This is a genomic window from Serratia silvae (assembly GCF_023282985.1).
In the GTDB taxonomy this organism is placed as follows: domain Bacteria; phylum Pseudomonadota; class Gammaproteobacteria; order Enterobacterales; family Enterobacteriaceae; genus Chania; species Chania silvae.
In genome coordinates this window covers 57220-114890 of sequence record NZ_JAGQDC010000002.1, presented here as the reverse complement: position 1 = coordinate 114890, position 57671 = coordinate 57220, and the positions used below count along the sequence as shown (strand labels likewise).

Annotated in this window: 58 protein-coding genes and 1 pseudogene (2 of these 59 only partly in view); 18 read left to right on the top strand and 41 right to left on the bottom strand. The window is 53.7% G+C overall.

The window, feature by feature from the left end; all coding sequences use genetic code 11:
• Positions 1-25: the 5' portion of a terminus macrodomain insulation protein YfbV gene (gene yfbV, locus KAJ71_RS02610; RefSeq protein WP_024485138.1), read on the bottom strand. 431 nt of this gene lie to the left of the window's left edge; only the first 25 of its 456 coding nucleotides appear in the window; it begins with the start codon at positions 23-25; its stop codon lies beyond the left edge, outside the window.
• Positions 26-441: 416 nt separating this feature from the next.
• On the opposite strand from yfbV, the gene ackA reads away from it, so the two are divergent.
• Both ackA and pta read left to right on the top strand, forming a co-directional pair.
• Positions 442-1644 carry an acetate kinase gene (gene ackA, locus KAJ71_RS02605; RefSeq protein ID WP_248944259.1) on the top strand — a complete coding sequence of 401 codons (1203 nt, stop codon included), beginning with the start codon at positions 442-444 and terminating at the stop codon, positions 1642-1644.
• A 101-nt stretch (positions 1645-1745) separates the two neighbouring features.
• The gene (gene pta / locus KAJ71_RS02600) at positions 1746-3905 is read left to right on the top strand and encodes a phosphate acetyltransferase (RefSeq protein ID WP_248944258.1); all 2160 of its coding nucleotides are present in this window, start codon (positions 1746-1748) and stop codon (positions 3903-3905) included.
• 96 nt (positions 3906-4001) lie between these two features.
• Here pta and KAJ71_RS02595 read toward each other — a convergent pair whose 3' ends face one another.
• Entirely contained in the window at positions 4002-4892 is an 891-nt protein-coding gene (locus KAJ71_RS02595) for an SIS domain-containing protein (protein WP_248944257.1), read from the bottom strand.
• Between the two features lie 394 nt (positions 4893-5286).
• Here KAJ71_RS02595 and KAJ71_RS02590 point away from each other — a divergent pair, with 394 nt between their 5' ends.
• From KAJ71_RS02590 to rpe, 3 genes are all read left to right on the top strand, one after another.
• Entirely contained in the window at positions 5287-6891 is a 1605-nt protein-coding gene (locus tag KAJ71_RS02590) for a PTS transporter subunit EIIC (protein WP_248944256.1), read from the top strand.
• A 78-nt stretch (positions 6892-6969) separates the two neighbouring features.
• Positions 6970-7413: a ribose 5-phosphate isomerase B gene (gene rpiB / locus KAJ71_RS02585; protein ID WP_248944255.1), complete on the top strand. Its 444-nt coding sequence runs from the start codon at positions 6970-6972 to the stop codon at positions 7411-7413.
• A complete protein-coding gene (rpe, locus tag KAJ71_RS02580) occupies positions 7410-8102 on the top strand; it encodes a ribulose-phosphate 3-epimerase (RefSeq protein WP_248944254.1) in 693 nt (230 codons plus the stop codon). Before rpiB ends, rpe begins: the two co-directional genes overlap by 4 nt.
• Before the next feature lie 34 nt (positions 8103-8136).
• Here the strand turns inward: rpe and KAJ71_RS02575 are convergent, their stop codons facing one another.
• The 5 genes from KAJ71_RS02575 to KAJ71_RS02555 all read right to left on the bottom strand — a co-directional run bounded on the left by KAJ71_RS02575 (position 8137) and on the right by KAJ71_RS02555 (position 12180).
• The gene (locus tag KAJ71_RS02575) at positions 8137-9126 is read right to left on the bottom strand and encodes a transketolase family protein (protein ID WP_248944253.1); all 990 of its coding nucleotides are present in this window, start codon (positions 9124-9126) and stop codon (positions 8137-8139) included.
• Entirely contained in the window at positions 9119-9955 is an 837-nt protein-coding gene (locus tag KAJ71_RS02570) for a transketolase (protein WP_248944252.1), read from the bottom strand. The genes KAJ71_RS02575 and KAJ71_RS02570 overlap by 8 nt, the downstream gene beginning before the upstream one ends.
• Positions 9952-11334: a PTS ascorbate transporter subunit IIC gene (locus KAJ71_RS02565; RefSeq protein WP_248944251.1), complete on the bottom strand. Its 1383-nt coding sequence runs from the start codon at positions 11332-11334 to the stop codon at positions 9952-9954. Before KAJ71_RS02565 ends, KAJ71_RS02570 begins: the two co-directional genes overlap by 4 nt.
• A gap of 23 nt (positions 11335-11357) precedes the next feature.
• Positions 11358-11639 carry a PTS sugar transporter subunit IIB gene (locus KAJ71_RS02560; RefSeq protein WP_248944250.1) on the bottom strand — a complete coding sequence of 94 codons (282 nt, stop codon included), beginning with the start codon at positions 11637-11639 and terminating at the stop codon, positions 11358-11360.
• Between the two features lie 97 nt (positions 11640-11736).
• Positions 11737-12180, bottom strand: a complete 444-nt coding sequence (locus tag KAJ71_RS02555) for a PTS sugar transporter subunit IIA (RefSeq protein ID WP_248944249.1) — start codon at positions 12178-12180, stop codon at positions 11737-11739.
• 376 nt (positions 12181-12556) lie between these two features.
• Here KAJ71_RS02555 and KAJ71_RS02550 point away from each other — a divergent pair, with 376 nt between their 5' ends.
• Positions 12557-13576 carry a LacI family DNA-binding transcriptional regulator gene (locus tag KAJ71_RS02550; RefSeq protein WP_248944248.1) on the top strand — a complete coding sequence of 340 codons (1020 nt, stop codon included), beginning with the start codon at positions 12557-12559 and terminating at the stop codon, positions 13574-13576.
• A 57-nt stretch (positions 13577-13633) separates the two neighbouring features.
• Here the strand turns inward: KAJ71_RS02550 and KAJ71_RS02545 are convergent, their stop codons facing one another.
• The 11 genes and pseudogenes from KAJ71_RS02545 to KAJ71_RS02495 form a co-directional block, all read right to left on the bottom strand.
• Positions 13634-14326, bottom strand: a complete 693-nt coding sequence (locus KAJ71_RS02545; protein ID WP_248944247.1) for an oligogalacturonate-specific porin KdgM family protein — start codon at positions 14324-14326, stop codon at positions 13634-13636.
• Positions 14327-14676: 350 nt separating this feature from the next.
• Positions 14677-15966, bottom strand: coding sequence for an ABC transporter substrate-binding protein (locus KAJ71_RS02540; protein ID WP_248944246.1), 1290 nt, complete (start codon positions 15964-15966; stop codon positions 14677-14679).
• Between the two features lie 15 nt (positions 15967-15981).
• Positions 15982-17109, bottom strand: a complete 1128-nt coding sequence (locus KAJ71_RS02535) for an ABC transporter ATP-binding protein (RefSeq protein ID WP_248944245.1) — start codon at positions 17107-17109, stop codon at positions 15982-15984.
• Positions 17110-17122: 13 nt separating this feature from the next.
• Positions 17123-18037 carry a carbohydrate ABC transporter permease gene (locus KAJ71_RS02530; RefSeq protein WP_248944244.1) on the bottom strand — a complete coding sequence of 305 codons (915 nt, stop codon included), beginning with the start codon at positions 18035-18037 and terminating at the stop codon, positions 17123-17125.
• Positions 18030-18920 (bottom strand): carbohydrate ABC transporter permease, encoded by an 891-nt coding sequence (locus KAJ71_RS02525; protein ID WP_024530676.1) that lies wholly within the window; start codon positions 18918-18920, stop codon positions 18030-18032. Before KAJ71_RS02525 ends, KAJ71_RS02530 begins: the two co-directional genes overlap by 8 nt.
• A gap of 675 nt (positions 18921-19595) precedes the next feature.
• Positions 19596-20171, bottom strand: coding sequence for an NUDIX hydrolase YfcD (yfcD, locus tag KAJ71_RS02520; RefSeq protein ID WP_248944243.1), 576 nt, complete (start codon positions 20169-20171; stop codon positions 19596-19598).
• A gap of 131 nt (positions 20172-20302) precedes the next feature.
• Positions 20303-20854, bottom strand: coding sequence for a phosphodiesterase (gene yfcE, locus KAJ71_RS02515; protein WP_248944242.1), 552 nt, complete (start codon positions 20852-20854; stop codon positions 20303-20305).
• A gap of 103 nt (positions 20855-20957) precedes the next feature.
• Entirely contained in the window at positions 20958-21602 is a 645-nt protein-coding gene (locus KAJ71_RS02510; protein ID WP_021178550.1) for an RpiB/LacA/LacB family sugar-phosphate isomerase, read from the bottom strand.
• A 45-nt stretch (positions 21603-21647) separates the two neighbouring features.
• Positions 21648-22409, bottom strand: coding sequence for a 2-dehydro-3-deoxy-D-gluconate 5-dehydrogenase KduD (gene kduD, locus KAJ71_RS02505; RefSeq protein WP_065683085.1), 762 nt, complete (start codon positions 22407-22409; stop codon positions 21648-21650).
• Between the two features lie 283 nt (positions 22410-22692).
• A pseudogene (locus tag KAJ71_RS02500) lies at positions 22693-23187 on the bottom strand (right-handed parallel beta-helix repeat-containing protein); the annotation flags it as partial.
• A gap of 78 nt (positions 23188-23265) precedes the next feature.
• Positions 23266-24831: an MFS transporter gene (locus KAJ71_RS02495; protein WP_248944241.1), complete on the bottom strand. Its 1566-nt coding sequence runs from the start codon at positions 24829-24831 to the stop codon at positions 23266-23268.
• Between the two features lie 430 nt (positions 24832-25261).
• Here KAJ71_RS02495 and KAJ71_RS02490 point away from each other — a divergent pair, with 430 nt between their 5' ends.
• From KAJ71_RS02490 to KAJ71_RS02465, 6 genes are all read left to right on the top strand, one after another.
• The gene (locus KAJ71_RS02490; RefSeq protein ID WP_248944240.1) at positions 25262-26428 is read left to right on the top strand and encodes an oligogalacturonate lyase family protein; all 1167 of its coding nucleotides are present in this window, start codon (positions 25262-25264) and stop codon (positions 26426-26428) included.
• Between the two features lie 81 nt (positions 26429-26509).
• A complete protein-coding gene (locus KAJ71_RS02485) occupies positions 26510-26833 on the top strand; it encodes a cupin domain-containing protein (RefSeq protein WP_248944239.1) in 324 nt (107 codons plus the stop codon).
• A 627-nt stretch (positions 26834-27460) separates the two neighbouring features.
• The gene (locus KAJ71_RS02480; RefSeq protein ID WP_248944238.1) at positions 27461-28072 is read left to right on the top strand and encodes a LuxR C-terminal-related transcriptional regulator; all 612 of its coding nucleotides are present in this window, start codon (positions 27461-27463) and stop codon (positions 28070-28072) included.
• A 332-nt stretch (positions 28073-28404) separates the two neighbouring features.
• Positions 28405-29034 carry a GSH-dependent disulfide bond oxidoreductase gene (gene yfcG / locus KAJ71_RS02475; protein ID WP_248944237.1) on the top strand — a complete coding sequence of 210 codons (630 nt, stop codon included), beginning with the start codon at positions 28405-28407 and terminating at the stop codon, positions 29032-29034.
• Between the two features lie 159 nt (positions 29035-29193).
• The gene (folX, locus tag KAJ71_RS02470) at positions 29194-29571 is read left to right on the top strand and encodes a dihydroneopterin triphosphate 2'-epimerase (protein ID WP_248944236.1); all 378 of its coding nucleotides are present in this window, start codon (positions 29194-29196) and stop codon (positions 29569-29571) included.
• Positions 29572-29597: 26 nt separating this feature from the next.
• Positions 29598-30503 carry a TIGR01777 family oxidoreductase gene (locus KAJ71_RS02465; protein ID WP_248944235.1) on the top strand — a complete coding sequence of 302 codons (906 nt, stop codon included), beginning with the start codon at positions 29598-29600 and terminating at the stop codon, positions 30501-30503.
• 35 nt (positions 30504-30538) lie between these two features.
• Here the strand turns inward: KAJ71_RS02465 and hisP are convergent, their stop codons facing one another.
• The 14 genes from hisP to pdxB form a co-directional block, all read right to left on the bottom strand.
• Complete coding sequence (gene hisP / locus KAJ71_RS02460) at positions 30539-31312, bottom strand: histidine ABC transporter ATP-binding protein HisP (protein WP_248944234.1); 774 nt, start codon at positions 31310-31312, stop codon at positions 30539-30541.
• A gap of 16 nt (positions 31313-31328) precedes the next feature.
• A complete protein-coding gene (locus tag KAJ71_RS02455; RefSeq protein WP_248944233.1) occupies positions 31329-32036 on the bottom strand; it encodes an ABC transporter permease in 708 nt (235 codons plus the stop codon).
• Positions 32033-32719 carry a histidine ABC transporter permease HisQ gene (locus KAJ71_RS02450; protein WP_046808387.1) on the bottom strand — a complete coding sequence of 229 codons (687 nt, stop codon included), beginning with the start codon at positions 32717-32719 and terminating at the stop codon, positions 32033-32035. The genes KAJ71_RS02455 and KAJ71_RS02450 overlap by 4 nt, the downstream gene beginning before the upstream one ends.
• A gap of 96 nt (positions 32720-32815) precedes the next feature.
• On the bottom strand, positions 32816-33598 hold the full coding sequence (gene hisJ / locus KAJ71_RS02445) for a histidine ABC transporter substrate-binding protein HisJ (protein WP_248944232.1): 783 nt from the start codon (positions 33596-33598) through the stop codon (positions 32816-32818).
• Between the two features lie 297 nt (positions 33599-33895).
• Positions 33896-34468 (bottom strand): UbiX family flavin prenyltransferase, encoded by a 573-nt coding sequence (locus KAJ71_RS02440; protein ID WP_024530661.1) that lies wholly within the window; start codon positions 34466-34468, stop codon positions 33896-33898.
• A gap of 147 nt (positions 34469-34615) precedes the next feature.
• The gene (gene purF, locus KAJ71_RS02435; RefSeq protein WP_248944231.1) at positions 34616-36133 is read right to left on the bottom strand and encodes an amidophosphoribosyltransferase; all 1518 of its coding nucleotides are present in this window, start codon (positions 36131-36133) and stop codon (positions 34616-34618) included.
• Between the two features lie 21 nt (positions 36134-36154).
• A complete protein-coding gene (gene cvpA / locus KAJ71_RS02430) occupies positions 36155-36655 on the bottom strand; it encodes a colicin V production protein (RefSeq protein WP_025120694.1) in 501 nt (166 codons plus the stop codon).
• 581 nt (positions 36656-37236) lie between these two features.
• Complete coding sequence (gene dedD, locus KAJ71_RS02425) at positions 37237-37968, bottom strand: cell division protein DedD (RefSeq protein WP_248944230.1); 732 nt, start codon at positions 37966-37968, stop codon at positions 37237-37239.
• Positions 37969-39234, bottom strand: a complete 1266-nt coding sequence (gene folC / locus KAJ71_RS02420; protein WP_248944229.1) for a bifunctional tetrahydrofolate synthase/dihydrofolate synthase — start codon at positions 39232-39234, stop codon at positions 37969-37971.
• 155 nt (positions 39235-39389) lie between these two features.
• The gene (gene accD, locus KAJ71_RS02415; RefSeq protein WP_248944228.1) at positions 39390-40298 is read right to left on the bottom strand and encodes an acetyl-CoA carboxylase, carboxyltransferase subunit beta; all 909 of its coding nucleotides are present in this window, start codon (positions 40296-40298) and stop codon (positions 39390-39392) included.
• Between the two features lie 232 nt (positions 40299-40530).
• On the bottom strand, positions 40531-41193 hold the full coding sequence (locus tag KAJ71_RS02410; RefSeq protein WP_248944227.1) for a DedA family protein: 663 nt from the start codon (positions 41191-41193) through the stop codon (positions 40531-40533).
• Positions 41194-41273: 80 nt separating this feature from the next.
• Complete coding sequence (gene truA, locus KAJ71_RS02405) at positions 41274-42095, bottom strand: tRNA pseudouridine(38-40) synthase TruA (RefSeq protein WP_021178578.1); 822 nt, start codon at positions 42093-42095, stop codon at positions 41274-41276.
• Positions 42095-43105 (bottom strand): aspartate-semialdehyde dehydrogenase, encoded by a 1011-nt coding sequence (locus KAJ71_RS02400; protein WP_248944226.1) that lies wholly within the window; start codon positions 43103-43105, stop codon positions 42095-42097. Before KAJ71_RS02400 ends, truA begins: the two co-directional genes overlap by 1 nt.
• A gap of 95 nt (positions 43106-43200) precedes the next feature.
• On the bottom strand, positions 43201-44322 hold the full coding sequence (gene pdxB, locus KAJ71_RS02395) for a 4-phosphoerythronate dehydrogenase PdxB (protein WP_248944225.1): 1122 nt from the start codon (positions 44320-44322) through the stop codon (positions 43201-43203).
• 209 nt (positions 44323-44531) lie between these two features.
• On the opposite strand from pdxB, the gene ecpA reads away from it, so the two are divergent.
• Positions 44532-45119 carry a common pilus major fimbrillin subunit EcpA gene (gene ecpA, locus KAJ71_RS02390; RefSeq protein WP_248944224.1) on the top strand — a complete coding sequence of 196 codons (588 nt, stop codon included), beginning with the start codon at positions 44532-44534 and terminating at the stop codon, positions 45117-45119.
• A 13-nt stretch (positions 45120-45132) separates the two neighbouring features.
• On the opposite strand, the gene KAJ71_RS02385 is transcribed toward ecpA, so the two are convergent.
• Positions 45133-45906: an AraC family transcriptional regulator gene (locus tag KAJ71_RS02385; RefSeq protein WP_248944223.1), complete on the bottom strand. Its 774-nt coding sequence runs from the start codon at positions 45904-45906 to the stop codon at positions 45133-45135.
• 108 nt (positions 45907-46014) lie between these two features.
• Between KAJ71_RS02385 and KAJ71_RS02380 the strand changes: the two genes are divergently transcribed.
• Positions 46015-46908, top strand: a complete 894-nt coding sequence (locus KAJ71_RS02380) for a DMT family transporter (protein WP_248944222.1) — start codon at positions 46015-46017, stop codon at positions 46906-46908.
• A 31-nt stretch (positions 46909-46939) separates the two neighbouring features.
• Here the strand turns inward: KAJ71_RS02380 and KAJ71_RS02375 are convergent, their stop codons facing one another.
• Complete coding sequence (locus KAJ71_RS02375) at positions 46940-48352, bottom strand: sensor histidine kinase (RefSeq protein ID WP_248944221.1); 1413 nt, start codon at positions 48350-48352, stop codon at positions 46940-46942.
• On the bottom strand, positions 48339-49013 hold the full coding sequence (tctD, locus tag KAJ71_RS02370; RefSeq protein WP_248944220.1) for a transcriptional regulator TctD: 675 nt from the start codon (positions 49011-49013) through the stop codon (positions 48339-48341). The genes KAJ71_RS02375 and tctD overlap by 14 nt, the downstream gene beginning before the upstream one ends.
• A 123-nt stretch (positions 49014-49136) precedes the next feature.
• On the opposite strand from tctD, the gene KAJ71_RS02365 reads away from it, so the two are divergent.
• From KAJ71_RS02365 to KAJ71_RS02355, 3 genes are read left to right on the top strand one after another with little or no spacing between them, the layout of a single operon-like run.
• Entirely contained in the window at positions 49137-50117 is a 981-nt protein-coding gene (locus tag KAJ71_RS02365; protein ID WP_248944219.1) for a Bug family tripartite tricarboxylate transporter substrate binding protein, read from the top strand.
• Between the two features lie 14 nt (positions 50118-50131).
• Positions 50132-50563, top strand: a complete 432-nt coding sequence (locus tag KAJ71_RS02360) for a tripartite tricarboxylate transporter TctB family protein (protein ID WP_248944218.1) — start codon at positions 50132-50134, stop codon at positions 50561-50563.
• 11 nt (positions 50564-50574) lie between these two features.
• On the top strand, positions 50575-52095 hold the full coding sequence (locus tag KAJ71_RS02355) for a tripartite tricarboxylate transporter permease (protein WP_248944217.1): 1521 nt from the start codon (positions 50575-50577) through the stop codon (positions 52093-52095).
• A gap of 115 nt (positions 52096-52210) precedes the next feature.
• Here the strand turns inward: KAJ71_RS02355 and KAJ71_RS02350 are convergent, their stop codons facing one another.
• The 3 genes from KAJ71_RS02350 to KAJ71_RS02340 all read right to left on the bottom strand — a co-directional run bounded on the left by KAJ71_RS02350 (position 52211) and on the right by KAJ71_RS02340 (position 54556).
• Complete coding sequence (locus KAJ71_RS02350; RefSeq protein WP_248944216.1) at positions 52211-52420, bottom strand: hypothetical protein; 210 nt, start codon at positions 52418-52420, stop codon at positions 52211-52213.
• Between the two features lie 208 nt (positions 52421-52628).
• Positions 52629-53258, bottom strand: a complete 630-nt coding sequence (locus KAJ71_RS02345; RefSeq protein ID WP_248944215.1) for a CatB-related O-acetyltransferase — start codon at positions 53256-53258, stop codon at positions 52629-52631.
• Between the two features lie 311 nt (positions 53259-53569).
• The gene (locus KAJ71_RS02340) at positions 53570-54556 is read right to left on the bottom strand and encodes a DMT family transporter (protein WP_248944214.1); all 987 of its coding nucleotides are present in this window, start codon (positions 54554-54556) and stop codon (positions 53570-53572) included.
• 168 nt (positions 54557-54724) lie between these two features.
• Between KAJ71_RS02340 and pdxR the strand changes: the two genes are divergently transcribed.
• On the top strand, positions 54725-56179 hold the full coding sequence (gene pdxR, locus KAJ71_RS02335; protein WP_248944213.1) for a MocR-like pyridoxine biosynthesis transcription factor PdxR: 1455 nt from the start codon (positions 54725-54727) through the stop codon (positions 56177-56179).
• Here the strand turns inward: pdxR and KAJ71_RS02330 are convergent.
• The 3 genes in view from KAJ71_RS02330 to KAJ71_RS02320 are tightly spaced (each overlapping or abutting the next) and all read right to left on the bottom strand, a layout consistent with a single transcriptional unit that may run on beyond the window.
• A complete protein-coding gene (locus tag KAJ71_RS02330) occupies positions 56176-56676 on the bottom strand; it encodes a protein disulfide oxidoreductase (protein ID WP_248944212.1) in 501 nt (166 codons plus the stop codon). The two genes, pdxR and KAJ71_RS02330, sit on opposite strands and share 4 nt — an antisense overlap.
• Complete coding sequence (locus KAJ71_RS02325; RefSeq protein WP_248944211.1) at positions 56669-57385, bottom strand: DsbA family protein; 717 nt, start codon at positions 57383-57385, stop codon at positions 56669-56671. Before KAJ71_RS02325 ends, KAJ71_RS02330 begins: the two co-directional genes overlap by 8 nt.
• Positions 57385-57671, bottom strand: the final stretch of a protein-coding gene (locus tag KAJ71_RS02320; protein WP_248944210.1) for a protein-disulfide reductase DsbD family protein. 1747 nt of this gene lie beyond the right edge of the window; only the last 287 of its 2034 coding nucleotides appear in the window; its start codon lies off the right edge, out of view; its stop codon occupies positions 57385-57387. Before KAJ71_RS02320 ends, KAJ71_RS02325 begins: the two co-directional genes overlap by 1 nt.

The following is a 57671-nucleotide window of genomic DNA, read 5'->3' as shown; positions in this document are numbered from 1 at the left end:
CGGAACCGGATGGTCTGCTCGTCATTGCGCACCTCAACTTCACGTATAAAAGATAAATTATTCTTGCAAACAAACTAACAAAAAAGTTGAAGCTTTAAATTTATTTTGTGTTTGTGCCGGGCTATCGGTATCCTAAGCCGGCCTTGTGCCGGTAGAAGATGACAGAAGATTTGTCAACTTTTAGCCCTATCTCCCTAATTCTGCCAGCGGCAACGCCGTGAGCGGCCTAAGTGGGGCTAGGAAGCGGTAAAAATCAGGATCGCTTAAACCGCAGAGAAATCATCGGTTTTTTCATCATCACGTCCTTTGTATCACTGACATGATGTTAATCATAAATGTCAACGGCATTATGCGCTACGCTTGTTGTCTGATTGACGTTTTATTCACCACGTGTTTTTGGGTCTTCCTTAATACCAACACGAACTATAAATAGGTACTTCCATGTCGAGTAAGCTAGTACTGGTCCTTAACTGCGGCAGTTCTTCCCTGAAATTCGCCATCATTGATGCAACCAACGGTGAAGAATACCTCTCTGGCCTGGCCGAGTGCTTCCATCTTCCTGAAGCCCGTATCAAATGGAAAATGGATGGCGGTAAACAAGAAGCGGCACTGGGTGCCGGCGCAGCGCACAGCGAAGCGCTGAACTTCATTGTTAATACTATTCTGGCACAAAAACCAGAGCTTTCTGCCCAGTTGACCGCTATCGGCCACCGCATCGTGCACGGCGGCGAGAAGTTCACGGCTTCTGCCGTCATCAACGACGAAGTCCTGCAGGGTATCAAAGATTCGGTACCTTTTGCACCACTGCATAACCCGGCTCACCTGATCGGTATTGCTGAAGCGTTGAAATCCTTCCCTAATCTGGCTGATAAAAACGTTGCCGTGTTTGACACTGCGTTCCATCAGACCATGCCGGAAGAATCCTACCTGTATGCCCTGCCGTACAACCTGTATCGCGACCATGGCGTTCGTCGCTACGGCGCACACGGCACCAGCCACTTCTACGTGACGCAAGAAGCCGCGAAGATGCTGAACAAGCCGGTTGAAGAAGTTAACGTAATCACCTGCCACCTGGGTAACGGCGGTTCCGTAACCGCAGTACGCAATGGCAAGTGTGTTGACACTTCCATGGGTCTGACCCCGCTGGAAGGCCTGGTCATGGGTACCCGTAGTGGTGACATCGATCCGGCCATCATCTTCCACCTGCACGACGCAATGGGCATGAGCGTTGACCAGATCAACAAGATGCTGACCAAAGAGTCTGGCCTGCTGGGCCTGACCGAAGTCACCAGCGACTGCCGTTACGTTGAAGATAACTATGACACCAAGGCCGATGCCAAGCGCGCCATGGACGTCTTCTGCCACCGCCTTGCCAAGTACATCGGTGCTTATAGCGCCCTGATGGAAGGCCGTCTGGATGCCGTGATCTTCACCGGTGGTATCGGTGAGAACGCCGCGATGGTGCGTGAGCTGACCCTGGACAAACTGGGCCTGCTGGGCTTTGAAATCGATCACGAACGCAACCTGGCTGCCCGCTTTGGCAAATCAGGCAACATCACCAAAGACGGCAGCCGCCTGGCACTGGTGATCCCGACCAACGAAGAATTGGTCATCGCGCAAGACGCTTCCCGTCTGACCGCTTAATGCTCATCACACCGTCAGCCCAGGCTGGCGGTGTTGTTTTGAGCCAGTCATCTTTGTCTGCGCCCCCGTTGCAGGCAGAAAACCGTGAAGAGGACTATTCTGTGTCACGTACAATTATGTTGATCCCCACAGGCACCAGCGTCGGTCTGACCAGCGTCAGCCTGGGTGTCATCCGCTCCATGGAGCAAAAAGGCGTTCGCCTGAGCGTATTCAAACCTATTGCCCAACCGCGTACCGGCGGCGACTCCCTCGACCAGACCACCACCATCATCCGCAGCAACTCGACCATTCCGGCGGCCGAACCTCTGCGTATGAGCTATGTTGAGAGCCTGTTGAGCTCCAACCAGCAGGACGTGCTGATGGAAGAGATCGTGGCCCGTTACCACGAAAACACCAAAGACGCAGAAGTGGTGCTGATCGAAGGCCTGGTTCCTACCCGTAAGCATCAGTTCGCCAACTCGCTGAACTACGAGATCGCCAAAACGCTGAACGCAGAGATCGTCTTTGTGCTGGCACTGGGCAACGATTCTCCAGCCCAGTTGACCGAGCGCATCGAACTGGCTCGCTCCAGCTTCGGCGGCAGCAAGAACAAAAACATTACCGGCGTGATCATCAACAAGCTGAACGCTCCGGTAGACGATCAGGGCCGTACTCGCCCAGACCTGTCCGAAATCTTTGACGATTCCACCAAGGCCAGCGTAGCCAACGTCGATCCTGCACAGCTGTTCGCCAACAGCCCGCTGCCGGTGTTGGGTTGTGTACCATGGAGCTTCGATCTGATCGCTACCCGTGCCATCGATATGGCCCGCCACCTGAAGGCGCGAGTGATCAACGAAGGCGACATCATGACCCGCCGGGTGAAATCTGTGACCTTCTGTGCGCGCAGCATTCCGCACATGCTGGAACACTTCCGCCCAGGTTCCCTGCTGGTCACTTCTGCCGACCGTCCAGACGTGCTGGTTTCAGCTTGCCTGGCCGCGATGAACGGCGTGGAAATTGGTGCCATCCTGCTGACCGGCGGCTACGAGATCGATGCCTCCATCAACAAACTGTGTGAGCGTGCCTTTGAAACTGGCCTGCCGGTGTTCATGGTTGACACTAACACCTGGCAGACCTCGCTGAGCCTGCAAAGCTTCAACCTTGAAGTGCCTTCAGACGATCACCAGCGTATTGAGAAAGTACAGAACTACGTGGCCAGCCACATCAACGCCGATTGGATCGAGTCTCTGACCGCCACTTCTGAGCGTTCACGTCGTCTGTCCCCACCGGCGTTCCGTTATGAGCTGACCGAACTGGCGCGCAAAGCAGGTAAACGCATCGTGCTGCCAGAAGGCGACGAGCCACGTACCGTGAAAGCGGCGGCCATCTGTGCCGAACGTGGTATCGCGGAATGTGTGCTGCTGGGTAACCCGGAAGAGATCAAACGCGTTGCCGCCGCGCAGGGCGTTGAGCTGGGTAAAGGCATCGAGATCGTCGATCCGGTTGCCGTGCGTGAACTCTATGTGCCGCGTCTGGTTGAGCTGCGCAAGAGCAAGGGCATGACCGAAGTGGTTGCGCGTGAGCAGTTGGAAGACAACGTGGTTCTCGGCACCCTGATGCTGGAGAAAGGCGAAGTTGACGGCCTGGTTTCCGGTGCCGTTCACACCACCGCCAATACCATCCGCCCACCGTTGCAGTTGATCAAAACCGCACCGGGCAGCTCCCTGGTTTCTTCCGTGTTCTTCATGCTGCTGCCTGACCAGGTTCTGGTCTACGGTGACTGCGCGATCAACCCGGATCCAACCGCTGAACAGCTGTCTGAAATCGCCATTCAGTCTGCCGATTCCGCAGCCGCATTCGGTATCGAACCGCGCGTAGCGATGATCTCTTACTCTACCGGTAATTCCGGTGCGGGTAGTGACGTTGAGAAAGTACGTGAAGCGACCCGTCTGGCACAGGAAAAACGCCCGGATCTGATCATCGATGGCCCACTGCAATATGACGCAGCGATCATGGCCGACGTGGCCAAATCCAAAGCGCCTAATTCGCCAGTAGCCGGTCAGGCGACCGTGTTCATCTTCCCGGACCTGAACACCGGTAACACCACTTATAAAGCGGTGCAGCGTTCTGCTGACCTGGTATCTATCGGGCCAATGCTGCAAGGCATGCGCAAGCCGGTAAACGACCTGTCCCGTGGTGCTCTGGTTGACGATATCGTCTATACCGTAGCCCTGACGGCGATCCAGTCGGCTCAGGCTGATGCACAGGCAGCTAAAGCCTGATGAGACAAAGGTGCCACTACGGCACCTTTAGCCTCTGGTAATACCCATAACGGCTCGGTGATCATCACCGGGCCGTTTTATTTTTGGCGTCACCAGCTAGCTTTTCTTGCCGTGTAACGGCTCCACTACCTGGATCCCCCGCTCCAACCGCTGCTTGTTCCCTTGATAATCCTGCAGCAAGATGGCAATAAACAGCGTATCCAGCAGGTTAAGTTGAATGATCCTCGCGACCGCATTCTGCCCCAGTAGCGGACCACTCATGGCCGGGCTGAAAATCGACAAATCCGCACACTGCGACAGCGGCGAGGCATTATCGTTGGTGATGCAAATTACCTTGGCCTGGCGCGCATTGGCAATTTCTACCGCTTTCAACAGTTCGCGCGTCTCCCCTGACTGAGAAATCACGATCACCACATCCTGTTCGTCCAACTGGCTGGCCACCATCAACATCAGGTGGAAGTCGCTATAGCTGTGGCTGATGATACCGATACGCAACAGCTTGTGTTCAAAATCCAGGCATACCGACGCCGAGCCACCCACACCTAAAATCACCACCCGCCGAGCACGATAAATCAGGCTGGCAGCCTGCCCAATCACCTGGGTGTCAGCTACCGACTGCGCTTCCTTCAGCACCTGGATACTGTTACTGAACACCTTATCCAGCACGGTATCCAGATTGTCATCAGCGGTAATCTCTTCCTCTTTCTCGTAGGGCAGAAAATTGAAATAGCTCACCAACGCGCTGCGCAGTTCGCGAAAACCGGAGTAACCAATTTTCTTGGCAACCTTGACAATCAAAGGTTCCGAGACATCGAGACACCCCGCCACTTCACGCAGCCCGGTATCTTTCGTGATGTTTCCTTTGGTGATCAGCCACTCAACGATACTGCGCTCAGTCGGATTCAGCGAAGAGAGTGACATCTTGATTTTGGCCCCGATGGCCAGTGCATTTTCGGTATCCGGTAATGCTTCCCGCTGATTCGCCATTTATCCCCGCCGCCGTATTTGTCGATATTTGCCAGTAGTTTATCACAGCCTCTCAAGGGACATGAATCCCTATCTGTGCATTCACAGCAATAAATTCACAACAATTAATCATATTGTGAAATTTTCGTTACCCTACAAAGATATCAGCATCGGTCACCGCTTGCATAACCCGATGTTGCAACCCTCAGCAACCACCCGCAGATACTGAAAACCACTTAATATTCACAAAAAAATCAGTTTTTGTGAAGTTGATCTCTTTAGGCTATTGCATTAGCGATAACTTCACATCAATAATTAAATTCGTGAAGTTAATAATATGCCGGTTCAGGATGAAGCTACTTTGCTCCGGGCAAAAAACCACTAAGCGATACCAGATCTGATTTGAGGGAACACTATGAAATCGTCATTCTTCGGTATTCTTCAGCGTATAGGGCACTCTTTTATGCTGCCTATAGCCCTGCTCCCCGTCGCCGGGTTGCTGCTGGGCATTGGCGCGTCATTTACCAACGCCACCACCATCGAATCCTACGGCCTGCAATCCCTGTTGGGTGACGGCACGGTACTTCACGCATTACTGACCGTAATGAAAAGTGCCGGTAGCGTCGTCTTTTCCAACCTGCCGATGCTGTTTGCCATCGGCGTAGCAATGGGTATGGCCACCAAAGAGAAGCAGGTCGCCGCCATCTCCGGTGCCGTCGGCTTCTTTGCCATGCACGCCACCATCAACGCAATGCTACAACTGAACGGATTATTGGCCCCTGGAACCTTGCCAGACGGATCGCTGGGCATGAGCGTGGGGATTAATTCACTGCAAATGGGCGTATTCGGCGGGGTGCTGGTTGGCCTGGGCGTTGCCGCACTGCACAATCGTTTCTACCGGGTCGAGTTGCCAGCAACGTTTTCATTCTTCGGCGGCACCCGGTTTGTCCCTATCGTTACCGCGTTGACCTATGTGGGTGTGGGTATTCTGATGTTCTATATCTGGCCAACCATTCAGGACGGGATCATGCATCTCGGTGGGTTGGTCAACCGTGCTGGTTATGCGGGTACCTTTATTTACGGCTTTATAGAACGTGCGCTGATACCGTTCGGCCTGCACCACGTGTTCTATATGCCGTTCTGGCAAACCGGACTGGGTGGCACCGAAATTATCGACGGTATCTCGGTTTCCGGTGCGCAAAACATCTTCTTTGCCGAACTGGCCAGTCCGAACACCAAGGAGTTCTCGGTAGAGGCCACCCGCTTTATGGCCGGTAAGTTCCCGTTCTATCTGTTTGGTATCCCAGGGGCCGCCTTGGCTATCTACCACTGTGCCAAACCCGAACACCGAAAACTGGTGCTGGGCCTGCTGCTGTCCGCCACGCTGACCGCCGTATTAACCGGGATCACCGAACCTATCGAGTTCTCATTCCTGTTCGCTGCCCCATTGCTGTATGTACTGCACTGCGTGCTGGCAGGCCTGTCGTTCATGCTGTGCCACATCTTCAACGTCGGCGTGGGGCAAACCTTCTCCGGCAGCCTGATTGACTTCGTGCTGTTCGGGGTGCTGCAAGGCAACACCAAAAGTCATTGGATCAATGCCATCCTGATCGGCATCCCTCTGTTCCCGATTTACTACTTCAGCTTCCGCTTCCTGATCCTGCGCTTCAATTTCAAAACGCCAGGACGTGAGGACGAAGGTCAGGAAACCAAACTCTATACCCGTAAAGACGTGGAAGCCGCCAAAGGCAGTGCTGCGCAAGCAGGCGGTCAGAAAACCGATCAGGTGTCCGAGCTGATTGTGGCGGGCCTGGGTGGCAAAGCCAACATCACTAATATCGACTGCTGCGCCACGCGACTACGCATCACCGTCGCCGATGAAAATCTGGTTGACGATAACCTGCTGAAAAGCTCAGGAGCACGGGGCGTGATCCGCAGAGGCCAAGGGATACAGGTGATTTATGGCCCGCATGTCACGCTGATTAAGTCGAATCTGGAAGACTGCCTGCAAGGCGTTTAACGACTCAAATTACCCATTATCAATGCATTACTGTGAATTTATCGCTGCCAGACCGGCAGCGATAACAGAGGACAAAAGATGAAAATTGCCATTGGCTGTGACCATGTAGGGATCATTTTAAAACCGACCATTATCGAGCACTTGGAGGCGAAAGGGATCACCGTGATCGATAAAGGTGCCCATGGGGAACAACGCACCGACTACCCGCTGTATGCCAAAGCCGTTGCCGATGCGGTGGTTTCGCAAGAGGCCGATCTTGGCATCCTAATCTGTGGTTCGGGTATCGGCATCTCGATTGCCGCCAACAAGGTCAACGGCATCCGCGCAGTGGTATGCAGCGAGCCTTACTCAGCCAAACTGTCCCGCCAGCACAATAACACCAATATTCTGGCCTTCGGCTCACGGGTCATCGGTGCCGAATTGGCGAAAATGATCGTCGACGAGTGGCTTAACGCCCAGTTCGAAGGGGATCGCCACCAGAAACGCGTGGAAATGATTGCCGCGCTGGAGACCCAACCATGAACAACACATTCTGCCCTTCATTGATGTGCGTAGATTTCTCCCGTCTGGCCGAAGAGCTTGCTGAACTGGAAGCGGCTGGAGCAGCCATGTTCCATATCGATATCATGGACGGTCATTTTGTCCCCAATCTGGCGCTGGGGCCGGAAGATATCAAAGCCGTCGCCAAGTTGGCGAAGATCCCTTATGACGCCCATCTGATGATGAGCAACCCGGACGCGTATATCGACAAGTTTGCCGATCTGGGCTGCAATATTATCTATGTACACGCCGAAGCCCCAACGCATCTGCACCGCACCCTGAGCAATATCCGCCAGCGCGGCGTCAAAGCTGGCGTGGCGATCAATCCTGGTACCCCCTTGAGCTACCTGAGCGAAGTGCTTGATGTGGTTGATGTGGTTCTGGTGATGTCAGTCAATCCTGGCTTTGCCGGCCAGCCATTTATCCACAATGCCATCGATAAAACCCGGCGGTTGCGCCAAATGCTGGGAGAGCATCACAGCGCAGCAAAGATCGCCATTGATGGCGCTATCTCGCCTGACATCGTCAAAGCATTGGCCGCAGATGTGGATATGTTCATCCTGGGCACCGCCGGGTTGTTCCGCAAAGAGATGGACTATCAGCAAGCAATGCAGATATTGCAGGAGCAGGCTCGGTTGGGGGAACAAAACACCGAGCAATACACCGCCTGATGCCCTCACCCTCACCCACAGGGCTGTCTCTTAATCAGATCTCCTGATCAAGAGACAGCTGTGGGTGAGGGGTCAACAACTCATCCGCCGCCGCCACAATATGCGCCGCCGTCAGGCCATACTCCTGCTGCAAGAACTCCTGCGTGCCCACTTGCCCATAGCGGCCTTTCACCCCCACCCGCCGCATCGGTACCGGGCACTCTTCCACCAGCACCTCCGCTACCGCCGAGCCAAGCCCGTTATGAATGCTGTGGTTCTCGCAGGTGACGATCCTGCCGGTTTTCGCCGCAAAGGTTTTGATGATTTCACGATCGATAGGCTTGAGCGTGAACATATCAATCACCGCCGCGCTGATGCCACGCTGTTGCAGTTCCTGCGCCGCCTGCAACGCTTCGGCGACCATAATGCCGTTGGCGATCAGCGTAATATCGCTGCCGTCACGCAGCAGATTAGCCTTGCCGATGGTGAAACGATAGCCTGCGGGATAAATGCGTGTCGCTTGCTTACGGATGGTTCGCACCCAGTAGAAGCCTTGTAACTTCACCAGTTGCTGCAAAATATCCTGGAACATGGTGGCATCGGTCACTTCCAGCACCACCGAATGCGCCAGGCCGCGCACGATCCCCATGTCTTCAAACGACATATGCGTGCCCCCGTTATGACAGGCGCTGACCCCGGCATCGGAAGCGATCACCTTGACGTTGTTGCGCTGATAATCCAACGACATAAACAGCTGATCAAAACAGCGGCGGCTGGCAAAAGCGGTGAAGGTGTGGACAAAAGGTACCCGCCCGGTCAACGACAAACCAGCGGCCACGCCAATCACATTGGCCTCCATGATGCCGCAGTTGATGACCCGCTCCGGGTGATCCTTATGTACGCCATCCATCGCCATCGAACTCATCAGATCGGCTTCCAGTGCGATCACCGGCGTATCTGCTTCGGCCTGTTGGCGGATCACGCTGGCGTACACCTTGCGCATTTCTACGGCGTCTTTTTCCAACGGCATTTCCAGGTTAAACATAGGCGGCCTCCAGTTCGGCAATGGCCTTTTCGATTTCGCTACGAACATCTGGCGTTAAGCGCAGATGATGTGAGTTTTTCAGGTTCTCCAGATAAGCCACGCCCTGCCCCTTGAGGCTATCGAGGATCACCACCAATGGCCGTTGCTCTCCACTGCGCTCCGGCAATACGGCATCACGGATCGCCGCAATGTCATCCCCACGAACGGTTTGCACCTCAAAACCAAAGGCGCGGAATTTACCGGCCAGATCGAAGGGTTTGATCACCTCATCCAGCGTGCCGTCCAGCTGCTGTTTGTTGTAATCAATAAACAGCGTCAAATTATGCAAGTTGTGGTGAGCGATAAACTGGAAGGCTTCCCAGCATTGCCCTTCGTTCAGTTCCCCATCCCCCAGGATGCAGAATACCCGGTTGCTGCGCTTTGCCAGTTGGTGTGAAAGCGCCATACCGGCAGCGATAGAGACCCCCTGCCCGAGCGATCCGGTGGTGGCATCCACTCCACGGGTTAGCAAACGGTCTGGGTGGCTCGGCAACCGGGTGCCATTCTGGTTGAGCGTTTGCAGCTGTTCCAACGGGAAATAGCCCTTAAGCGCCAGCACGCTATAAAGCGCCGGGCCTGCATGGCCCTTCGACAGCACGAAATAATCGCGCTCAGGCCAATCCGGGTCACCCGGATCGATACGCATCACTTCGCCGTATAACACCGACAGTGTTTCAACCACCGACATACAGCCGCCGTAATGGCCAAACCCCAGCCCAGTGAGTGCCTTCAGCGTTTCCAGACGGATCGCCCCGGCCAATTGCGTCAAATCAGTCACGGTGTTGCTCATGAACTTTCCTCCTTATTTCTGGCTGGGGCATCTTTGCGTTTCCCCAGGAAGTTATGCGCGACCAGCAGGCCAAAGATGGCGACAATCGCGATCATGATCATTTCTTTGGTCAGGAAGCGCGCCATATTGCCCAACACGATCCCCACCACGCCGAAGTCCGTATCGGAGAAGGTGGTGTTGGCAAAACCCAGCGCGCCCAGTACCGGTAACAACAGCACCGGCAGGAAGGTAATCAACAGACCGTTGGCAAATGCCCCCAGCATGGCACCGCGCCGCCCGCCGGTCGCATTGCCGAACACCCCGGCAGTGGCCCCGGTGAAGAAATGCGGCACCACGCCCGGCAGGATCAGCACCATCTTCATTTGGCCGAGCAAGAACAGACCGGCCAAGCCACCCAGGAAACTGAACAGGAAACCAATCAACACCGCATTCGGGGCATAGGGATAGACCACCGGGCAGTCCAGCGCCGGGCGGGCATTAGGAACCAGTTTTTCCGAGAAGCCGGTAAAGGCCGGGACGATCTCGGCCAGGATCAGACGCACCCCTTGCAGAATGATGAACACCCCGGCGGCAAAAGTGATCGCCTGAATAATCGAGTACACCAGGTAGTTCTGCCCGCCACTCAATTGGCTTTCGACGTAATCCTGGCCCGCGCAGATAGCCAGGATCAGGTAGATCACGATCATGGTCATCGAGATGGAAATCGAGCTGTCACGCAGGAAGCTGAGGTTTTTAGGTAAATTCATCTCCTCGGTGGAACGCGAATTTTTCCCCACCTTGGAACCGATCCAACCGGAAAGGACATAGCCCAAGGTGCCGAAATGGCCAAAGGCAATGTCGTCGTTGCCGGTAATGCGGCGCATATAGCGCTGGGCAATCGCCGGGAAGAACGCCATCACCAATCCCAGAGTCAGCGCTCCGGTGAACACCAGCTGTACGCCCTCAAAACCAGCCACGGTGAGGATGATGCCGATCATACAGGCCATGTAGAAGGTGTGGTGCCCGGTCAGGAAGATGTATTTCAAGCGGGTAAAGCGGGCCACGATGATGTTGGCCACCATGCCAAACGCCATGATCAGCGCGGTGGAAGCCCCGTATTTCTCGAGTGAGATAGAGACAATGGCTTCGTTATTGGGAATAATTCCCTGAATATTGAACGCATGCTCAAACATGCCGCCCAATGGATTCAGCGAGCCGACTAATACCGTCGCCCCACCGCCCAGCACAATAAAACCCAGAATGGTTTTAACCGTACCTTTGACCACGTCAGAAAAAGATTTCTTTTGTGCCAATAGACCAATCAAGGCAATCACCCCGACCAATACCGCCGGGACCTTTAATATATCAACCACAAACCTGAGCGTTTCCTGGATAAACATATCCACCTCGCCAATGGGTTAGATTAAATAATGGAGTGGGCTGTGAAGTAAGCATGCAGCTTGGCTTCAAGCTCATCAATATCAATGATATTGCTGATCACCACCAGTTGGTCGGCTGGCACACTGGCGCTAGCGGCAATATCTTTCGCCATCACGAAGATGTCTGCCGCACCCGGCGTTGCCGAGGAAAGATCAGAGTGTTCAACCTCCGCCTTAATATTCATTTTTTTCAGCACTTTCTTGATGTTCATTTCCACCATAAAACTACTGCCCAATCCTGAGCCACAAATAGCCATGATTTTCATTATTCTTACCTGCCAAATTTTATGTGTAGGATAGCGTCACCCGATATCTATCGGATGCTGAGTATTATCAAAAGTTGCGGGTATAACCGGTTAGAGATTAATAATTGGCGATAACATCCTCAATTTGCCGTTTGGTTTGCGCCAGGAACAGTTTCTCCATGGCTTCGCTATCAGAAAATAACTCGGCCAGCTGCGAGATCATTTCAATGTGGCTACTGCTATCTGGAGCGGAAAGCATCACCACGATGAAAACCGGGTCGTTATCTTCTGACTGAAAATGCACGCCCTGATTTACCTTCAATAGCGAAAGACCGAGCGCTTTGGCGCCCTCCTCCGGCCTGGCATGGGGCATCGCGATACCGGGTGCCAACACAAAATAGGGCCCTAGCGCCTGATATTGGCGAAATATGGCCGTCAGGTAATCGGCGGTGATCACACCGCGCTGCAGCAGCGGCTGGGCACTCAGCGTGACCGCCTCCTGCCAGTCGGTAACCTGATCGCACAGTTGAATGTGGTCGGCGTTCAACCAGTCGTTGAGCACATCTCCTCCTTATGGGTTTTCGCCCTTAAGCCGCCAGAATTTCCGAACCGTAACGGGACGAAATCTGTTGGCTATGGATCGTTTGATGGCGCGTGGCCGTCATGAAATAGCCCGGCGACGGTAAAACTTTAATCAACGTGCCGTGGTTAAACTGTGACTGAGCACACAAAGATAGCGCTACCAAAAATCAATCATTCAGATCTGTGATAGCGCTATCAAAACTATCGAGGATGAAACATGGTGGCTCAGTTTTTTTATCGATCACCAAAGGAACGGGGTAGAATGAACGCAGAAGCGGGAACATCGAACCCCAGTAATGGGTTTCAACCCATGAGCTCATTTATGCGTTATGCGCGCATTTCAGTCAGGATCAGCAATGTCGATCGGTAGAAAACGACGCAGTACCGGCCGGGTAACCCTAGCCGACGTAGCCCAATTGGCGGGCGTGGGCACCATGACCGTCTCACGGGCGCTACGCACGCCGGAACAGGTTTCAGATAAGCTGAGAGAAAAAATTGAGGCGGCGGTCAGTGAGTTGGGTTATCTGCCTAATCTGGCGGCCAGTTCGTTAGCCTCGGCGTCTTCCTATACCATCGCCATGGTGGTGCCGAGTTTTTCCGAGTCCGGCTGTGCAGATATGTTTGCCGGGCTACAGCGGGTATTGCAACCGGCGGGTTACCAGATCATGCTGGCCGAGTCCCAACATCATATTGAGCGTGAAGAAACGTTGCTGGAAACCCTGCTCTCTTACAACCTGGCGGCCGCCGTGCTGTTAAGCATTGAGCATTCCGAAAATACCCGTCAGGCGTTAACCGCAGCCAATATTCCGGTGGTTGAGATCGGAGCAATCCGCACCGATCCCATCGACATCAACATCGGCATCGATTACGTCGCCGCCATGTATCAGCTCACTCAAACCGTGATTGCCAGCGGGTATCAGAATGTTGGCCTTCTGTGTGCCAATCAGGAGCAGTGGATTTTCCAACAGCATCTGCAAGGCTGGCACAAAGCGCTACTACAAAACCACATGTCCCCACATCGGGTGATTAATGCCGCGCAACCCGCCAGTTTCAGCCTCGGTGCCCAGCAATTGCCGGAGTTTTTACTGGCTTGGCCGGAGTTGGATGCCTTGGTCTGTGCATCTGATGAACTGGCCTGTGGCGCACTGTATGAGTGCCAGCGGCGGCGGATCAAGGTGCCGGAACAGTTGGCGATCGTGGGGTTTGGCAATAGCGAAGTCAGCCAGGTCTGCCAGCCACCGCTGACGACCATGACCGTACCGCATAAAGAGATTGGTATCCAGGCAGGTAAGGCATTGTTGGCACGCTTGAACGATCAACCCTGGCTGCCCGAAGGGTCGATTCCGTCTACACTATGCCGTCGCAGCAGTTGTTAGCTTGGATGATACCGGGAACGCGCTGATAAGACGGCATCCCCGGTATCTTGGCAACCCTTACCAGCTATAGTTTATCCCGACACGGTAGCGCGTCTGACGGTTATCGCTTTTGCTATCTTGCTTCACGTTGCCAACTTCAACATAAGGCTTCCAGTTTTTATCCCACTTGTAAGCCAGCTTGACGTTATGTTCGTAATCGGTTTTGCCATCGTCAAAAATAACCTTGTTGCTGCTCTTATACACGTAGTTATATTCGGCTGACCAGTCTTTATAGAAGTTATAACCTAACCAAAAATCGCCACGGTTGGTTTTCTCATCACCCTCCGAACCTTTTGAAGTGGTGCGCTTATATTCGTAGCGATATCTACCCGCCACATAAAGGTCTTTGGTCAGGTTATACTGCGCACGCAGGTAAGGACGATAGCCGTTATTATTACTGTTGGACTCTAGCGAGAACCCTGGTTGCAAGGTGATCGCATCAAATTTATGCTGATAGCTGACGACGGCTTCTGTCCCATTACTGACCTGCTCGTGGAAAGGTTTATCAGGTGTCGAATCTGAAGAGTCCTGACGCCATTTTGCTTCCAGAGAGAACCCCAGACCGTTATCGAAGCGATGCGATACCAACATACGATTTTTATGGTCGCCTTTGGCTGTGTCCTGCCATTCATGGCGCAAATCAAGCGACATGGCCATTGCACTAAAGTTTGCTACAGAGGCTAACACCAGAGTCAATAATTTAAATTTCATTATTACTACCCTTATCATTTAATTATAGAAAAGACATCCCCGCTCTAATTAAGGGGGTTATAGTGTTTTTTGAAATACTTATTACTCAAAAACGGAAATAGCGAACATATAACTTAAAACAAACTTTATCTTTTTTGATGAATAAAGATTACCCAACATAAATAGCCGTTTGTAATACCGCGCCACCTTAAGCCTCTGACAGATGGGTGCTATGCAGGTTAGCCGACCGTTGAGCGCATGGATGCGCGATACGAGCCCCCAGGGACGGGTTCACGGCGTGTCGGCGTTCTGCATAGCTCCCAGTTGTATCACTATGACCAACAGCTATTTAAATATGATAGAAATTGACCTTATCTCATGGCGCGTTTCAGAATACGGTCGCCCTGGCGCTGGAAATCTGCCGCCACTTCCTGCACCGTTTTCTTACCATAATCGATATTCTGAATGGCATCCTGGAACAGCACCACGATCTGCGGGTCGTCAAAATATGGCGAAGCGCTGATGGCATGTGGTAGTGACAACGCCAGCTTCAACCCGGAAACCGCCGGATCGCTATCCTGGATCGCTCCACTTTCGCGCAACTGAGTGACAGCAGCTTGACTTAACGGTACGCCACGCTCCAGCTTCAGCGCCTCAACACCTTCCTTGCTGTTTAACAGGAAGTTAATCAACATTGCCGCTTCTTTTGGATGCTTGCTGCTTTTACCAATCGAGAACATTTGCGACGGTTTGAAGAACAATCCGGCATCCTTGGCCCCTGGTAGCATCGGGTATGGCCCCAGTTCAAGCTGGGCCGGTGCCTTCAGGTTGTCGGAATATTTGTTGATGGTGGAGTTCCACATATAGGTTCCGCCCCACTCCCCCGCAATCCAGGGTTTCATCTCATACATATTGCTTTTGCCGAACGAGGCATAGTATTTCGATGACGGCATGACGTGGCTATCCACCATGTCTTTATACATCTGGAAGAAATCGACCCACTGCGCTTCGGTGTAAGCAAACTTTTTCTTAGACTCGTCGATAATATCGACGTTATGTTTCTGGATCATATATGAGCGTAACAACGCAAAGGTATCCTGGTGCTCCAACACCACCGGATAATATTTCTCGCCCAGTTTTTCGTTGAAGGTTTTACCGGTGGCGAGCAATTCATCCCAGTTATTGGGATATTGCACGCCCGCGTCTTTCCAGGTGACATCGTTATAATAGAAAACGCGTGCGGTCACTGAGATCGGGATACCGTTCAGCTTGCCGTCAATCGTGGTGGTTTGCAGCTCTTTGGGATCAAACTGAGTCAGTTCCAGATACTCACTCACCTTGTTCAGGTCATAGAACCCGGTGCCGGTTTTTGAAAATATCGGCAGCCAATTCCAGTTGGTTTGCATCACATCCGGCTCGGTGCCCCCGGCGATTTGGGTGGTCAGGCGTGAAAGGTGACCGTCCCAGCCGGTATATTCTGATTTCACCTTGATATTCGGGTTCTGCTTCTCGAACGCTTCAATCGCTTTCAACGTAACCTGATGACGGCCATTGCCTCCCCACCAGGACATACGTAGGTCAACCTGTTCAGCGGCAAGAGCCTGATGGGCAAATATCGCCATGGACGAGGCTACCAGAGTACGTAAGACTATTTTTTTCATTATTGACCACTCCTGTTAAAGAGAAATATTCTTTTCCGTTTTCGCATCAAAAATGTGGCATTTATCCATATCGAATTTGAAGTAAATCGGACGATGCAGCCCATTTTTCAGGATCGGTTTGACGTCATCGGAAGGAATACGGCAGGTCAGTTCAAAATCATTCACCTTCAGGTAAACAAAGAACTCATGGCCCATATTCTCGACGCGAACCAGCTCCCCTTCAGAGTGGTTGCCCTCAAACGGTGACTCTGAAATCGACACAAACTCCGGCCGCACGCCAAAGAACACGTCCTGCCCGACAAAGCTGGCGACCTTATCCTGCTGATACTGGCTGAGGGTCAGGGTGTAATTACCGACGGTGAGGCCGATTTTGCCGTCCTGCCCTACCAGCTTGCTCGGCTTGATGTTCATTTCTGGCGCCCCGATAAAGCCGGCGACAAACATGTTTTTCGGGAAGTGGTACAGATTGTCTGGCGTATCCACCTGCATGATATGCCCCAGCTTCATCACGCAGATACGGTCGCCCATGGTCATGGCTTCGGTCTGATCGTGGGTGACGTAGACGGTGGTCGCTGGCTTGCCGCTCTTTTTCAGCTGCTTGTGCAAATCGGAAATACGGATACGCATTGACGCACGCAGCTTGGCATCCAGGTTAGACAATGGCTCATCGAACAGGAACACGTCTGGTTTTTTCACTATCGCGCGGCCAACGGCCACACGCTGCGCCTGCCCACCGGAGAGTTGGCGTGGCAAGCGATCCAACAGCTCTTCCAGCTCCAGGATCTTGGCGGCTTCGTTAACCTGCTCTTCAATCTGCTCTTTAGGCAGCTTGCTCAGCTTCAAACCAAAGGCCAAATTATCTTTCACCGTCATATGCGGATACAGCGCATAGTTCTGAAACACCATGGCAATACCACGGGATTTAGGGGCCAGGTTATTCACCACGCGGTCGCCAATGCGCACTTCGCCGCCGCTAATAGTTTCCAGCCCTGCCAGCATCCGCAGCGTGGTCGATTTGGCACAGCCGGAAGGGCCGACAATCACCATGAACTCGCCATCGGCAATGGTCAGATTGATGCCATGCACCGCCTTATAACCGTTGCTGTACACTTTCTGCAGATTGTTAAAAATGACTTCAGCCATGATAGATCCTCAATTAACCTTTAATTCCGCTGCTGGTAACGCCCTGCACAAAGTAGCGTTGGGCCAGGAAGAACACGATGATGGACGGCAGAATAGAGATGCTTGCCATAGCCAGGATTTCGTTCCACGGCGCACCTTCTGTCACGTCGATAGACATTTTCAACGCCAGCGCAATCGGGTACTTATCAACGCTGTAGACGTAGATCAACGGGCCAATAAAGTCATTCATCGACCACATAAACTGGAACAGGGCGACGGAGATAATCGCCGGTTTCAGGATTGGCACCACCACATACCACAGCACCTGGAACGAGTTACAACCATCAATCTGGGCCGCCTCTTCCATATCCCGTGGCACACCGCGCAGAAACTGGATCAACATAAAGACGAAGAACCCTTGGGTCGCAAATGCCAGCGGTAAATAGAGCGGCAGATAGCTATCCAGCATGCCCATTTCACGGAACATGATGTATTGCGGGATCAGTAACACCGTGCTTGGCAGCAACATGGTGGTGATCAGCGTGGCAAACCAGAATTTCTTCCACGGAATTTCAAAGCGGGCAAAACCGTAGGCCACAATGGTCGAAGAGATAATGGTTAATAACACCTTGGGGATCACAAACTTAAAGGTGTTAAGCATGTAGTGACCAAAGTTATATTCCGTACCGGTTTTCCAACCGTTAACGAAACCGTCCGAGGTCGCATTTTCTGGCCACAGGCCCAGGGTGGTGAAGATCTCCTGGTTGGGTTTAAACGATGCCGAGAACATCCACACCAGCGGATAGAGCATCAATAATCCCACCAGCAGCAGCACGACGTAACGAATAGCGGCGCTGATCTTTTCCCGGCGCAGTGTGCGCTGAACTTCACGCTCAGCCATTTCCTGCGCGTTGGACATGAGTAATTGGTTCTGTTGCATGTCAGCCATTTTTGCCACCCTTGTCTGCCGAGTAGAAGACCCAATACTTCGATGATTTAAAGGCGATTGAGGCGAACAGGGCCACAACCAGGAACAGGATCCACGCCAATGCGGCACCGTAACCCATATCAAAATATTTAAAGGCGGTATCGTAGATATACAGTGAGAACAGATAGGTGTAATGGGTTGGCCCGCCCCCGGTAATCACATACGGAGCCGTAAACTCCTGGAAAGCCTGCGTGGTCTGCATAATAAAGTTGAAGAAAATCACCGGCGTGATCAGCGGTACCGTGACCTTCATAAACATTTGCCACTTGGAAGCACCATCAATCATGGCCGCTTCATATTGTGACTGTGGCACGTTTTGCAGCGCCGCCAGGAAGATCACCATCGCGGAGCCGAACTGCCATACGCGCAGCAACGTGACCGACATTAATGCCAGTGAAGGTTCGCCCAGCCAGTTGACCGGATCCATACCAAAAACACCGATAAAGCTATTTAGCAGCCCGTCGATGGCAAACAGAGCACGCCACAACACGGCGATAGCCACGCTGCTGCCCAGGATAGAAGGAACGTAATACGCCGTACGGAAAAAGCCGATGCCGCGCAGTTTAAAATTAAGGACAAAAGCGATACCTAACGCAAACGCCAATTTTAACGGGATGGTCAGAAACACATATGCAAAGGTGACGCCCATCGATTTCCAAAAAAGATGGTCTTCCATCAGCATATAACGATAGTTTTCCACCCCGTTAAACACCGGGGGATTCATCAAGTCATATTCCGTAAAGCTCAGCAAGAATGATGACACAAAGGGGAACGCCGTAAATATGATCAACCCTATTATATAAGGTGATATATAGGCTAACCCCAGCATTCTGTTTTCATTCATGGTTGTTACCCATAGCCATTTAAATAGAAAAAGAAATGAAATTGGTTAAGTAAAATTTAAGTAAGATTAAACAATAGAAATGACAAGCCCGGCAGTCTGCCCAGGTTCAGCATCCTCCCCGTAGTGATAAATCGATAAATTTTTTCAGGCGATCGCTGACCAATCTCAGCCAGTGATCAGCGGCCAATGCTCGCATTGTTACTATGCTGTCGGGTTGCTTGCTACAGTAGGATAATTCCATTTTTCGGTCTCCCAGAGGCTCCCGGCATCTACTAACCAACAAACTGAAACACTATTTCAAATTATTATATCTGAAATTTTTCCAACGTCATTCAGTGGATGGCAAAAGTGTGAGCAAAGTAGAAACGTTGTTTTGATTTTTTTATTTTAAAAAAATTATTATAAAAACCACGCACCACGCAAAACATAATTACATGATAAACAAGGATATTTATTCTTGATGGATTTGTGACGCCAAGGATAGCAATGTTGATAAGGTCGGTTAGTCAATTGTAGGTAGATAGAATCAGCGGATTTGAGTCGAGAGGGGAAGTCTGAATGTCGTCATTGATGGTTACATTTGTGATTTCAGGTGGTTGGCAAGCGGGAGAGTCCAACTGCGGGAGAAAAACAGACGGCCTTGCTGCTCTATGGGCAGCAAGGCCGTGCGTTAAATCAGGCGTCTTCCTCACCAGAGCTGGCTCTGCTTTCACGCGGCAGCGGCTTACCATAGTCTTGGCCATTATTACGCGTCAGCCACAGTGATAATGCCTTCAGCGAATCGGGGGTGAACTCGTCGCAGCGAGCGGTGATCTCCTCTGGCGTCAACCAGCTCACTTCAGCCACTTCTTCTTCCTGCAGGGCAAACGGGCCATTGGCGACGCAGCTAAACAACGCCCCCCAAATACGGCATTGTTGCTCTTCAAAGTAGAACAGGCCATGTTCGGCAAACGGGATCCCGGCGATACCCAGTTCCTCTTCCGCCTCACGGCGGGCGGAGTCCAGCACGTTTTCCCCGCTTTGTACCACTCCCCCTGCGGTGGCATCCATCCAACCCGGGTAAAAATCTTTGGTGTCAGTGCGCCGCTGCACCAAAATTTTCCCCATTCCATCATGCACCACAATATAGGTCGCACGATGACGCAGCCCTTGGGCACGCATCTGTTGACGACTGGACTGAGCAATCACTTCGTTTTGCTCGTTGACGATATCAACCCACTCGGTATCTGCAGCCTGATCCTGTTCCGCCATCCTGTAAAACCTTCTATTTTGGGCGCGATACATGCCGCGCACGGGTTATGCTTCAATTATTCTTGGTATATGTCCCTGCTCTACCAAGCCACAGCCATAGCTGCCACTTTCGAGCTACCGGGTCTATAAAATTAGTGCGTTAACGCCACCTCTGCAACAACCTTGCCGTTGTGCAACTCGAGCACGCTCAAGACGTCATCTGCCAATATGCCATAGCTGGCCGGAAAACCTCCTTTAGGGATGCTGACCGAACCTGGATTAAAGCAGTAGATCTCCCCCTGTCTTTGTGCCTGGGGTAAATGCGTATGGCCATACACCAGTACGTCTCCGCCCGTTAAAGGTGGCAGTGTGTTGGGATGATAAAGGTGCCCGTGGGTTAAAAACAATCGTCTTTTGGGCAATAGCACATGTTGGTAAGAGGCCATCATCGGGAAGGAGAGCAGCATCTGATCGACTTCACTGTCGCAATTACCGCGAACAGCAACGATCTTGTCACTAACATGATTCAATCGTTCGGCTACCTGCGCGGGTTGATAGCTATCCGGCAAGGCATTGCGCGGACCGTGATTGAGCAAATCGCCCAACAGTATCAGCCAATCGGCCTGGCTTTGGGTAAACAATTCGAGGACTTTGTCGGTAGCGGAGAGCGAACCATGCAGGTCCGAGGCGAACATCAGCTTCATAATCTTTCCTTCGATGCGGAATATGAAACCATTTTAACGTAGCTGGGTTAGACAACAAGCGGTGGGTAAAACAGGTGGCCGATATTCGGCCACCTGAAGAACATCAGGCGCGGGCCAGCAGTTCTTTGACAAATGCCACGATCTCCGGCTTTTTGCCGTTGGAGAACAGACATTCCTGGAAGCGAGGGCCGCTAACGGCAGTCTTCACCAGCTCCGGATCGATCGCCCGCAGCGTATCAAGGTAATTGTCTTTGATCACCGCCTGCTTAACCTGATTGAGGATACCGGCGTTACGAACCTGAGGTTCCTTACGCTCTACCGGATAACCTTCACCTTTACGCCCGGTAAAGGCCTTCTCAAAGATATAGCGCACGTTCAACTCGGCACCCCAGCCAAAACCTTTGGCAAACGGCAGGGACAGCGCATTACCGTTGTTGATCTGAGCGAACAGGAAAGCATCCGCAGGATCGATACAGTAGCCGCACACTACGCCAGGATGGATGTTCAGTGACATCAAGGCGCCCTGCCCGGTACCGCAGCCGGTGACCACAAAGTCGACCGCCTCGGCGTTCAACAGAATGCTGGCCATAATCCCTAAATGGATATAGGTCAGATGGTGATCCTGCTCATCGCTCATACCCACGTTGAACACCGCATCATGATTGCCAGCCGCAACCGCCTGCAATTGTTCGAGAACCAGCGCATTTTTACCCGCCTGGCTGTTTTCCATCATCAGTGCAATATTCATCTTTTGCTCTCCGCAAATAAAATCAATCGGTTATTCTTTGTCTAGTTAGCGAGCCAACCAGCCGCCATCTACCGCTACGGTGTAGCCATTGATGTAATCCGAAGCCGGTGAAGCCAGGAATACCACCGGCCCCATCAGATCTTCTGGCAGGCCCCAACGGCCAGCCGGGATACGCTCGAGGATTTCCTCGCTACGAGCCTGATCGTCGCGCAGTTGGCGAGTATTGTTCGTCGCCATATAGCCAGGAGCCAACGCGTTCACGTTGATACCGTGGCTGGCCCATTCGTTGGCCAACAGACGGGTGACACCCATCACGGCGCTCTTGGACGCGGTGTAAGAAGGCACACGGATGCCCCCTTGATAAGACAGCATGGAGGCGATATTGATGATCTTGCCGCCGGTGCCTTGGGCAATAAACTGGCGGGCCACCGCCTGAGACATGAAGAACACCGTCTTGATGTTCAGGTTCATCACGTCATCCCAATCTTTTTCGCTAAATTGCAGCGCATCCTGACGGCGAATGATGCCAGCGTTATTGACCAGAATATCAATATGACCGAATTCGGCCACTGCGCGCTCCAGCAGCTCAGGCAGCACTTCCAGCTTGCTCAGGTCGGCTTTCAGACTCAGGAAACGACGCCCCAGTGCGGTGACTTTGGCGATGGTTTCTTCCGGCTCAACCACATTAACGCCAACAATATCACAACCCGCTTGAGCCAGCCCGATGGCCATCCCCTGTCCCAGTCCGGTATCACAACCGGTCACAATCGCCACTTTACCCTGTAATGAAAAATTATCGAGAATCATGCTCTTGTCCTTAGTACTCAGGGCATCAGCGGCCCTTGTCAAAAGTGGGGATAGCATTGCAATCCCGCCAGTGTCGCAGCTTGCTGCCATACAGAGGGAACGATATTGCCCGCCCCTGTCATCATGATGGCGCAAGTCTAACGCTTATCCCTGACGCGATCAATAAAATTGAAACAATGTTTTATTTTAAATGAAAGTAATTTTTGTTTGTGTGGTATATGCCGTTTTCACGGAGGCAAAAACGACGCCGCAGGTTCATCACATGCGGCGCTCCTACGGAGGGTCATTTCACTGCTGACAACATAAAGGCATTGTTGTCGGCGATGTTCCCCACCACCGCATCTGCATATTCTCCTGGCTTGCTGCGCAGCGAGACGTTGCCGCTGAATACGCCCTGATTTTCCTGCGTGGTATAGGGACCCGGGCGGAAAATGTAGTTAACCCTCTGATTATCAATCGCCATATTGTTAGTCACTTGCAGTGCACCAGGGTTGAAGTTGTCGGTAAACCCATCCATGCCGTTTTCAATGGCGAGGCTATTGATCACCTGGTGGGCCACGGGTAGCCCTTCGCCCCCCAGTTTGAAACCATTATTGACATTGCGCAGCGCGACGCTGTTCTCGATGATCACCTTGCCGTTCGGGCCATCCTCAATCTTGTTAAACAGATCAAAGCCGTCATCCACGTTGTCATGCGAGAAGCAGGCGACGAGCCGATTCCCCTCACGCTGGCCAGAGCAATTAGTAACGACAGAGGTACGATCTTCATTTCCCTTTCCTTGTTTTTAATCGGTAGGGATCCCCCCGCCGTGTTGGCGAGAAGATCCTATTACTGGGTTTTGGGGAGATCTGGCCCGTTAGGCCGGTTTATACACAGGGGTAGAGACTTCGGGAGTGATGTTCATCTTCTGGCAGATCTTACTGTTGCCCCAGCATTGTTCGTAGGGCAGCCCTACCAGCTTCTCAATCACCAGACGAACTTCGGGTTTGATATCGCCGATCTTGCCGCCAGCCTTGATGCGGGCCACTTCGTACAGCACCACCTGATGGGTCTGGCGGTTAAGCGTCATTTGGCTGCTGAAGACAATCGCCATCAGCGCCAACAAGATCACGCCAGCAAAAAACACCCAGGAGATCGCGGTAATGGCAGTTTCCGGCTGAGTGTGAGACTTGGACTGGAAGCCGTAGTCACTGAGGATCGCCCCCATGGTGAAGACGATTATCGAACGCATAATCTTGCCGGAGAAGGTCATCGCACCAGCATAAATTCCTTCACGACGGCGGCCGGTAAAGACTTCGTCCACGTCCGCCAGGAAGGTATACACCGTCCAGGGAATGTAATACACCCCGCCAGTGCCCAGACCAAAGATCACGGTGATGCCGATGATGGCAGCAGTGGCAATATGCGCAGGCAAGTTAAAGAAGTGCAGCAGAGAGTAACAGCAGACCGCAAACATCACGATGCCGAGCGCCCAGGAATAAGGTTTACTGAAGCCTTTTTTCACGCACAGGCCGATAAAGATGGCGGTCGATATCAACTGTAAGATGGCATTCAGGCTGTTCAATCCGGCCAGAATGGCGGGATCGTATTGCAGCACGAAGATCACGAAATAGGTGAATACCGAGGCAAACAGCCATTCCGCACCGAAGCCGAACAGATACATGCCCAGATGCTTGCGAAATACCCGCAGGTAGAAGGTCGATTGCATATCCCGCGCCAATGAAGCCAACGTTTTAAGTAGCGACTTCTTATGCTTGACCACCTCTATCGCTTCATCCTTTCGCTCCCAAGAGAACAGATACAGCACGGTGATGGCAATAAACAGGATCACGCCGTAGGTAATGCCGGTATACAGAAAAGGCTGGGCCGATTCTTTACCGTAGAGCAGAATAAATTGCCCTGGGATAAACGCCGCCAGGAAGTTGGCCATCTTGCCAAAAATCGCTTTATAGCCGGTCAGCTTGGAGCGCATGGCGAAATCATCGGTCATTTCGGTCGCCAGCGTCTCGTAAGGCACCATCACCGAGGTATAAATCAGTTCGAAAATGACGTAGGTGGCGAGGTAGTACCAAAAACCAAAGCCCTCGACCCACAGCAGCGGGTAAAAGACCATCAGTGGCGCGCCAATCAGCAAGAAGAAACGGCGCCGACCAAAGCGCTTACCGAGCCAGGTATTGCCAAAGTTATCGGTCAGATAGCCCATCACCGGGTTGCTGATAGCATCGATGACGCTCGCAACCGAGAAGATGAATGACGCCTCCAGCAGCGTCAGCCCACAGAACGTGGTGTAAAAATAGAGCAGCCAGGCACCGCTGATCGCCAGCGCGCCGCTGCCCAGCAGGTTCCCCCCGCCATAAGCCAGCTGATGCCCTAGCCTGACCGTTCTTCCCTTACCCAGAGCGTTAATACCATTAGTTGTCATCGTTTCTTCTCGCAAACAAAATAATGAACTGCAATTTCATTTTTACAGGAATAACGTTTTATACTTTTAGGCGAGTTATAATGTTGTGATGAAAGTCACATAAAAAATAAGGGGATCTCATTTAATCACCTTTAAAACGCGGGCAGCCTCTGGCCGCAGTCCCTGCATCAAGGATTGCCCATGCGTTATTTTTCTATAATGGCGAGCATGCAACGGCGTCACGCTGGTTGGCTATGAGCAAAACCGCGATCCGCCACCAATCGGGCAAAGCGCAACGATTTATGCGATGCAGCTCTCATAAATCACCCGTTCGGGTTGGCCTTATTCGTCACTTTGATATCATTTTTCTAAATTTATGAAACAATGTTTTATTTAATTAAAGGATCGCCTGCACAGCGGCGGTTTATCGATAAGGTTAAGGGAGGCTATCGTGGCTAAAGGTTCAATCCACCAGTTCAATTTCCATCGTACAACCGATGCCGGTACCGGCGCACAACTCATCCGCCTGACACCGCCTGAAGTGCTGTGCCACCGCAACTACTTCTACCAGAAATGTTTCACCAACGACGGCAGTAAACTGTTGTTTGCTGGTGAATTTGACGGTAACCGCAACTACTACCTGCTGGATCTGCAACTGCAACAAGCGGTGCAGTTGACCGAAGGCCCGGGCGACAACACCTTCGGCGGTTTTTTATCTCCGGACGATCGTTTCCTGTATTACGTGAAGAATGAGCGTGAGTTGCGCCGGGTAGAGCTGAGCAACTGCAATGAACAAACCCTGTATCGCGTACCTGAAGAGTGGGTTGGCTACGGTACCTGGGTTGCCAACAGTGAATGCACCAGCCTGGTGGGCATCGAAATCGATCGCCAAGATTGGCAACCTCTGACCGACTGGAAAATTTTCCACAGCTTCTTCACCAAAAACCCGCATTGCCGCCTGCTGCGTGTCGATTTGGCCAGCGGTGAATCACGCGTGATCTATGAAGACCGTATCTGGTTGGGCCACCCAATCTATCGCCCATACCATAGCGACTGCGTCGCCTTCTGCCATGAAGGGCCACACGATCTGGTAGATGCCCGCATGTGGCTGATCAACGAAGACGGCAGCAATATGCGTAAGGTAAAAACTCATGCCCCAGGCGAGAGCTGTACGCACGAATTCTGGGTGCCGGACGGTTCAGCTCTAATGTACGTCTCTTATTTGAAAGGCCAGCAAGAGCGCAACATCTGCCGTTACGATCCACAAACCGGGCAGGATGAGATCGTGATGACCATGCCAGCCTGTTCGCACCTGATGAGCAACTACGACGGCAGCCTGTTAGTGGGTGACGGTTCGGCTACGCCGGTCGATATCAAGGATTCTCAAGGCTACACCATTGAGAACGACCCGTGGCTTTACGTGTTCGACGCGAAACAAAAACGTCAGGCACGCCTGGCAGCGCATAACAGCTCATGGCGCGTGTTGAATGGCGATCGTCAGGTAACGCATCCGCACCCATCCTTTACCCCGGACAACCGGCAAGTGCTCTTCACCTCGGATTTTGAGGGTGAACCTGCGCTGTATCTGGCCCGCTTGCCGGAAGATCTCTTTGCTTGATGGCATTTTGCCCAGATGGCGAGCCTGCAGACATTCCCCAACAGGCTCACGATGACGGGTATATTTTATTGAGGAACAGCCATGTTTATCTACAAACAGGATTGTGCGCTAGAAGATTTAGGGAATGGCGTTACACGCCGCATTCTCGCCCACGGTGGCACCATGATGGCGGTAGAGGTCAACTTTAGCCAAGGTGCTATCGGCTCGTTGCACAGCCACCCGCACGAGCAACTGACCTACGTACTCTCCGGCCGTTTTAGCTTCACCATCGATGGCGTCACCAAGGAAGTGGGTGCTGGAGATACCCTGTACAAAAAGCCCGACGTGGTACACGGTTGCGTGTGCCTGGAGGCCGGAACCTTACTGGATACCTTCACTCCACAACGTGAAGATTTTCTGAAGTAATCTCATGTGCCCCGGCCATCGTGCCGGGAGCATTTATTTGGCATCCGATAAGCTGTAGCAATTCCCCCTCTCTTGCAGAAAATTAACCAGCCCCGCTTGTCACACCATCAATATACCTGCCGCCAAACTGACCGCAGACGAGAAACACGAACAATCCATATTTTTAATAAAAAACAACAGATATATATAAAATATGGATAAATCCGAATTTTATTTGGGTTTTGCCAAGAAGTTAAAAGCCTGATCTTATCTTTTGATTTTATTGAAGTAATTGTTAATCTATCGATAAAATCAATTGTTTTTATTAAATCGATCTATTTTATTGATCATAAAAATCAACTCTGTTATCCTATGTGATATAAATAATCAATATAAATCAATGGAATGAGTAAATTTAATGGCTTGCTGCGAGTATGTCGCCTGTTGCCCACATTGTGATATTTCCATCGAGTTGACAGGGAAGATTCCCCCCTACATGGAGGGTGCAGGCTGCTGCGGATGTGCGGTAAAAAGCTCCTCTTGATTTTCAAGAAGTCGGCAAAAAACCGTATACGCAATCAACAAGATTGCAGTTCATCCGCCAAAGCGCGTACCAGATAGGATTATTACTGATTAGGATGATCAACAATGGCTGATATTCATATCTACACGGTGAGTAATGACCGCTATTTATCCACGGGTCTGCACGCGCTGCTCAGACAGAGAGGAACGTTTGCCCACGATAAAATAGCGTTGTATGAAATACCCTTCGAGAAAGAAACATTTGAGGCTCATACGCTACCAGAGCTGAAAAATAGCGCCTGTGATTTGCTTATTTTGGATTGCAGCTGTGGCTTTATTAATTATTACGGTGCCTGTTCCGTGCTCTATACCGCCCTGGAGCAAGGTACGCTGAATACCAGGATCATCCTGATGTACGAAAACAGCCTGTGCCTGACCAACCCGGATATGTACAACCATTTTATCACTTTGGATAAAAATGCCTGCCTAGAGGATATCTTGCTAGCGATGTTCCCTCGTAAAACGATGCAGGATGAATTTGATAGCGAGGTAGAGGAAACCACGATCCGGCAGTATCTGACCGGCCGAGAGCTGATCATCATTAACGAAATCTACAGTGGTGCGCAGCCTGATGAGATAGCCAAAAAGCTCAAGCTCAGGCTAAAAACCATCAACTGTTATAAAAACCGGGCGATGAAAAAGATCTGCAGTAAAAGGCCACAGGATTTACATCTCTAGATACCCACACACCCTTGTTGCTCCCACCCTATTCGACGAGGACTAGTTCGAGAGTACACGTTATCATATGTTCGCACTTGCTGATCTCTATTGTGATGGCATCGACGTGCGCAGTACCTTCTCCAGAGAAAGACCTGATGCCCTATCCGTGGTGTCCCCGCATGACCAAAGCCTGGATCCAACATCACGCTATCGTATAAGCTGTATCCGTATCCTCTGCATCCGCCATAGGGCCATGCTCGATAAAGCCCAAGCGGATGCTCGCATAGCCTCAAGCGAACCAACCGATCTATGCTCATCTTATCTTGATGTTTTATAAGGAGTATTATCACATGATTGATCTGTATTACGCACCGACTCCCAATGGGCACAAAATTACCCTGCTTTTGGAGGAGGTTGGTTTACCTTATCGTATCCATCGCGTAAATATCAGTGCTGGCGATCAATTCACACCAGCGTTTCTGGCCATCTCCCCCAACAACAAAATCCCGGCCATCGTCGATCAACAACCCGTTGACGGTGGGGCACCCATCAGCCTGTTTGAATCAGGTGAGATCCTGCTCTATCTGGCAGAGAAAACCGGCAAACTGCTCAGCAAAGGGGTTCGCGAACGGGCAGCAACGCTGCAATGGTTATTTTGGCAGGTCGCCGGATTTGGGCCGATGCTCGGGCAAAATCATCACTTCAATCACTATGCTCCGCAGCCCGTCCCCTACGCGATAGAACGCTATCAGCAGGAAACCAAACGCCTGTATGGCGTGCTGGAAACCGAATTGCAACGGCACCCTTATCTGGGCGGCGACAACTACAGCATTGCCGATATTGCGACTTATCCCTGGGTAGTGTCTCATCCGCGCCAGCGCATCGATCTGGCAGATTATCCGGCGGTGCGCAACTGGTTTGAACGCATCCGCAACCGCCCGGCTACGGAACGCGCCTACAAATTGGCAGAACAAGCCTAACGCTGCCCTCCTCCCCTCTCTTGCATCGTGTACACATCGGAGAGGGGAAACCGGTGTGATCTCCCCCGCGTTGCTCTCTTTAAGCGTCTGGCTACATTATCTTTTCTTCACTTTCCGTGTATTCTGAGTACAAACAATCAGACCTCCGGAGAATCTCTGATGTCATGCCAGCAACCCGATGCCATTATCCGTATTAAAAACCTGCGGTTACGCACCTTCATCGGTATCAAGGAAGAAGAAATCAACAACCGTCAGGACATTCTGATCAACGTGGCGATCCACTACCCGGCGGACAAGGCGCGCAACAGCGAAGACATTAGCGACGCACTCAACTATCGCACCATCACCAAGGCGATCATTCGCCATATCGAAGACAACCGCTTCGCGCTGCTGGAAAAATTAACTCAGGATGTGCTCGACATAGTGAAACAACATCCATGGGTAACCTATGCTGAAGTAGAGATAGATAAATTGCTTGCCCTACGTTATGCCGACTCGGTTTCCATGACCATGAGTTACCGACGGGAAACCGCTTAGCACTCACCCTACCAGGGAGGCCGACCATGAAGATCCTGATTACCGGCGCAACTGGGTTGATCGGCAGTAGCCTGACCAGGCAACTGCTGCACCTTTCGCATGAGCTCACCCTGTTGACGCGCAACGTCGCCAAGGCACGGGATAAGTTCGGTGATCGGCTCAGCTACTGGGCTTCGCTTGATGAACAACGCTCTCTGGACGGTTTTGATGCCGTGATCAACCTGGCAGGTGAGCCAATTGCCGACAAACGCTGGAGCAAGGCGCAGAAAGAACTGCTGTGCCGCAGCCGTTGGGATTTGACCGAACGACTAGCCACGCTGATTGCCGCCAGCCATACGCCACCTTCGGTACTGATTTCCGGCTCGGCGGTCGGTTATTACGGCGATCAGGGCCAAGCGGTGGTAACGGAAGACGAGGCCCCGCACGATGAATTTACCCACCAGCTGTGCCAACGCTGGGAGGCTCTGGCCCTTCGGGCACAAAGTAGCTACACGCGCGTTTGCCTGCTGCGTACCGGCGTTGTTTTGTCGCCCAAAGGGGGAGCGTTGGCGAAGATGCTGCCACCATTCCGTATGGGCATAGGGGGGCCTATTGGCAATGGCCGCCAGTATCTTCCCTGGATCCATATTGACGATATGGTCAATGCCATCATCTACCTGTTGGATAATCCTCCATTGCGTGGACCCTTCAATATGGTGGCACCTTATCCAGTCCATAATGAACAGTTCACCGCCACTCTGTCCAAGGTGCTGGATCGCCCGGCGTTTCTTCGTGCACCGGCCTTTGCCATGCGGTTACTGATGGGGGAAGCCGCTGTGTTGATACTGGGTGGACAACGGGCGGTGCCGAGAAGGTTGGAAGAGGCGGGGTTTGTTTTCCGTTTCTTTGAGCTGGAACAGGCGTTGGATGATGTGATCAATCAGCAGGCTTGACCCCCAACCCTTCCCATAGGGTTGGGGGAAAATAGTTACTTCAGAGCACCAGAAAGGAACTGCTGCAAACGCGGGCTCTTAGGTTTACCAAACAACTCCGCAGGTGGCCCCTGCTCTTCAATCAACCCCTGATGCAGGAAAATGACGTGGCTGGAGACATGGCGCGCAAACTCCATTTCGTGCGTCACTACCACCATGGTTTTCCCCTCTTCCGCCAATTTCTGCATAATGCGTAGCACTTCACCCACCAGTTCAGGATCCAGCGCCGACGTCGGCTCATCAAACAGCAGCACCTCCGGCTCCATTGCCAACGCCCGGGCAATGGAAACACGCTGCTGTTGCCCGCCGGAGAGGTGCACCGGGTATTTGATTTGCGCCCGCGCATCAATGCCGACCTTATCCAGATAGCGCACTGCACGTTCGCGCGCCTCGGCCTTGCTCAGCCCCAATACCTGGATCGGGGCCTCCATCACGTTCTCCAGCACCGTCATGTGGCTCCATAGGTTGAAATGCTGGAACACCATGGTCAGGCGGGTACGCAGCAGCTGCAGCTGTTTCTTGTCAAAGACTCTTAACTGGCCATCCTTGTCGCGCACCATACGAATATCTTCATTGTTCAGGCTGATGGAGCCTTCGCTAGGCTTTTCCAGGAAGTTGATGCAACGCAGAAAGGTACTTTTACCGGAGCCGGAAGAACCGATAATGCTAATCACATCGCCCGCATTGGCCGCCAGGGAGACCCCCTTCAGCACTTCATGGTCACCATAACGCTTGTGCAGTTCGGTGACGGCTAATTTTTGTTCAGGCATGGTAGATCCCCGTCATTCATCGATGAGTTACGTGTGCCATCCAGCGTTTTTCTGCCCTGCGGAACAGGCTGATCAACGTATAGGAGATAATCAGATACAGCACGGCCGCAATGCCAAAGGCATAAAACGGCTGGTAGGTCGCCGCGTTGATATCGCGGGCAACCTTCAACAGATCCGGCACCGTGGCGGTAAAGGCCAACGCGGTCGAATGCAGCATCAAAATGACCTCATTGCTGTACATCGGTAATGCAGAGCGCAGCGCCGAAGGCAAAATAATGCAGCGATACAGTTTAAAGCTGGAAAACCCATAGGCCCTGGCCGCTTCAATTTCCCCATGCGGCACCGAACGAATGGCCCCGGCGAAAATCTCCGTGGTATAGGCACAGGTATTCAGCGTTAGCGCCAAAATGGTGCAGTTTAATCCGCTGCGGAAAAACGCGTTGAGGAGTTCGGTACCCCGCACGATTTCCAGGCTGTACATACCGGAATAAAACACCAACAGTTGTACGTACAGCGGCGTACCGCGGAAAACATAGGTATACAGCCACACCGGGTAGCGTACCCAACGGGTGGAAGAAACCCGAGCTACCGCCATCGGGATGGCCAGCAGTCCGCCCATGACCACCGAGGAGATCAGCAGCCACAGCGTCACCGCCACACCGGTATAGCGATAGCCATCGGTCCACAGCAGTTGCTGCCAATACTGATGCAGGATATCGATCATAGTTCGGCCCTTTTGACGCCCAGTGAATAACGCCGCTCAAGCCACAGCAATACGCCGTTGGAAATCGTGGTGAACAACAGATACACCAAGCCTGCGACAATGGCATAGAAGAAAGGTTGATAGGTGCCCTTTCCTGCCAGCTGTGTGGCCTTTACCAGATCGTTGAGTCCAAGAATGGAGACCAAGGCCGTCGCCTTGAGGATCACCTGCCAGTTGTTGCCGATGCCGGGTAACGCAAAGCGCATCATGGCCGGAAACAGAATGCGGCGGAAAATCTGCGCGTTGGAAAAACCGAAGGCGGTAGCCGCCTCGATCTGACCACGAGGCACCGCCAGGTAGGCTCCCCGGAAGGTTTCGGTAAAATAGGCTCCGTAAATAAAGCCCAGGGTAATGATGCCCGCCCCCAGCGGATCGATATTAATCTGTGAGAAGCCAATAAACTCCGTCACGCTGTTGAGGGCAATTTGCAGGCCGTAGAAGATCAACAGCATCAACACCAGGTCCGGCACGCCACGGATCAAGGTGGTATAGGCACCAAAGATCGTGGAAATAACAGGGTTTTGCGAAAGTTTACCGCCAGCGCCGATCAAACCAATCACCACCGCCAGCAATACGGAGCTGAGGGCCAGCTCCAGCGTCACCAGAGCCCCCTCAAATATCAGTTGGGAGTAACCTTGTAGCATTTACGTCACCCTGTCGTCATTGAGCACGTCATGACACTCCAACCAGAACAGGCCCGGAAAACCGGGCCTGTTGTCATAGAGTGTACCCGACAGGAATTAGCCGCCGTAAACGTCAAAGTCGAAGTATTTTTTCGCGAACTTATCGTAGGTGCCGTCTTTACGCATTTCGGCAAAGGCTTTGTCCAGCGCCGCTTTCAGCTCGGTTTCATCCTTGCGCAGGCCCATACCGGTGCCGACACCAAAGAATTTATCGTCCTTCACCGACTCACCGGCAAACGCGTACTCTTTGCCTGGAGGCTGTTTCAGGAACCCTTCGCTCGCAGCGACTTCATCTTGAAACGCTGCGTCAATACGCCCGGAAGCCAGATCGGCATACACCAGATCCTGATTCTGGTAAGGCACCACGGTCACACCTTTTGGCTGCCAATTGGCATTAGCAAAGGCTTCCTGGGTGGTACCCTGCAATACGCCGATGCTTTTGCCCTTCAGCGCATCGACGGTTGGCAGGATCTTGGAGCCTTTTGGTGCGATCAGGCGTGAGTTGGCCGCAAACAGCTTGTCGGTAAAGGCTATTTCCTGCTGACGTTTTTCGGTAATGGACAGAGAAGAGATGATAGCGTCGATTTTCTTCGCTTTCAGGGAGGGGATCAGCGCGTCAAAATCGCTTTCCACAAAGGTACATTGGGTATTTATGCGTTTGCACAGTTCGGTGGCCAGATCGATATCGAAGCCAACCAGTTGACCCTGCGCATTTTTCGACTCAAACGGCGCATAGGTGGGGTCGGTACCGATTTTCAGCGTGGAAGGTAATGCGGCGAATGCACTGCTAACCGCGCTCAAAGCCAAAACTAAAGGGAGAACTTTAACAAGCTTTTTCATAATTACCCTCAAATGGATATTTTTGCCGATGCCACTACGGGCATTACTTTCATCACACACAGGATTTGCAGTAATCATGCCACTTTGTCATTAGCGAGCGCGGGGAACGGCCACGCTCTGTTCAAACCTCTTCCCAGAGACAATGAACGACAAAATGAACGGCAAACTCGGGCTTCGCCACGGAAAACCAGCAAGATACTGAAACAGAGTGCATGGGGAAGCAGGATCATTATGATGCATCAATCGCACTAAATCAGTGCGATGTTGCACAAATGTATAAATTTGAGGGTGAATTAGTTAATTAACGCCTTGCCAACGCGTGAAGAGATCTTGCGGCAGTTCGATGTCAAACTGGTCGATAACCCGATTAACGGTCTGATCGATAATATCATCAACGGTTTGCGGACGATGGTAGAAGGCCGGTACCGGCGGCATAATCACCGCCCCCATCTCCGCTGCCTGGGTCATCAGCCGCAGATGGCCCAGATGCAACGGCGTTTCACGCACGCAGAGCACCAGTGGCCGGCGCTCTTTGAGCACCACATCAGCAGCGCGAGTCAGCAGTCCATCGCTGTAACTGTTGACGATGCCAGATAACGTTTTGATTGAGCATGGCAAAATCACCATCCCCATGGTTTTGAACGATCCGGAGGAAATACTGGCGGCAATATCACGCGCATCGTGCACCACATCGGCCAAGGCCTGCACGTCACGCAGGCTCAGAGAGGTTTCCAACGCCAGCGTCTGGCGTGCCGCGTTGCTCATTACCAAGTGGGTTTCCACCTCTTCTACACCACGCAGCACCTGCAATAAGCGCACGCCGTAGATAGCGCCACTGGCGCCGGAAATACCGATAATGAGTCTTTTCATCAAGCTGGCCTTTGTCGGGAAATATGCCGTAAGGATAGCCGAAGAGGGACTGGTTTGGCAGCAACCTTCGTAGATTCAAGGTGGGAATAAGACAATGCACCGTAACCAACGCTACGGTGCACCGTTTTGGTGAGCTACGCGGGCGCGTTAGCCCTCGTTATGCATTTCCAGATTTTCTGCTTCCGTCTGGCCGCGCAACGCTTTGGCATCGTCATTACGCAGCGTTTCCAGATATTCCAGATAGCTCTGGTCAACGTCTTTGGTCACGTAGATGCCGTTAAACACCGAGCATTCAAACTGGGTGATGTCCGGGTTCTCTTCGCGTACTGCGGCGATCAGGTCGTCCAGATCCTGGAAAATCAGGCCATCGGCACCAATAATCTGGCGGATTTCGTCCACTTCACGCCCATGGGCAATCAGCTCCGTCGCGCTCGGCATATCGATACCGTACACGTTAGGGAAGCGGATCTCCGGGGCGGCAGAAGCCAGATAAACCCGTTTGGCCCCGGCGTCACGCGCCATCTCTACGATCTGCTCTGAAGTGGTACCGCGGACGATGGAGTCATCAACCAGCAGCACATTCTTATCGCGGAATTCGGCACGATTGGCGTTCAGTTTGCGGCGTACCGACTTACGACGAGCCTGTTGGCCTGGCATGATGAAGGTGCGGCCAACATAGCGATTCTTGACGAAGCCCTGGCGATACGGCTTATCCAGAATACGGGCAATCTCCAGCGCGATATCGCAAGAGGTTTCCGGGATCGGGATCACCACGTCGATATCCAGATCTTCCCATTCGCGCGCAATCTTCTCACCCAATTTCTGCCCCATACGCACGCGGGCGCTGTAGACGGAGATCTTGTCCATAAAGGAGTCAGGACGGGCAAAATAGACATACTCGAACAGGCAAGGATTGGTTTTTGGGTTCTCCGCGCACTGGCGAGTGAACAACTGACCTTTTTCGGTGATATACACCGCTTCGCCCGGCGCCACATCGCGCAGGAAGTCGAAGCCCAAGGTATCCAATGCCACGCTCTCAGAGGCCACCATGTACTCACAGCGGCCATCTTCCAGCTCACGTTTGCCGATCACCAGCGGGCGAATACCATTAGGATCGCGGAACGCCACCAGACCGTGGCCGATAATCATGGCCACGCAGGCGTAAGCGCCTCGCAACTGTTGATGCATCGCGGCAACGGCGGTAAAAATGTTGTCGGACTCCAGTGGATAATGCGGGAAACGGTCTAGCTCGGTAGCCAGCACGTTCAGCAGGATCTCGGAATCGGAAGTAGTGTTGACATGACGGCGGCCACGCTCAAACAGCTGTTGGCGCAGTTCGTGGGCGTTGGTCAGGTTGCCGTTGTGTGCCAGCGTAATGCCGAACGGCGAGTTGACATAGAAAGGTTGAGCTTCTGAAGCGCTGGAGCTGCCAGCCGTTGGGTAACGCACATGGCCGATGCCCATGTTGCCCTGCAGGCGCAGCATATGGCGGGCTTCAAATACATCTTTCACCAGACCATTTGCCTTGCGCAGGCGGAACCCATTATGGGCATCAATAGTGACGATGCCAGCGGCATCCTGTCCACGATGCTGGAGCACCATCAATGCATCATAAATCGACTGGTTTACCGGCATAAAACCGGCGATACCGACAATACCGCACATGTTGTCTTTTCCTCTAAGCCGCTACCGCCCCGGTAATTGGGTTGGTAAGAAACTCGACGTGCTTTGCAGATAGTCAAAGAACCATCTGATGATGTAACTGAACTGGGGGACCAACTGTGACTGTTTCCAGTCCGCACTTTGCGACAGGCTGGTAAAGGTATCCAGGAAGAACAGTATCGCTGCCACGATCAACACGCCGCGCAGTGCGCCGAAACACACGCCCAGCACCCGATCGGTACCCGATAATCCGGTTTTCTCTACCAGTGACCCAATCACATAGTTAACGATAGCGCCTACAATCAGCGTTGCGATAAACAAAATGGCAATCGCAATGCCGTTACGTACCAGCTCATCTTCAAAACGGGTGAAGTAGGCTGCAAGGTATGGGTAGAAATGGCTGGCGACAAAGAACGCACATCCCCATGTCACAAGTGACAATGCTTCGCGAACAAAACCTCGGATCAGGCTCACCAGAGCCGAAAATCCAATCAACGCTATAATGACGTAATCAATCCAGACCATGAACTATTCCAATGATGAATCGCCCCTGCATCCAATCGCGGCGAATTCTAACAGAAAAAGAAAACGTTTGCGTAGCGGATTTCCCACCACGTAACAAATAAAAAAACGGCGATGTTACCCTATGGATTTCAAGCTGCGGCTAGGCGACAAGCTATCTCATCCTCAGGAGCTTACGTTTAGTAAGTGACTGGGGTGAGATAGCGCAGCTAACAACGCTGCAGCTTGAAAGATGACGGGTATTAAAATTGCTAATCGCCGCGCCTACTTAGGTCATCAGGCCTGTGAAAGGCACATTTTTAGTGGTGATTTGGCAATCCTCCTCCTGAGCACTGTGGCCCCTCACCCTAACCCTCTCCCACAGGGAGAGTGGATCGTCCGAGTCGCTGTGAGCTGCTGTGACACTACTCCAGTTCCCTCTTGATATTTTACAAGGGTATAGGAAAAACTACTGGCTTATACCCTATGGATTTCGAGTTGTAGCTAGGCGCCCAGCTATCTCATCCCCAGGAGCTTACTTTAGTAAGTGACTGGGGTGAGATAGTGCAGGTAACAACGCTGCAGCTTGAAAGACGACGGGTATATCAACGCGCGCTATACGCCTTCACCTGCCCGCTTAACCCACTGATCCCATTCAGCTCCGCCAGCGAAGCCTGTAGCTTCTGCTTCGAGGCATCCGGGCCAACGTAGATGCGGGTGATTTCACCCTGCACCGGCGTGGATGGCACGGTATAAGCCCGGTGCCCAGACAGGCGCAGCGAAGCGACGATCTCATTAACCTTGGCAGCATTCTTCAACGCCCCCAACTGCACCACATAAGCCTGGCCAACCGGTGCCTTTTCTTCAACCGCAGGTTTGGTTTCAGGCTTCGGCTCTGGTTTCACTTCCGGCTTTGGCTCTACCTTTGGCGGTGGTGGCACCGGCTTAGGTTTCACTTCCACCGGTTTAGGTTCCACAGGCTTAGGTTTAGTTGGCTGAACCGGTTTGGTTTCGATGGGTGGCGGAACAACAACCGCAGGCTGCTGCCGCGGTTGAGTGGTTTGATTAACCGTCTGTTGAGCGGAAGCCTCGGCGGCGGCCTGCTGCTGTTCAACCAATGCGCCAGCCCCTTCAGGCGGCACTGAGGGTAGCGCCTGATTGGCCGGTGGGATCACGTCGATTTCATGAGCATCCCCCGGTTTTGGCACCAACGGGATCGCCGCAAACTCATCCTCATAATGCTTCTTTTTACCGTCAAGCAGCCCCGGCAGGACAATCACCCCCAGGGCAACCAAAATCACGGTTCCAACCAGTCGATTCTGAAATTTACTTGCCACTCACACTCCCCGCCTCTCGTCTAACGCCGCCATCACGTGGGCAACAGTGTGGAAAGACCCACAGACGATCACAATATCCTGAATATCCGCGTCCTGCATAGCCTGACGCCAGGCAGTTTCGACATCGGCAAACGTGCGTGGTTCCGTTAAATGTTCTGCCAGCAGCTCAGCGCTGGCCCCGCGTGGGCCTTCCAGCGGTGCACAATACCACTCGTCCACCTGTTTATTCAGGCAGGCCAGCGTACCGGCAATGTCTTTGTCCGACAGCATTCCCACCACCGCGCGAACCACACCGCCATTGCGGGAGAGTTTCGCCAACCGCCCAGCCAGATAGGCCGCAGCATGAGGGTTGTGGGCAACGTCCAGGATCAGCTGCGGGTTCTGCTGCACGGTCTGAAAACGCCCTGGTAAAGCGGCCTGCTGTAGACCGGCAAAAATCGCCTTCTCGTCAATTTCCAGCGCCGAATAGTGCAGCGCAGCCAATGCCGTCGCCGCATTCGCCAAAGGGACGTTAGGCATAGGGAGATCGGTCAGGCGTGTGCCGCCCCCTTCCCATTGCCAGCGTTCGCCCTGTTCACTGAACGACCAGGCTTCATCACGGCGATACAACTGAGCGTTGAGATCTTCCGCTACCTGCCGAATGCTGTTTGGCATATCCGGTTCACCAACTACCGCGGGCTTGCCGCCACGGAAAATACCCGCTTTCTCGCGGCCAATACTTTCACGATCGTGGCCTAGCCAATCGGTGTGATCCAACGCAATGCTGGTCACCACGGCGACGCTTGGCTCGACGATATTGGTCGCGTCTAGACGCCCACCCAGGCCCACTTCCAGGATCACTACGTCGAGCCTGGCCTGTTTAAACAGCTGTAACGCCGAAAGGGTGCCAAATTCGAAATAGGTCAGCGAGGTTTCCCCGCGGCCAGCTTCAATCGCGGCAAAGGAGCGGCTGTGTTCAGTCTCACTCAGCTCTTCACCCTGTATGCGCACCCGTTCGGTGTAACGCACCAGATGCGGTGAACTGTAAACCCCGACCCGCAGCCCGGCAGCCAGCAGAATGGCCTCTAACGTGCGGCAGGTGGTGCCTTTGCCGTTAGTACCGGCAACGGTAAATACCGTAGGAGCAGGAGTGAGAAGGTCGAGGTGCGCCGCAACATGTTGCACACGCTCCAGGCCGAGTTCGATCGCCTGGCTATGCAGACGTTCCAGATAGTAAAGCCACGAGCTCAATGGCGACGTGGCTTGGGGAATTTGGTGGTTTTGCATGAGTCCCATCACTGACTTTGGGTTCATAAATCCGTAAGACGCACCACCCTGACGACGTCAAAAGCGATGCTCTTCGTTTCCCGCCGCAACTTAGCCACAAAATGGCAGCGAAACCCGGCACGGGCTTGCACCTATGCCGGGTATTTGTCTGATCCTCAGGCGTCGGCCTGATTTTCCTGAGTGATAACCGGCGCACGCTCATCCAACTGCGGCTGCGGCTGGTTGGTCAACTTGGAAAGAATGCTGGCCAAGGTCTGACGCATCACCGGACGGCGCACGATCATGTCGATAGCGCCCTTTTCAATCAGGAACTCGCTGCGCTGGAAGCCCGGCGGCAGTTTTTCACGTACGGTTTGTTCGATAACCCGTGGCCCGGCAAAGCCGATCAGCGCTTTTGGCTCGGCAATGTTGATATCGCCCAGCATCGCCAGGCTGGCGGACACGCCACCCATGGTCGGATCGGTCAGTACCGAAATATACGGCAGGCCACGCTCTTGCAGCTTGGCCAACGCGGCGCTGGTTTTCGCCATTTGCATCAGCGACATCAGCGCTTCCTGCATACGCGCACCGCCACTGGCAGAGAAACACACCAGCGGGCAGTTATCTTCCAACGCCTGCTCAACCGCACGGACAAAGCGCGCGCCAACGACGGAGGACATTGAACCACCGATAAAGGCGAATTCGAAGGAGGCCGCGACGATCGGCATACCATACAGCGTGCCCTTCATCACCACCAGCGCGTCTTTCTCGCCGGTCGCTTTCTGTGCGGCAACCAGACGATCTTTGTACTTTTTGGAATCCTTGAACTTCAGAACGTCTTTCGGCTCCAGCTCGCTGCCCAGCTCCACTTCACTGCCTTCATCCAGCAAGGTATGCAGACGCATACGGGCTGACATGCGCATGTGGTGGTCGCACTTAGGGCACACCTCAAGGTTACGCTCCAGTTCGGCACGGTAAAGAACCTGACCACAGCTATCGCATTTGGTCCAGACCCCTTCAGGAATGCTCACCTTGCGGGTTTGCGTAACATTGCTTTTGTTGAGAATTCGTTCAATCCAGCTCATCGATGACCTTTCTGTTTGAACCTGGCAGACAACTGTCCGCTGTTCATGCTTTAACAATCCCCCCGAAAACAGACCCAATGCAAAAATGCCGAGCCAAGCGCAGCGGGTGCGCTATCAGGGCATTGGCCTCAGTGTCGTTCACAGGAACAGACCATAAATGTCGCTCATTAAACCATATCGGCCCGATTGTGTGGACAAAAAACTGGTCGAACCGACGGGTTAAGCGGTGTTTTTACTGTTTTTGTTGGCGGGCAACCGCGCGTTTATGGCGCCAGATTTCAATAATGCCCGGCAGAATTGAAACCAGGATGATGCCAACAATCAACAACTTCAAGTTTTCCTGCACGATCGGCAAGTCGCCAAACAGGTAGCCAGCATAAGTGAACAGCAGCACCCAAAGTAGCGCACCAATCACGTTATAGGCAGCAAAGTGGCGATAGGACATATGCCCCATACCGGCCACGAACGGCGCAAAGGTGCGCACGATCGGCACAAATCGCGCCAGAATAATGGTTTTTCCGCCGTGTTTCTCGTAGAACTGGTGGGTTTTATCCAGATAGCTACGCCGGAAAATTTTCGAGTTCGGGTTGCTGAACAGCTTTTCGCCGAACAGCCGACCAATAGTGTAGTTGACAGCATCGCCAATCACCGCCGCAATCACCATCAACGCTACCATGGTATGCACGTTGAGATCGTTGGAAGGTAATGCGGCCAGCGCACCGGCGACAAACAGCAGAGAATCCCCCGGCAGGAACGGCGTAACCACCAGCCCGGTTTCACAAAACAGGATCAGGAACAGAATACCGTAAACCCACATACCGTATTGCGCGACCAGTTCTGCCAGGTGCACATCAATATGCAAAATAAAATCAATCAAAAACTTGATGATGTCCATAAACACTCTCAATTGACCAGGTGTCTCTCTCACCCGGCGTTGGCACCCATAAATAACGTATTAATCTGCCAGCCTGCCAGTTAATCGTCGGCTAAGAACAGCGGCCCCATCGGCGGCCGGGGTAAGGCAAACGACTCTGGATAATCAACCGCGACCAGATACAGGCCTTCGGCACGGGCGGTTGCTGCCGCCAGGCTGCGATCCTTGAGCGCCAACAACTCGCCCATCCAGTTCTCATCCTGATTGCCACAGCCAATCTCCATCAAGCTGCCAACGATGTTGCGCACCATATGATGGACAAAGGCGTTGGCCTTTATATCTACCACGATATATTCGCCATAGCGCGAAACCTTAACGTGTTTTACGTTTCGCCACGGCGTACGTGACTGGCATTGCACCGCCCGGAATGAGGTAAAGTCGTTTTCCCCCAGCAAGGCCTGCGCGGCACGATGCATACGATCGGCGTCCAGCGGATGATAAAAGTGCGTCACCCCCTGCTGCAATACCGCCGGGCGATAGCGATGATTATAAATAATGTAGCGATAACGCCGCGCGGTGGCGCTGAAGCGAGCATGAAAATCGCTGCTGACCTCTTTGACCCAGCGTACCGCGATATCCGGCGGCAAATGACTATTCACCCCCATCGTCCAGGCAGCGTCTTTGCGCTGGGCAGCGGTTTCGAAATGCACCACTTGCCCGGTAGCGTGCACCCCGGCATCAGTTCGCCCGGCGCAGAATACGCCAATCGGCGCATCCGCCACCTTGCTTAGCGCTTTTTCCAGGCAGGCCTGGACGCTGGTGACCTCTTGCTGACGTTGCCAGCCGTAATAACGGCTGCCGTCATACTCAATCCCCAGCGCAATTTTCAGCATTGGCTGGGTTGGCAACTCCACCTCGGACATCAGTACATCTGCTCCTGCAACAGCCGTTCAGCGGTTTCGATCGCCATCAACGCGCCGCCAAAGCGCACGTTATCGGCCACCGACCAGAACTGCAGCATCTCAGGGATACCGTAATCATTGCGCAGACAGCCAATGCTCAGCATATCGCTGCCGGAAGCTTCGGTAACCTGAGTCGGGTAATCGTCTTCTTCGCTCAGTTGGATGTCTTCAGCCTGCTCCAGCTCGTGCCGAGCTTCTTCTGCGGCGATTGGGCGCAGCGCTTCCAGATGCACCACTTGCGCGTGGCCGTAGAACACCGGCGACTGAACGCAGCTTACCGAAATCGGCAGCCCTTCGTCCTGTAGCACCTTACGCACCTGATCGACAATCAGACGCTCTTCACGCACGCTACCCTGCTCATCGGTCATCAATGGCAACAGGTTAAACGCCAACTGCTTGGCAAACACGCCCGGCTCCGCAGGTATACCGTTCAGCAAACGCGCGCTCTGGCCAGCCAGATCGTCCACGGCGACCTTACCACGTGCCGATACCGACATCATTGTGGTGACGTGCAAGCGGGAAAGCCCGGCCTGTTCGGTCAGCGGCTTAATCGCCGTCAACAACTGGCTCACCATGCTGTCGGCCACCGCCACAATATTGCGGTTGCGGTAATCTGCCAGCACCTGTGGGTTAACGCCTGGCACCACCAACGGCACGTCCGGCTCCAGTGCAAAATGGCCGCTGGTGTCGATTACCAGGCAGCCCATGTTGCCCGCATCATCGGCGTAACGGGCCGCAGCTTCGCTGCCGGCAACAAAGAACGCCAGTTGCGCCTGCGACCAGTCGAATTCTTCTACGTTTTCCACCAGCAGGGATTTGCCGTTGAAACGCACCGTCGCACCAGCACTGCGCTCGCTGGCTAAGGGAAAGAGCTCACCCACCGGGAACTGGCGTTCCTGTAGCAATTCCAGCAACGCTTCACCTACTGCGCCAGTGGCACCGAGCACAGCGATATTCCAGCCGTCAGACATTGGGTTTCTCCAGAGTATTTGATTCAAATGCAATCGGGCGATGCAGTCACCGCCCGATAAACTTTACTGCTTAAGGCAACCTTACGCGTTGTCCTTTACAGAACGCCGAAGCCCAGTTTGAACAGCAGCTCCGCACTGGCGCTGTCATCGCACTGCACCCGCAGTGAAGACCATTCCCGGCGTTCCTGATAATGCTTGCGCAAGCGATCAAACTCACCCGGCAACCCGGCAACTTGCCGCAGCGGCGCATCATCGCGGCGCACATCATACACCAAGTGCATCAATCGTTTTAACTTGCCTTCATCCAGCGGCCCATTGACGCGGATTTCGCTGAACTCTGGCACCGGCAACAGAGAGGCCAGTTCGATAGCTTGCGGCTGCCCCAGATGCTGGGCAAAGGCTTCAAACACCTGCGTGGTGCCGCGCGCCTTACCTTCCAGCGTGTAACCGGCGATGTGGGCCGTACCAATATCCACCCGATCCAGCAATGGCACGCTCAGATCCGGCTCCGGCTCCCACACGTCCAGTACCGTACTCAATCGCTTACCCCGCTCCAACACGTTAAGCAATGCGGCGTTATGTACCACGGCGCCACGGCAGGCGTTGATCAAAATGCAATCGTCAGGCAAAGCATCCAGCAGATCCGCGTTGGCCAGATGCAACGATTTATACGGGCCAGTCTTGTTCAACGGGGTATGGAACGTCAGCACGTCGGCCTCTGCCACCAGCTTTTCCAACGGCCAGAATTCGCCGCTGTCCCCACGATCGGCTCGCGGTGGATCGCACAACAGAGTACGCACGCCCATGGCTTTCAGGCGAGCATCCAGCCGGGAGCCAACATTGCCGACACCCACTATCCCAACGGTTTTATCACGCAAAGAGAAGCCATCGCGCTCCGCCAACAGCATTAATGACGAAAGCACATACTCCACCACCGCAATGGCATTACAACCAGGCGCGGCCGAGAAACCAATCCCCGCCTGCTGCAACCACGCCTCGTCCACATGGTCAGTACCCGCCGTAGCGGTGCCCACAAAACCGATCTTGGTGCCAGCCAACAGTTCCTGATTCACTTTGGTCACCGAACGCACCATCAAGGCATCGGCTCCGGCCAGTGCATCGGTTGGGATCGGGCGACCAGGCACGGCCTGTACTTCCCCCAAGCGGCTAAATAGATCCACCGCATAGGGCATATTTTCATCAACCAGTATCTTCACGTCATTCTCCGAAAGTAGATACTCAAGCTACAAAATAGTGTGCCACCGAATGGTAGCTAAACCCAAGCTTGTTATGCCCGGTGAAATAACGATGTTTTTCTTCTAAGCTTTATTGCGTTCTTTCCGATAATTATCACGCAAGGAGGCGAACCTTCACGTTAGCGACCGGCTAACGGGCAGAAACAAATCGAAAATCAGGGGCGTTAACCATGAAAAAAGCGACACTTGTTCTGGCGATCGTTGCAACACTCACAGCCGTTGGTACCGCTCAAGCGGAAGATGCCACTGCGCAAACAGTGGCTACCTGGTCTGCAACGGCGGTGAAAGATACCACCAGCAAATTGACGGTTACGCCAGCGGGCAACTTGTATTTCCAATATGCGGCAGGCAATAAGGGCTTTAGCAGTCAGCAAGGCCAGTTTGACGTGACTGTTGAAGGTGGAGAAACCGCAACCGATTTTAAACTGACGTCCACACTGGTCAGCAACACCCTGACTCAGGTTGGCACCTCGGGTTCTACCCTGCAGGTGGGAGTTAACTACCACGGTGCTCCGGTATCCAAATCCGCTGAAACCGTCATGATTGATACCTCCTCCCATAAGTTGGGCTACGGCCTGAAATCATTAGCCAACGCTGGCAAACAGCCTGGCCGCACCAGTGCGCAAGACCAGTTCGATTTCAGCATCATCAGCGCGACGGCTGATGGCACTAAAGCAGTAACCGACTACAGCACCCTGCCAGAAGGTACCTGGACGGGTGATGTGAACGTTCGGTTCGATGTAGTCTGGACCAGTTGACGCAAGAGACCGGTCATGCCCGGCGGAAACGTTCTGGCGTGGTGCCTGCGATCTGCTGGAACATCACAATAAACGCGGAAGCCGAGCTGTAGCCCACATCTAAAGCCACATCCTGCACGGTTTTCCCCTGCTCCAGCAGGGAGAGCGCATGTAAAAAACGCAGGCGTTGCCGCCACTCGCTAAACGACATGCCCAATTCCTGCTGGCAGCGGCGCGAAAGCGTGCGTTCGGTGGTATATACCCTACTGGCCCACACCGCCAATGAGGTATTGTCAGCAGGGCAACGTTCCAACGCCTGTAACACTGGCCCCAAAAACTTGTCTTGCGAGGTCGGCAGATAGGTCTGTTGAACCGGGGAAATCCGCAGTTGATCTATCAGCACCCGGCACAGGCGCAGATCCTCTTCGCTAGCGGGTTCCAGCATTTTGCGCACCAGACAATCTTCAACAATAGCGCTGAACACCGGCGATACGTTGATCAAACAGGCCTCTTCTGGCAACCCGGCGCACAAGGATTTGGCGATATTGATGGTGCGGAACAGCACCGGTTTGCGGTTATGGCTGGAATGCTCCATCCCCGGCGGCAGCCAGACGGCAAACTCCGGTGGGGCCAAAAAGCGCTGCCCGGCAATATTCAGCGCGATCACCCCGGTTTTGACGCAGATCAGCTGCCCCCAGTCGTGGCTGTGCGGCAGATATTCGGTATCCGCATTGGTTTCTTCGCAGCGGAAAAACAGCGTGCGCGGTGCCGCGACGTCTGCGGTGGGATAATTACGGGTTTCGGCCATGGTGAAGTTGTCTTGATTTCGCGAAATGCTGTCTGATTTTGACTATATATAATAAACCGGACACAGGTAGACTAGCCAGCATGTTATTCGTTGTTGAGAATTATTATCATGAACGTGCTCTTTCCCCTGCTGGCAGTGCTGATCTGGTCGATTAACGCCGTAGTCAGTAAAGTATCGGCAACCGCCATCGATCCGGCGGCCATCTCCTTCTATCGCTGGGCATTGGCGCTGATCGTGCTCACTCCTTTCGCACTGCCGGGAGCGATCCGCAATTGGCCTGCCATCCGCGCCAACTGGTGGAAACTGATGATCCTCGGTCTGCTGGGGATGGTGTTGTATCAAAGCCTGGCCTATTACGCCGCGCACAGCGTCAGCGCGCTGTTTATGGGCATTCTCAATTCCCTGATCCCACTGTTAACGGTGTTAATCGGCATCTTTGTCCTGCGTGTCGCCCCCACCGTGGGTATCGCGCTGGGCAGTATCCTGTCGCTGGGTGGGTTGGTGTGGCTGGTTAGCGCGGGGCAACCGGGGCTGCTGCTGCAACACGGCATCGGCAAAGGTGAACTGATGATGTTCGCCGCTTCGGCCTCCTACGCCCTGTACGGCGTGTTGACCAAACGTTGGGCGATCCCATTACCCAACTGGCAGTCGCTGTATGTGCAGATTGTGTTTGGCGTGGTGCTGCTGTTGCCGAACTTCCTGATGGCACAAGACGTGCAGCTTACCAGCCAGAACATCCCACTGGTGCTGTTTGCCGGTATCCCTGCGTCGATTGCTGCGCCGTTCCTGTGGATCCAGGGGGTGATGCGCCTGGGCGCCAACAAGGCGTCGATCTTTATGAACCTGGCTCCGGTGTTCACCGCGATAATTGCGGTCCTGTTCCTGCATGAACAGTTGCATAGCTACCATCTGATTGGCGGCGGTGTCGCCCTGCTGGGGGTGATTTTGTCACAGCGCCTGCGCACGCCGTTAGGGCGTAGAAAAAGCACCGTAACACCATAAGACTGAGGGTGAGGGGGAGATACGTCCCCTTTCACCCCAACAGCTTAAAGCGTATCCGTACCAACAGACCGCCTAGCGCGTCAGAACTCAGCAGTTCCGGGCGGGTGCCGTGATAAGCGGTAATATCTTTAACCAATGCCAGTCCCAACCCAGCCCCAGGCTGATCGCCAACGTTATCCAACCGACGAAACGGTTGCAGCGCAGCGACCGTCTGATCCTGTGCAATGCCTGGGCCGCTGTCTTCTATCTCTAACAGCCCCTGCCCATCCACCATCAATAAACGGGCGGTCACGATCCCCTTAATTGGCGTGTATTTCAGCGCATTATCCAACAGGTTGGCGCAAAGCTCCGCCAGCAGCAACGCCTCACCGGCCACCCAACAAATTTCCACACCTTCGTAGCCAAGATCGATCCGCTTACTGCGGGCCTGCGGCAGGCGCGAAAAACAGGCGTCGCGTAACACCTGGGCCAGATTAACCGGCTGCAACTTACGCTCGACCTGATGCTCGTGCGCCTTCAGCCGCGACAGGTACAGCAGGCGGTCGGTCAACGCAACGGTACTGTCCAGGGTGGCGCTCATCCCTTCCAGGCTCTCACGCCACTGATCGGGCCGTTCGCTGGCCAATGCCACACCAACCTGGGTTTTCAAAACCGTGAGCGGCGTACGTAGCTGATGGGAGGCATCGGCACTAAAACGTTCCTGACGCGCCACCATCAACCGCAGCCGTTCAATATAGCGGTTGAATGCCAGTAGCAGCGGTTGCATTTCCGACCAGGGCAACACCATCGGCAAAGGCGTCAGTTCCCCCGGATCGCGCCGCAGCATCATGCTGGACAGCTTGCGCAGCGGTTGCAGCAGCTTTTTCAGCAGGATGTAAGCCAGAATGAGCGTCAATACCACCACTGTCCCCTGGCTGAGCAGCGCCGCCAGCAGCATCTGCCGCGCCAGATAGCGCCGCGACGCTAACGTCTCCGCCACCAGAATGGTCGCCATCCCCATCACTCCGCCCTCATTCACCGGCTGGAACAGCGCCGCCACGCGGATTGGCTGCCCCCGATAGTGCGCATCGTAAAAATGCACCAGGGCCGGATAGAGGTTGGAGCGGGGAATATAAGGTGGCATCTTGGGCAAATCGTTATAGCCCGAAATATTCTGTCCCCCGGGGGAAATCACTTGATAGTACAGCCGGTCGTTCATATTGCGCTCGAAGCTGTCCAGCACCACATAAGGCACATCCACCTCCAGGCGCTGATTACGTACCACCAGCCGCTCCGCCACCGTGCGGGCCGACGCCAATAAGGTGCGATCGTAGGCCATCGTCGCCGCACTCATCGCGCTGAAATAGTGGGTGTAGATTGAGATCCCACCCAATATCAGCAGCGGTAAACCAAAGAACAGCAGCAACTGATAGAACAACGAACGCGGTGCTTTAAACCACCTCATCGCACAGCTCCAGGCTGTAGCCCAGACCCCGCAACGTCACGATCGCCACGTTGCTCCCCTGGAGTTTCTTACGCACGCGATGGACGTAAAGTTCGATGCTTTCGGGGTTAGCCTCGTCAGAAAGCGTAAACACCTGCTCAAACAATTGCTGCTTGGCGACCGGGCGGCCACGGCGATGCATCAAAGTGGTCAACACCGCCAGCTCACGGGGAGTTAACGACAGAGGTTTTTCTGCCAACAAGAAGTAGCCCTCATCGTGATAGGTCAATAAACCGTATTGCAATGCCTGTTGCGTCACGCCAATGCTGCGGCGCAGCAACGCCCGGATGCGTGCCTCCAGTTCATCCAGTTCAAAGGGCTTGGTGAGGTAATCGTCAGCCCCAAGATTCAACCCTTTAACCCGATCGGCCACCTCGGTACGAGCCGTCAAAAGCAACACTGGCAGAGCCTGCCCACGCTTACGCAGCCGTGCCAACAGCTCCAGCCCGTTGAGCCGGGGCAGTGCGACATCCAACACCACCAGCGCATATTTTTCGTGCAATAACAGATGGTCTGCCGCCACGCCGTCTATCGCCACATCCACCGCAAACCCAAGGCCGGTAAGGGCTTTCTGCAACCAATGAGCCAGCTCGGGGTGATCTTCCACTAACAAGAGACGCATATCACATCCTGTAAACTTTCCCGGTCGCTGAAAGGTAAATGAAAGGTTTATGTTTTAACAATTTGGCAACCCCGTGTCAGCGGGGATTCTCACAAACTGAAACAAAACCGATGGGGAAACGTCATGAAAACAATAATTACCCGTACGCTTACCGCCACTGTTCTGATGTTCGCCGCCAACCAGGCGTTCGCCGTGGAGGCGCCAAAACGCACCGAATGTATCGCTCCGGCCAAACCCGGCGGAGGCTTCGATCTCACCTGCAAACTTATTCAGGTCTCCTTGCAAGAAACCAAGGCTATTGATAAGCCGATGCGCGTCACCTATATGCCCGGCGGCGTGGGAGCCGTTGCCTATAACGCCATCGTTGCTCAGCGGCCAGCCGAATTTGGCACCGTGGTGGCGTTCTCTGGCGGTTCCCTGCTGAACCTGTCGCAAGGCAAGTTTGGCCGCTACAACGTGGATGATGTGAAATGGCTGGCGGCAGTGGGTACCGATTACGGCATGATCGCCGTACGCGCCGATTCGCCTTACAAGACGCTGAAAGACCTGATGACAGCCTTCCAAAAAGACCCAAACAGCGTGGTGTTTGGTGCCGGAGCCTCCATTGGCAGCCAGGACTGGATGAAAACCGCCCTGCTGGCCCGTGAAGTTGGCGTTGATCCCCACAAGATGCGCTATGTGGCGTTTGAAGGGGGCGGCGAACCGGTGACCGCGCTGTTGGGTAATCACATTCAGGCGGTATCCGGCGATCTGAGCGAGATGGTGCCTTACCTGAAGGGAGATAAGCTGCGTGTGCTGGCAGTGTATGCCGAAGAGCGCCTGCCAGGCGAGCTGGCAAACGTCCCTACCGCCAAAGAGCAAGGATTCAATCTGGTGTGGCCGATCATCCGTGGTTTCTACCTTGGCCCAAAGGTCAGCGAAGCCGAGTATCAGTGGTGGATCGACACCTTCAAAACCATGATGGCAACCGAGGAGTTCAAGCAACAGCGCGATCTGCGCGGCCTGTTTGAATTCAACCTGACCGGCAAGGAGTTGGATGCCTATGTGAAAAACCAGGTAACCCAGTATCGTGAACAGGCCAAAGCGTTCGGGCTGGCCAAATAACCGGGGGAATTGGCATGAGCGATCGTATTTTTGCGGCTCTGTGGTTGCTACTGTGCGGCGGCGGCCTGTTTCTCGGTTGGGGCATCCAGAGCGAATACAGCTACGAACCTTTGGGGCCACGCCCCTTCCCTTTGACCATCCTGAGCCTGATGGCCCTGTGTGCCGCATTGCTGCTGTTGCGTCGGCCACAGTTCGTCGAGTGGCCGCATAGCAAAGTGCTGCAACGTCTGCTGGCACTGGTGGTCACGCTGGTGCTGTACGCCTGGGGATTCGAGTGGCTCGGCTTCCCGCTGGCCACGGCCCTGCTGACGTTCAGCATCGGTCTGTTGTTCCAGGCCAGCATCAAGGCCGCATTGATTTCTGGCACCGTGATGGGCGTTGTGCTGTTTTACGCCTTTGATTATTTACTGGATGTCACACTGCCACTCGGCGTTTGGCTGAGCTAACGGGAGCGATAATGGAAACCTGGATGTATTTATCACAAGGGTTCGAAGTGGCGCTGCTGCCCCAGAACCTGATGATTGCCCTGATCGGCTGCTTTGTGGGCACCATCGTCGGGCTGCTGCCGGGCCTTGGCCCGATCAACGGCGTGGCGATCCTCTTACCGCTGGCTTTCGCCTTGAAGCTACCCGCCGAGTCGGCCCTGATCCTGCTGGCTACGGTGTATATCGGCTGTGAATACGGCGGGCGGATCTCGTCGATCCTGCTCAACGTCCCAGGGGATGCCGCCGCAATCATGACCGCGCTGGATGGCTACCCTATGGCCCAGCAGGGCCGCGCAGGGGTTGCCCTGTCGATCTCCGCGGTCAGCTCTTTCACCGGCTCGCTGGTCGCCATTATCGGCATTATTCTGTTCGCCCCAATGCTGGCCCGCTGGTCACTGGCGTTTGGCCCGGCAGAATACTTTGCCCTGATGGTCTTTGCCATTGCCTGCCTTGGCAGCATGATGAGCCAGAACCCGTTGAAATCCCTGCTGGCGGCCCTGATCGGTCTGGGGCTGGCCACGGTAGGGGTGGACGCCAATACCGGCGTGTATCGCTTCACCTTCGACAGCGTACACCTCTCCGACGGCATTCAGTTTATTGTAGTGGTGATCGGGCTGTTCTCGGTCAGCGAGATCTTGCTGATGCTGGAAAGCACCAGCACGGGCCAGAAGCTGATCCGCAAAACCGGCCGTATGCTGTTTAACCGTAAAGAGGCTGCCGAGTGCGTTGGCCCTACCCTGCGCTCCTCCTTTGTCGGTTTCTTCGTCGGTATTCTGCCCGGTGCCGGGGCGACCATTGCCAGTGCGCTCACCTATATGACGGAAAAGCGCATCAGCGGCAACAGCGAGTCGTTTGGTAAAGGGGATATTCGTGGCGTCGCCGCGCCGGAGGCCGCCAATAACGCTTCCGCCTGCGGCTCATTTATTCCGATGCTGACTCTGGGTGTTCCGGGTTCAGGCACTACGGCGGTGATGATGGGCGCATTGACGCTATATAACATCACCCCTGGCCCGGCAATGTTCACCGAACAGCCGGATATCGTTTGGGGACTGATCGCCGCGCTGCTGATCGCCAACGTAATGCTGTTGATCATGAACATCCCCTTGATTGGCCTGTTCACCCGTATGCTGACCGTGCCGCTATGGTTCCTGGTACCGGCGATCGCTACCGTATCCGCCGTTGGGGTCTATGCGGTGCACAGCACCACCTTCGATTTACTGTTAATGGTGGGGTTAGGGGTGTTTGGCTATATCCTGCGCAAAATGCACTTCCCGATGTCGCCGCTGATCCTGGGGTTTGTACTGGGGGAAATGCTGGAGCAGAACCTGCGCCGGGCATTGTCTATCAGCAATGGGAACTTTGGCATTCTGTGGAGCAGCGCCATTGCCCAATGCCTGCTGGTGCTGGCCGTCGTGGTGTTGGTGTTACCCCCGCTGCTGCGCAAATTCCGCAAACACCGCCGTATCACCGGGGAAGCGGCGGAAGTCGAGTAATGGGAAGCCCTCTGAAAGGAGGGCTTGAGACTGCTGACAAAACCGTTCTGTAGGGGCGTTGCATGCAGCGCCCGTTGTTCGTTACCCTATTTAAAAACATAGGGTAACGAACATATTAAGCAACAGAGGATACATCCTTATCCAGGCCAGCAGCTGCCTTGCGAATTCTGTCTTTGGCGATTGCGATGCTCTGTTGTTCAATGAAAGCTAATGTATTTTCGCGGTCATAAGGCATGTGAATATTAAAATGCGTATCGTCCCGACAATCATCATCATCGCTATTATGCACTGTCACGCCGACATAAAGCATACGTTTATCTTCCATATCATATATGCTTAAACTACTTAACCTATACTCCATTATATTCCTCTCCTTTCTGTCGCGACCAACACCCTACTCTGGTGTTGATATGATTTCGTTTAGCCCAATACCTGGTGGCGGCAATTTTTGCCATCTTGAGCCTCGGTCTGGTATTTATATCACACGTCAGCCTCATCAGGAAAAAGCGGGCGGGGTTAACCCGCCCGGCTTATTATTGACGCATTCCCTTAAGCGCCTGCTCCAAGGCCGTTATATCATCGCTGGCCAACAAGGGCTGGATGCTGGCGAACGCCTCGGCGGGCAAATCGTAAATCTGCAACGCGAGTAAACGCGCGATTGTCTCTGGGGAGAACCGCTGTTTAATCATCCGGGCCGGATTACCGCCAACGATAGCGTAGGGCTCTACATCCGCAGTCACCACGCTACCGGCGGCCACTATCGCCCCTTCGCCAATCGTCACGCCAGGCATCAGCATGGCCCGCATCCCGATCCAGCAGCCGTCGCCAAGGCGGGTATCCCCTTTAGGCAAATAAGACGCCTGGATGGTTTCCATAAAGGGATACAGGCTCAGCCAATCAATACGATGGGTATGATTCCCGCCCATCAGGATCACCGCTTCGGCACCAATACAGACATAATCGCCAATGTGCAACCTGTCTAGCTGCCCCAGGGGCTCCCACTGTTGGCTGACCGCATCGCCATGCAAATAGCGCACCACGGAACGTTCAAAGCTGTCATCCCAGCAATGGCTGTAATAACTGTGGGTTCCCTTGATCAGGATATTGGGGTTGGTTACCGTCTGGTGGAGTAATTCTACTTGTGACCAGTGTTTATCAGACATGGCGTCTCCTTCTTATACCCTATGGATTTCAAGTTGTAGCGAGGCGACAAGCTTACTCATCCCCAGGAGCTTACTTTTTCGTAAGTGACTGGGGTGTGTAAGTGCAGGTAACAACGCTACAGCTTGAAAGACGACGGGTATATCAATTGCAAGAGCCACGGAACGTATTGTCAGTGGCAGTGTCTTTCGTTCATAAAACACTGCCCAATCAAGCGATAAGCGCTCGTTTTAACCTTGGATTAATCATCATTTGCTGTGTGCACCCTGTTGTTTCGCGGCCAATGGTAACAAACTGGCGCAGAAAACCAAGCCTACTTGGCTTTTCTCAGCATCAACACCCCGCCCATTACCAATGCGCTACCCAGCAACTGCAACTGATTCATGTTTTCCCCTAGCAGGAAATAGGCAATGATTGCGGTAAACACCAACTCCAGCGACAAGATCAGGTTAGCTACCGCCAGCGGCAGGGTTTTCAAGCTGATATTGTACAGGCCAAAGCCCAGCAGCGTTGGCCCGGCGGCCAGCGAGAGCAGCAACAACCAACCGCTCCACTGAATGCCTTGGACTCCCTGGGACAGAAACCACAGGTCGCCCGCCATACCGTGAAATGCCGCCAAAGGAAAAAACGTCAGCAATGTGTTGAACAACCACTGGTACACGGCGGAAAAGCCAAACACGTACAGGATGGTATTCCACACCGGGTAGCGCCGCTCACTGGCGATACGCCCTCCGAGGGTATACAAGGTATAACCAATGCCGGACAGCATGCCGACCATCAGCCCCAACAGATCAAAACGGCTGTTGCCCATGCTATCGCCGTTGCTGACCAGAAAGCAGCCGCCCAGGCTGACCACGATCACCAGCAATTCGCGCAGGCTGAGGCGTTCGTTGTACATCATCCAGCCCAGGAACACGGTAAAACCGACCGAGCAGTAGGTCAGAATAGTGGCCACCGAAGCGCCATTGAGCGCCACTGACAACGTCCACAAGCTGTTAAACAGCGCTAATAGCAAACCGTAGCCAGCGTAAAATGGCACCTGTTCAAGGCGAAGATGCGCCCATTGCGGTTTGAACAGCAGCAATAACGGTAACAACACCAGGGCCACCAAGGCCGCGCGCCAGAAAGCCAGCACCAACGTCGGTAGATGGTAATACTCGGTCAACGCGCGGATGATGATGGCGGTGAAGGCCAGCAGCATGGCGCTGATAATGGCGATCACATAACCCTGGTTGGCTCCCCGCAGGAACCCACCACTGACCACACCCGGTTCTGCTACAACACCCGACGGTAACGACATAACACCCTCAAAATTCTACCACTTAATCATCTGGCGAAGATTTTAACGCGGCAAGATTTTGCCACCATAGCCACTTTGCTAAGATGTTATGCAGGCCACTTTTGTCGGTGCCAAGCCTTGTTACTCTAGGATATAGTGAAAATAGACTTTTGTGACCGAGCCAATTTCATGCATATTCCACTGGATCGTCAGCAGGACATTCCACTGTATCTACAGATCGAAGAAGCGCTGCGTCGCGCCATTCTTGGCGGCACCTTTGCCGATGGCGATAAATTGCCGTCAACGCGCAGCCTGGCCACCGAGCTTTCGGTCAGCCGCCTGACGGTGGAAAGTGCCTATGCCGAACTGACGGCCAAAGGATTGTTACAACAGCGGCGTGGCAGCGGTGCCTATGTCCGCCACCTGCAGGCGGCCCCGATGCAGCAGCGGCCAGCATCCAGCGAGCTATTCCCTGCGGATCGCTTCACCACCACGACGTCGCGGCTGGACGGTTATCCGGATATTCCTTTGCCGGAGCACGTCATCAACTTTGCCGCTGGCGTCGGCAGCCCCAAGGTGTTTCCAATGGAGGCGTTCCGCAAGATCCTGCTGTCGATCCTCAGCCGTCATGCGGAAGAAGCCTTCAGCTATGGCGATTATTGCGGTTACTACCCGCTGCGCGACACGCTGGGCCGGATCCTGACCGCGCAAGGTATCCCCACCCGGGCCGAACAGGTGCTGATCACCAACGGATCGCAACATGCCATCAGCCTGATTTTCCAGACGCTATTACGCCCAGGGGATACGGTTATTGTCGAAGAACCCACCTATGCCGAAGCTCTGGGGTTGCTGCGCCTACACCAGATCAATATTGTTCCCGTGCCCAGCGATCGTCACGGTATGTGCGTTGAGCAACTGCCGGAGCTGATCGCCCGGCATCAGCCCAAAATGATCTACACCATCCCCAATTTCAATAACCCCACCGGGCGCTGTATGAGCGAAGCCCGCCGCAGCCGCTTGCTGGCATTGGCACACCAGGCAGGGATAGTGATCCTGGAGGACGATTTTGTCGGCGATCTGCGTTACAACGGTAAAAGCCTGCCGTCACTGCGCGCCATGGCTCCCGCTGGCACGGTGATCTATGTCAGTACCTTCTCCAAAATGCTGCTACCCAGTATGCGCATTGGTTATCTGGTGGCGGACAGCGAACAATATCTGCAATTCTCACGGCTCAAGCACGTTGATAGCTTTACCAGCTCTAACCTGATCCAGCGCGCACTGGACGCCTTTGTCACCGTTGGCAGCTATGACAAACAGCTACGCCGGGCGGGAAGGATGTACCGCCAGCACCGTGATGCGATGGCGGCAGCATTAAGCGAGCGCCTGCCACCGGGCTGTCGGTTTGAAATCCCTGCGGGAGGGCTGTTTATCTGGCTGGAATTGCCACCTGCCGTGAGCACCACAACGTTGATGCCAAAAGCCTGGCAACAGGGTGTCACCTTTGCCCGTGGCGAATGCTTTTATGTTGAGGAACAGCACGGCGCACACGGCTTGCGATTGAACTTTGCCGCCAATACGCCGGAGCTGATTACCGAAGGGATCGCCCGGCTTTGCCGGGCGATTGTTGAGGTTATGGGGAATTAAACACTGGCCCACCAGAGCCGCAGTTTCATGCCCCAATAGCTGGTCCAGCCGGTGGTGCTCTGCACCACCTTGCCCTGAGAGATCACCACGATGGTCGGCGTCACGCCAATCTGCCACTGCGCCGATAGCTTGCCCTGCTCATCGTTAACCACTGGCAATTGCAGCTTCTTGGCCGCCAACCACTGCTCAACCTGCTGATCATTGCCCGAACGCAGCGCCACGGTCATCACGTTACCGCCGTTTGCCACCAGCTTGGCCACGTAAGGCGTGGTAAAGCGGCAAACCCCGCACCAACTGGCCCAGAAATAGACCAACAAAGGTTTATCCTGGCTGAGCTGCGCCAACGACACCGGCTCTCCGTCCAGGGTCTCCAGCATCTGTTGGTCAAAGGTCAGGGGAGCCTGCGGCGCTCGCCACCAGTCCATGGCGAACGTCACGCCCAGCACGAGCAACAGCAGGATCAGTAGTTCGCGCGTCCAGCGCCGCAACCTAGCCATTCTTTACCTTCGCCAATTGCTGCTTCACTAGCGCTTCCAGATCTTCATAAGACACCGCGCCCGGCAGCATCTGATCGCCAATCAGGGTGGCTGGTGTACCCTGTACGCCAAACTGTTCCGCTAACTGCATATTGGTGCGTAGCGTGGTCATACTCTGTTCAGTCGGTGCAACCTGCTTAACCCCTGTTTTATCTTGCGCTGCGGCGATGCTGGCGTTGTCATGAAAGCCTTTTTTCGCCATCAGGCGTTGATGCAGCGGCCAGAACTGTTCTGGATGCTGCTCCCAAGCCGTCAACGCCACCCGCGATGAAGCAATCGAGCTTTCCCCTTTGAACGGCAACAGCTTCACCACCAGCGCCACATCGGGATATTTGTTGACGATCTTCTCCAACATAGGATCAAACTGCTTACAGTACGGGCAGTTGTAATCGGTGAAGGCCACCAGCGTCAGCTTGGCATTCTTGGCCCCCAACCGTGGGCTGGCAGGATCGTCAAACAGGATTTTGCTATTTTTCTCAATCGCCTGGCCGATTTGCTGGCCGTTGGTTTGCTGCTGCCAGGCGTTAACCGCTTCCGCCAGAATATCTGGGTTAGAGACCAGCGTTTCACGGATCAGCTCTTTGATCCGCACTTCCTGCTCGGCAGTGAAAGGAGCCGCAGCCCAGACCGGGGTGACAATCAGCAGCAGTAACATCAGTAACTTGTTCATTATTGGTTTCCTTTGGCAGTAGACAGGGCTTGCAGAACGGCTTCGCGGGTGAGCAACGGTGACAACACCTCGCCGTCTGGCGAGCCGGGGCCATAGATTTGGTTAAAGGGCACGGCAACGCTGCCGCGCTGTTGCAGGAAGGTCGAGATGGTTTCCGACGGGCGGCTCCAGTCACCGCGCAGCGCCACTACATCCTCGGCGCTGAGTGCTTTTTGCACCTCGTCGCGCAGCAATACGTTGTATTTATTCGCCTTGCAGGTTACACACCAGTCGGCGGTCACGTCGA

Coding starts and splice junctions, on each gene's coding strand:
- hisP (WP_248944234.1), bottom strand. CDS start 31,312: ATGCCTGAACAAAAATTAGCCGTCACCGAACTGCACAAGCGTTATGGT.
- KAJ71_RS02575 (WP_248944253.1), bottom strand. CDS start 9,126: ATGTTTAACCTGGAAATGCCGTTGGAAAAAGACGCCGTAGAAATGCGC.
- KAJ71_RS02480 (WP_248944238.1), top strand. CDS start 27,461: ATGGCTGATATTCATATCTACACGGTGAGTAATGACCGCTATTTATCC.
- KAJ71_RS02560 (WP_248944250.1), bottom strand. CDS start 11,639: ATGAAAATCATGGCTATTTGTGGCTCAGGATTGGGCAGTAGTTTTATG.
- purF (WP_248944231.1), bottom strand. CDS start 36,133: ATGTGCGGTATTGTCGGTATCGCCGGTTTTATGCCGGTAAACCAGTCG.
- KAJ71_RS02355 (WP_248944217.1), top strand. CDS start 50,575: ATGGAAACCTGGATGTATTTATCACAAGGGTTCGAAGTGGCGCTGCTG.
- yfcG (WP_248944237.1), top strand. CDS start 28,405: ATGATTGATCTGTATTACGCACCGACTCCCAATGGGCACAAAATTACC.
- KAJ71_RS02330 (WP_248944212.1), bottom strand. CDS start 56,676: ATGGCTAGGTTGCGGCGCTGGACGCGCGAACTACTGATCCTGCTGTTG.
- KAJ71_RS02350 (WP_248944216.1), bottom strand. CDS start 52,420: ATGGAAGATAAACGTATGCTTTATGTCGGCGTGACAGTGCATAATAGC.
- KAJ71_RS02450 (WP_046808387.1), bottom strand. CDS start 32,719: ATGCTACAAGGTTACTCCCAACTGATATTTGAGGGGGCTCTGGTGACG.
- KAJ71_RS02340 (WP_248944214.1), bottom strand. CDS start 54,556: ATGTCGTTACCGTCGGGTGTTGTAGCAGAACCGGGTGTGGTCAGTGGT.
- KAJ71_RS02375 (WP_248944221.1), bottom strand. CDS start 48,352: ATGAGGTGGTTTAAAGCACCGCGTTCGTTGTTCTATCAGTTGCTGCTG.
- KAJ71_RS02360 (WP_248944218.1), top strand. CDS start 50,132: ATGAGCGATCGTATTTTTGCGGCTCTGTGGTTGCTACTGTGCGGCGGC.
- KAJ71_RS02525 (WP_024530676.1), bottom strand. CDS start 18,920: ATGAATGAAAACAGAATGCTGGGGTTAGCCTATATATCACCTTATATA.
- KAJ71_RS02565 (WP_248944251.1), bottom strand. CDS start 11,334: ATGTTTATCCAGGAAACGCTCAGGTTTGTGGTTGATATATTAAAGGTC.
- KAJ71_RS02550 (WP_248944248.1), top strand. CDS start 12,557: ATGTCGATCGGTAGAAAACGACGCAGTACCGGCCGGGTAACCCTAGCC.
- yfcE (WP_248944242.1), bottom strand. CDS start 20,854: ATGAAGCTGATGTTCGCCTCGGACCTGCATGGTTCGCTCTCCGCTACC.
- KAJ71_RS02440 (WP_024530661.1), bottom strand. CDS start 34,468: ATGAAAAGACTCATTATCGGTATTTCCGGCGCCAGTGGCGCTATCTAC.
- yfcD (WP_248944243.1), bottom strand. CDS start 20,171: ATGGCGGAACAGGATCAGGCTGCAGATACCGAGTGGGTTGATATCGTC.
- KAJ71_RS02380 (WP_248944222.1), top strand. CDS start 46,015: ATGAACGTGCTCTTTCCCCTGCTGGCAGTGCTGATCTGGTCGATTAAC.
- folX (WP_248944236.1), top strand. CDS start 29,194: ATGTCATGCCAGCAACCCGATGCCATTATCCGTATTAAAAACCTGCGG.
- KAJ71_RS02510 (WP_021178550.1), bottom strand. CDS start 21,602: ATGAATATTGCACTGATGATGGAAAACAGCCAGGCGGGTAAAAATGCG.
- pdxR (WP_248944213.1), top strand. CDS start 54,725: ATGCATATTCCACTGGATCGTCAGCAGGACATTCCACTGTATCTACAG.
- ackA (WP_248944259.1), top strand. CDS start 442: ATGTCGAGTAAGCTAGTACTGGTCCTTAACTGCGGCAGTTCTTCCCTG.
- KAJ71_RS02410 (WP_248944227.1), bottom strand. CDS start 41,193: ATGGACATCATCAAGTTTTTGATTGATTTTATTTTGCATATTGATGTG.
- tctD (WP_248944220.1), bottom strand. CDS start 49,013: ATGCGTCTCTTGTTAGTGGAAGATCACCCCGAGCTGGCTCATTGGTTG.
- hisJ (WP_248944232.1), bottom strand. CDS start 33,598: ATGAAAAAGCTTGTTAAAGTTCTCCCTTTAGTTTTGGCTTTGAGCGCG.
- KAJ71_RS02570 (WP_248944252.1), bottom strand. CDS start 9,955: ATGAGCAACACCGTGACTGATTTGACGCAATTGGCCGGGGCGATCCGT.
- rpiB (WP_248944255.1), top strand. CDS start 6,970: ATGAAAATTGCCATTGGCTGTGACCATGTAGGGATCATTTTAAAACCG.
- truA (WP_021178578.1), bottom strand. CDS start 42,095: ATGTCCGAGGTGGAGTTGCCAACCCAGCCAATGCTGAAAATTGCGCTG.
- cvpA (WP_025120694.1), bottom strand. CDS start 36,655: ATGGTCTGGATTGATTACGTCATTATAGCGTTGATTGGATTTTCGGCT.
- ecpA (WP_248944224.1), top strand. CDS start 44,532: ATGAAAAAAGCGACACTTGTTCTGGCGATCGTTGCAACACTCACAGCC.
- KAJ71_RS02400 (WP_248944226.1), bottom strand. CDS start 43,105: ATGTCTGACGGCTGGAATATCGCTGTGCTCGGTGCCACTGGCGCAGTA.
- folC (WP_248944229.1), bottom strand. CDS start 39,234: ATGCAAAACCACCAAATTCCCCAAGCCACGTCGCCATTGAGCTCGTGG.
- KAJ71_RS02325 (WP_248944211.1), bottom strand. CDS start 57,385: ATGAACAAGTTACTGATGTTACTGCTGCTGATTGTCACCCCGGTCTGG.
- KAJ71_RS02545 (WP_248944247.1), bottom strand. CDS start 14,326: ATGAAATTTAAATTATTGACTCTGGTGTTAGCCTCTGTAGCAAACTTT.
- KAJ71_RS02495 (WP_248944241.1), bottom strand. CDS start 24,831: ATGACAACTAATGGTATTAACGCTCTGGGTAAGGGAAGAACGGTCAGG.
- kduD (WP_065683085.1), bottom strand. CDS start 22,409: ATGATTCTCGATAATTTTTCATTACAGGGTAAAGTGGCGATTGTGACC.
- KAJ71_RS02540 (WP_248944246.1), bottom strand. CDS start 15,966: ATGAAAAAAATAGTCTTACGTACTCTGGTAGCCTCGTCCATGGCGATA.
- KAJ71_RS02365 (WP_248944219.1), top strand. CDS start 49,137: ATGAAAACAATAATTACCCGTACGCTTACCGCCACTGTTCTGATGTTC.
- rpe (WP_248944254.1), top strand. CDS start 7,410: ATGAACAACACATTCTGCCCTTCATTGATGTGCGTAGATTTCTCCCGT.
- KAJ71_RS02530 (WP_248944244.1), bottom strand. CDS start 18,037: ATGGCTGACATGCAACAGAACCAATTACTCATGTCCAACGCGCAGGAA.
- KAJ71_RS02345 (WP_248944215.1), bottom strand. CDS start 53,258: ATGTCTGATAAACACTGGTCACAAGTAGAATTACTCCACCAGACGGTA.
- KAJ71_RS02465 (WP_248944235.1), top strand. CDS start 29,598: ATGAAGATCCTGATTACCGGCGCAACTGGGTTGATCGGCAGTAGCCTG.
- KAJ71_RS02485 (WP_248944239.1), top strand. CDS start 26,510: ATGTTTATCTACAAACAGGATTGTGCGCTAGAAGATTTAGGGAATGGC.
- KAJ71_RS02535 (WP_248944245.1), bottom strand. CDS start 17,109: ATGGCTGAAGTCATTTTTAACAATCTGCAGAAAGTGTACAGCAACGGT.
- accD (WP_248944228.1), bottom strand. CDS start 40,298: ATGAGCTGGATTGAACGAATTCTCAACAAAAGCAATGTTACGCAAACC.
- KAJ71_RS02455 (WP_248944233.1), bottom strand. CDS start 32,036: ATGATCGATATCCTGCATCAGTATTGGCAGCAACTGCTGTGGACCGAT.
- KAJ71_RS02590 (WP_248944256.1), top strand. CDS start 5,287: ATGAAATCGTCATTCTTCGGTATTCTTCAGCGTATAGGGCACTCTTTT.
- KAJ71_RS02385 (WP_248944223.1), bottom strand. CDS start 45,906: ATGGCCGAAACCCGTAATTATCCCACCGCAGACGTCGCGGCACCGCGC.
- KAJ71_RS02595 (WP_248944257.1), bottom strand. CDS start 4,892: ATGGCGAATCAGCGGGAAGCATTACCGGATACCGAAAATGCACTGGCC.